General features: G+C 61.4%; 49 protein-coding genes and 1 pseudogene (1 of these 50 running past the window's edge). 26 read left to right on the forward strand and 24 right to left on the reverse strand.

Translation table 11 applies throughout. The features are described from left to right. Positions 1-1,114: Ig-like domain-containing protein (locus CHEJ32_RS24635; RefSeq protein ID WP_034658320.1), on the reverse strand; the 1,114-nt coding region annotated here is incomplete at its 3' end. Between the two features lie 671 nt (positions 1,115-1,785). On the opposite strand from CHEJ32_RS24635, the gene mbhE reads away from it, so the two are divergent. Genes mbhE through CHEJ32_RS0112310 form a run of 9 tightly spaced genes read left to right on the forward strand, consistent with a single transcriptional unit; the run spans position 1,786 to position 11,135 of the window. Continuing rightward, positions 1,786-4,119: a hydrogen gas-evolving membrane-bound hydrogenase subunit E gene (mbhE, locus tag CHEJ32_RS0112270; protein WP_245261079.1), complete on the forward strand. Its 2,334-nt coding sequence runs from the start codon at positions 1,786-1,788 to the stop codon at positions 4,117-4,119. 4 nt (positions 4,120-4,123) lie between these two features. Continuing rightward, positions 4,124-4,528: an MnhB domain-containing protein gene (locus tag CHEJ32_RS0112275; RefSeq protein WP_028034134.1), complete on the forward strand. Its 405-nt coding sequence runs from the start codon at positions 4,124-4,126 to the stop codon at positions 4,526-4,528. After that, positions 4,525-4,908, forward strand: coding sequence for an NADH-quinone oxidoreductase subunit K (locus CHEJ32_RS0112280; protein WP_028034135.1), 384 nt, complete (start codon positions 4,525-4,527; stop codon positions 4,906-4,908). Before CHEJ32_RS0112275 ends, CHEJ32_RS0112280 begins: the two co-directional genes overlap by 4 nt. Continuing rightward, entirely contained in the window at positions 4,901-6,421 is a 1,521-nt protein-coding gene (locus CHEJ32_RS0112285) for a Na+/H+ antiporter subunit D (protein ID WP_028034136.1), read from the forward strand. Before CHEJ32_RS0112280 ends, CHEJ32_RS0112285 begins: the two co-directional genes overlap by 8 nt. Beyond that, a complete protein-coding gene (locus tag CHEJ32_RS0112290; protein ID WP_051469636.1) occupies positions 6,418-6,759 on the forward strand; it encodes a Na+/H+ antiporter subunit E in 342 nt (113 codons plus the stop codon). The genes CHEJ32_RS0112285 and CHEJ32_RS0112290 overlap by 4 nt, the downstream gene beginning before the upstream one ends. Then, positions 6,756-7,046, forward strand: a complete 291-nt coding sequence (locus CHEJ32_RS0112295; protein ID WP_051469637.1) for a monovalent cation/H+ antiporter complex subunit F — start codon at positions 6,756-6,758, stop codon at positions 7,044-7,046. Before CHEJ32_RS0112290 ends, CHEJ32_RS0112295 begins: the two co-directional genes overlap by 4 nt. Next, positions 7,046-8,305, forward strand: a complete 1,260-nt coding sequence (locus tag CHEJ32_RS0112300; RefSeq protein WP_028034139.1) for a monovalent cation/H(+) antiporter subunit G — start codon at positions 7,046-7,048, stop codon at positions 8,303-8,305. Before CHEJ32_RS0112295 ends, CHEJ32_RS0112300 begins: the two co-directional genes overlap by 1 nt. A gap of 47 nt (positions 8,306-8,352) precedes the next feature. Further along, on the forward strand, positions 8,353-9,819 hold the full coding sequence (locus tag CHEJ32_RS24640) for a sensor histidine kinase (RefSeq protein ID WP_051469638.1): 1,467 nt from the start codon (positions 8,353-8,355) through the stop codon (positions 9,817-9,819). After that, positions 9,816-11,135: a sigma-54 dependent transcriptional regulator gene (locus tag CHEJ32_RS0112310; protein ID WP_028034140.1), complete on the forward strand. Its 1,320-nt coding sequence runs from the start codon at positions 9,816-9,818 to the stop codon at positions 11,133-11,135. The genes CHEJ32_RS24640 and CHEJ32_RS0112310 overlap by 4 nt, the downstream gene beginning before the upstream one ends. A gap of 21 nt (positions 11,136-11,156) precedes the next feature. Here CHEJ32_RS0112310 and CHEJ32_RS24645 read toward each other — a convergent pair whose 3' ends face one another. Continuing rightward, the gene (locus tag CHEJ32_RS24645; protein ID WP_084032791.1) at positions 11,157-12,116 is read right to left on the reverse strand and encodes a GyrI-like domain-containing protein; all 960 of its coding nucleotides are present in this window, start codon (positions 12,114-12,116) and stop codon (positions 11,157-11,159) included. Positions 12,117-12,313: 197 nt separating this feature from the next. Here CHEJ32_RS24645 and CHEJ32_RS0112320 point away from each other — a divergent pair, with 197 nt between their 5' ends. Beyond that, complete coding sequence (locus CHEJ32_RS0112320) at positions 12,314-14,161, forward strand: hypothetical protein (protein WP_028034141.1); 1,848 nt, start codon at positions 12,314-12,316, stop codon at positions 14,159-14,161. Then, the gene (locus CHEJ32_RS27725; protein WP_371179801.1) at positions 14,089-18,963 is read left to right on the forward strand and encodes an autotransporter domain-containing protein; all 4,875 of its coding nucleotides are present in this window, start codon (positions 14,089-14,091) and stop codon (positions 18,961-18,963) included. The genes CHEJ32_RS0112320 and CHEJ32_RS27725 overlap by 73 nt, the downstream gene beginning before the upstream one ends. Positions 18,964-19,049: 86 nt before the next feature. On the opposite strand, the gene CHEJ32_RS0112330 is transcribed toward CHEJ32_RS27725, so the two are convergent. The 3 genes from CHEJ32_RS0112330 to CHEJ32_RS0112340 all read right to left on the reverse strand — a co-directional run bounded on the left by CHEJ32_RS0112330 (position 19,050) and on the right by CHEJ32_RS0112340 (position 22,384). Then, entirely contained in the window at positions 19,050-19,487 is a 438-nt protein-coding gene (locus CHEJ32_RS0112330; RefSeq protein WP_028034143.1) for a VOC family protein, read from the reverse strand. 241 nt (positions 19,488-19,728) lie between these two features. After that, positions 19,729-20,346 (reverse strand): hypothetical protein, encoded by a 618-nt coding sequence (locus CHEJ32_RS0112335; protein WP_028034144.1) that lies wholly within the window; start codon positions 20,344-20,346, stop codon positions 19,729-19,731. 34 nt (positions 20,347-20,380) lie between these two features. Then, on the reverse strand, positions 20,381-22,384 hold the full coding sequence (locus CHEJ32_RS0112340; protein WP_028034145.1) for a BCCT family transporter: 2,004 nt from the start codon (positions 22,382-22,384) through the stop codon (positions 20,381-20,383). Positions 22,385-22,560: 176 nt separating this feature from the next. Between CHEJ32_RS0112340 and CHEJ32_RS27150 the strand changes: the two genes are divergently transcribed. The 5 genes from CHEJ32_RS27150 (at position 22,561) to CHEJ32_RS0112365 (ending at position 26,049) form a co-directional block, all read left to right on the forward strand. After that, entirely contained in the window at positions 22,561-22,725 is a 165-nt protein-coding gene (locus CHEJ32_RS27150) for a hypothetical protein (RefSeq protein ID WP_156936689.1), read from the forward strand. Between the two features lie 134 nt (positions 22,726-22,859). Beyond that, positions 22,860-23,837: an aliphatic sulfonate ABC transporter substrate-binding protein gene (locus tag CHEJ32_RS0112350; protein WP_028034146.1), complete on the forward strand. Its 978-nt coding sequence runs from the start codon at positions 22,860-22,862 to the stop codon at positions 23,835-23,837. Positions 23,838-23,903: 66 nt separating this feature from the next. Then, the gene (locus CHEJ32_RS0112355) at positions 23,904-24,740 is read left to right on the forward strand and encodes an ABC transporter permease (protein WP_051469652.1); all 837 of its coding nucleotides are present in this window, start codon (positions 23,904-23,906) and stop codon (positions 24,738-24,740) included. Between the two features lies 1 nt (position 24,741). Continuing rightward, positions 24,742-25,527 (forward strand): ABC transporter ATP-binding protein, encoded by a 786-nt coding sequence (locus CHEJ32_RS0112360; protein WP_028034148.1) that lies wholly within the window; start codon positions 24,742-24,744, stop codon positions 25,525-25,527. Positions 25,528-25,539: 12 nt separating this feature from the next. Further along, entirely contained in the window at positions 25,540-26,049 is a 510-nt protein-coding gene (locus CHEJ32_RS0112365; RefSeq protein ID WP_028034149.1) for an OsmC family protein, read from the forward strand. A 111-nt stretch (positions 26,050-26,160) separates the two neighbouring features. Here the strand turns inward: CHEJ32_RS0112365 and CHEJ32_RS0112370 are convergent, their stop codons facing one another. Then, the gene (locus tag CHEJ32_RS0112370; protein ID WP_028034150.1) at positions 26,161-26,718 is read right to left on the reverse strand and encodes a TetR/AcrR family transcriptional regulator; all 558 of its coding nucleotides are present in this window, start codon (positions 26,716-26,718) and stop codon (positions 26,161-26,163) included. A gap of 47 nt (positions 26,719-26,765) precedes the next feature. On the opposite strand from CHEJ32_RS0112370, the gene CHEJ32_RS0112375 reads away from it, so the two are divergent. The 4 genes from CHEJ32_RS0112375 to CHEJ32_RS0112395 all read left to right on the forward strand — a co-directional run bounded on the left by CHEJ32_RS0112375 (position 26,766) and on the right by CHEJ32_RS0112395 (position 32,853). Beyond that, complete coding sequence (locus CHEJ32_RS0112375; protein WP_028034151.1) at positions 26,766-27,293, forward strand: dihydrofolate reductase family protein; 528 nt, start codon at positions 26,766-26,768, stop codon at positions 27,291-27,293. Positions 27,294-27,609: 316 nt separating this feature from the next. After that, positions 27,610-28,962: an MFS transporter gene (locus tag CHEJ32_RS0112380; protein ID WP_028034152.1), complete on the forward strand. Its 1,353-nt coding sequence runs from the start codon at positions 27,610-27,612 to the stop codon at positions 28,960-28,962. A gap of 238 nt (positions 28,963-29,200) precedes the next feature. Next, entirely contained in the window at positions 29,201-32,035 is a 2,835-nt protein-coding gene (locus CHEJ32_RS26270; protein ID WP_051469640.1) for a PAS domain-containing protein, read from the forward strand. An 89-nt stretch (positions 32,036-32,124) separates the two neighbouring features. Then, on the forward strand, positions 32,125-32,853 hold the full coding sequence (locus CHEJ32_RS0112395) for a bifunctional 2-polyprenyl-6-hydroxyphenol methylase/3-demethylubiquinol 3-O-methyltransferase UbiG (RefSeq protein ID WP_028034153.1): 729 nt from the start codon (positions 32,125-32,127) through the stop codon (positions 32,851-32,853). 21 nt (positions 32,854-32,874) lie between these two features. Here CHEJ32_RS0112395 and CHEJ32_RS0112400 read toward each other — a convergent pair whose 3' ends face one another. The 6 genes from CHEJ32_RS0112400 to CHEJ32_RS0112425 form a co-directional block, all read right to left on the reverse strand. Continuing rightward, positions 32,875-33,921, reverse strand: a complete 1,047-nt coding sequence (locus CHEJ32_RS0112400; protein ID WP_028034154.1) for a dipeptidase — start codon at positions 33,919-33,921, stop codon at positions 32,875-32,877. 166 nt (positions 33,922-34,087) lie between these two features. Beyond that, entirely contained in the window at positions 34,088-34,843 is a 756-nt protein-coding gene (locus CHEJ32_RS0112405) for a ferredoxin reductase (RefSeq protein WP_028034155.1), read from the reverse strand. Then, positions 34,836-35,441 carry a sulfite oxidase-like oxidoreductase gene (locus CHEJ32_RS0112410; RefSeq protein ID WP_028034156.1) on the reverse strand — a complete coding sequence of 202 codons (606 nt, stop codon included), beginning with the start codon at positions 35,439-35,441 and terminating at the stop codon, positions 34,836-34,838. Before CHEJ32_RS0112410 ends, CHEJ32_RS0112405 begins: the two co-directional genes overlap by 8 nt. An 86-nt stretch (positions 35,442-35,527) precedes the next feature. Continuing rightward, positions 35,528-36,550: a GH25 family lysozyme gene (locus CHEJ32_RS0112415; protein WP_028034157.1), complete on the reverse strand. Its 1,023-nt coding sequence runs from the start codon at positions 36,548-36,550 to the stop codon at positions 35,528-35,530. 152 nt (positions 36,551-36,702) lie between these two features. Then, positions 36,703-37,113 (reverse strand): TIGR02588 family protein, encoded by a 411-nt coding sequence (locus CHEJ32_RS0112420; protein ID WP_156936690.1) that lies wholly within the window; start codon positions 37,111-37,113, stop codon positions 36,703-36,705. A 46-nt stretch (positions 37,114-37,159) separates the two neighbouring features. Beyond that, positions 37,160-38,035 (reverse strand): TIGR02587 family membrane protein, encoded by an 876-nt coding sequence (locus CHEJ32_RS0112425; protein WP_034658323.1) that lies wholly within the window; start codon positions 38,033-38,035, stop codon positions 37,160-37,162. A gap of 135 nt (positions 38,036-38,170) precedes the next feature. Here CHEJ32_RS0112425 and CHEJ32_RS0112430 point away from each other — a divergent pair, with 135 nt between their 5' ends. Beyond that, complete coding sequence (locus tag CHEJ32_RS0112430; protein ID WP_028034160.1) at positions 38,171-39,928, forward strand: peptidase M14; 1,758 nt, start codon at positions 38,171-38,173, stop codon at positions 39,926-39,928. A 49-nt stretch (positions 39,929-39,977) separates the two neighbouring features. On the opposite strand, the gene CHEJ32_RS0112435 is transcribed toward CHEJ32_RS0112430, so the two are convergent. The 7 genes and pseudogenes from CHEJ32_RS0112435 to CHEJ32_RS0112470 form a co-directional block, all read right to left on the reverse strand. After that, entirely contained in the window at positions 39,978-41,222 is a 1,245-nt protein-coding gene (locus CHEJ32_RS0112435) for a saccharopine dehydrogenase family protein (protein ID WP_028034161.1), read from the reverse strand. A 26-nt stretch (positions 41,223-41,248) separates the two neighbouring features. Further along, positions 41,249-42,352: a carboxynorspermidine decarboxylase gene (gene nspC, locus CHEJ32_RS0112440; RefSeq protein ID WP_034658325.1), complete on the reverse strand. Its 1,104-nt coding sequence runs from the start codon at positions 42,350-42,352 to the stop codon at positions 41,249-41,251. Between the two features lie 264 nt (positions 42,353-42,616). Then, positions 42,617-43,438: a carbohydrate ABC transporter permease gene (locus tag CHEJ32_RS0112445; RefSeq protein WP_028034163.1), complete on the reverse strand. Its 822-nt coding sequence runs from the start codon at positions 43,436-43,438 to the stop codon at positions 42,617-42,619. 2 nt (positions 43,439-43,440) lie between these two features. After that, on the reverse strand, positions 43,441-44,307 hold the full coding sequence (locus CHEJ32_RS0112450; protein WP_028034164.1) for a carbohydrate ABC transporter permease: 867 nt from the start codon (positions 44,305-44,307) through the stop codon (positions 43,441-43,443). 56 nt (positions 44,308-44,363) lie between these two features. Continuing rightward, complete coding sequence (locus tag CHEJ32_RS0112455) at positions 44,364-45,695, reverse strand: sugar ABC transporter substrate-binding protein (protein ID WP_028034165.1); 1,332 nt, start codon at positions 45,693-45,695, stop codon at positions 44,364-44,366. Next, positions 45,692-47,199 (reverse strand): annotated as a pseudogene (locus CHEJ32_RS28060) (putative N-acetylmannosamine-6-phosphate 2-epimerase). The gene CHEJ32_RS0112455 and the pseudogene CHEJ32_RS28060 overlap by 4 nt, the downstream one beginning before the upstream one ends. 142 nt (positions 47,200-47,341) lie before the next feature. Further along, entirely contained in the window at positions 47,342-48,091 is a 750-nt protein-coding gene (locus CHEJ32_RS0112470; protein ID WP_028034168.1) for a GntR family transcriptional regulator, read from the reverse strand. A gap of 160 nt (positions 48,092-48,251) precedes the next feature. Here CHEJ32_RS0112470 and CHEJ32_RS0112475 point away from each other — a divergent pair, with 160 nt between their 5' ends. The 4 genes from CHEJ32_RS0112475 to CHEJ32_RS0112500 all read left to right on the forward strand — a co-directional run bounded on the left by CHEJ32_RS0112475 (position 48,252) and on the right by CHEJ32_RS0112500 (position 51,322). After that, complete coding sequence (locus tag CHEJ32_RS0112475; RefSeq protein ID WP_028034169.1) at positions 48,252-48,635, forward strand: MbcA/ParS/Xre antitoxin family protein; 384 nt, start codon at positions 48,252-48,254, stop codon at positions 48,633-48,635. Next, positions 48,595-49,362, forward strand: a complete 768-nt coding sequence (locus CHEJ32_RS0112480) for an RES family NAD+ phosphorylase (RefSeq protein WP_028034170.1) — start codon at positions 48,595-48,597, stop codon at positions 49,360-49,362. The genes CHEJ32_RS0112475 and CHEJ32_RS0112480 overlap by 41 nt, the downstream gene beginning before the upstream one ends. Positions 49,363-49,656: 294 nt before the next feature. After that, positions 49,657-50,142: an Hsp20/alpha crystallin family protein gene (locus CHEJ32_RS0112490; protein ID WP_028034172.1), complete on the forward strand. Its 486-nt coding sequence runs from the start codon at positions 49,657-49,659 to the stop codon at positions 50,140-50,142. Positions 50,143-50,809: 667 nt separating this feature from the next. Further along, complete coding sequence (locus CHEJ32_RS0112500; protein WP_051469642.1) at positions 50,810-51,322, forward strand: 2'-5' RNA ligase family protein; 513 nt, start codon at positions 50,810-50,812, stop codon at positions 51,320-51,322. 13 nt (positions 51,323-51,335) lie between these two features. Here the strand turns inward: CHEJ32_RS0112500 and CHEJ32_RS0112505 are convergent, their stop codons facing one another. The 4 genes from CHEJ32_RS0112505 to CHEJ32_RS0112520 are packed head-to-tail and all read right to left on the reverse strand — an operon-like array spanning position 51,336 to position 56,328. Further along, positions 51,336-52,436, reverse strand: coding sequence for a DUF1513 domain-containing protein (locus tag CHEJ32_RS0112505; protein WP_028034175.1), 1,101 nt, complete (start codon positions 52,434-52,436; stop codon positions 51,336-51,338). Continuing rightward, positions 52,417-53,532 (reverse strand): imelysin family protein, encoded by a 1,116-nt coding sequence (locus CHEJ32_RS0112510; RefSeq protein ID WP_084032794.1) that lies wholly within the window; start codon positions 53,530-53,532, stop codon positions 52,417-52,419. Before CHEJ32_RS0112510 ends, CHEJ32_RS0112505 begins: the two co-directional genes overlap by 20 nt. Then, on the reverse strand, positions 53,532-55,043 hold the full coding sequence (locus CHEJ32_RS0112515; protein WP_028034177.1) for a di-heme oxidoredictase family protein: 1,512 nt from the start codon (positions 55,041-55,043) through the stop codon (positions 53,532-53,534). Before CHEJ32_RS0112515 ends, CHEJ32_RS0112510 begins: the two co-directional genes overlap by 1 nt. A 31-nt stretch (positions 55,044-55,074) precedes the next feature. Beyond that, positions 55,075-56,328, reverse strand: coding sequence for an imelysin family protein (locus CHEJ32_RS0112520; protein ID WP_198023858.1), 1,254 nt, complete (start codon positions 56,326-56,328; stop codon positions 55,075-55,077). Positions 56,329-56,531: 203 nt separating this feature from the next. On the opposite strand from CHEJ32_RS0112520, the gene CHEJ32_RS0112525 reads away from it, so the two are divergent. Beyond that, a complete protein-coding gene (locus CHEJ32_RS0112525) occupies positions 56,532-57,053 on the forward strand; it encodes a GAF domain-containing protein (RefSeq protein WP_028034179.1) in 522 nt (173 codons plus the stop codon). On the opposite strand, the gene CHEJ32_RS0112530 is transcribed toward CHEJ32_RS0112525, so the two are convergent. Then, on the reverse strand, positions 57,050-57,671 hold the 3' portion of the coding sequence (locus tag CHEJ32_RS0112530) for an alpha/beta hydrolase (RefSeq protein ID WP_028034180.1). Its footprint extends 545 nt past the window's final position; only the last 622 of its 1,167 coding nucleotides appear in the window; its start codon lies off the right edge, out of view; its stop codon occupies positions 57,050-57,052. The genes CHEJ32_RS0112525 and CHEJ32_RS0112530 overlap by 4 nt on opposite strands.

A 57,671-nucleotide genomic window follows, 5' to 3' on the forward strand; every position in this document is an offset into this window, starting at 1 on the left:
CCGGCAGGGCGAAGCTGGTGCCGGTGCCGGGCTGCCAGGTCCGGCCGCCGTCGAGGCTGTATTGCCAGCCGGCATCCTCCTCGAGCCCGCCGACACTGACCGTGCCGTCCCGGGTGATGCCGTCGCCGGCGGTGCCGGTGTCGTTGGCAAGGGCTGCCGTCGGCGCGACGGGCGGCAGCGTGTCGGGTGCGGTAATCGGCGTCGGACCAGACTCGTTATTTGATCCGTCAATCAGGGTGACTGTGAGGTCCTGCCCGTCGCTCGGTTGGAGCGGATAGACCGCCGTGCCCTCCGGCGAGAGAACCACACTGCCGAGCACCTCGCCATCTGGTCCGTAAATAATTGCCGTCGTACCGGGTTCACCGCTGATCGTGAGGGTCAGGCCGTCCGTATCGATCGCCACCTCCGGCGCGGCAGGTGGAGTCCTGTCGGGTGCCGTCGCTGTTGCCGGGTCCGAGCTGTTCCCGGCGTCATCCGTCAGAATCACCTCAAGCTGCTCGCCGTCTATCTGAGCGGGGTGAAGCGGCACGGTGAAGGAGCCGTCCCCTTCGACCCTGCCTTCGCCAATGACACGACCTCCCGGATCGGTAACGGTCACGGTCGCGCCCGGTTCGCCTTTGCCGATAAGGATCGTCCCGTCGTCACTGATCGCGAGATCGGTCGGAAGCGCAGGCGCTATCAGGTCATCGGAGTCCGAGATGCTGTCGTTACCGCCGCCTCCTCCAGAAGCGGCGGCTGCCGCGCCGAGCCCGAGGCCGCCTGCGGCAAGCACAGCAGCAGGATTCAAGGCGCCGCCAGCGCCCACGAGCTGGTCGACCGAGTCGATCTCTGCAAAGCGGAAATCAGCAAGACCTTCGCTGTGCTTTCCGAGCCAGAGCTCCCCGTCGGCGTCCTGCAGCACGAGTTCGTTGCTGGGGGAATCGTAAAAATTTGCGATTCGGACGACGGCGCCCGAGCGCAACCGGATGACGAGATCAAGCCCCTGGCGCTCGAAGCCAGCCACCATCTCCGGGCCATAACGCAAAACCACCACGCTCGGTGAGTCGACTACGACGGTTGTGGCATTCACTATCCGTGACGAGCCGCTCACCTTGTCGACAACCGTAGCCGCCATATTCCACCCCTCTGGCTATCGCCTCCGAACATCATCGGACCGTCCGGCATGGCTCGCACGTTCAGGGTTCAGGCGAGCATGATCAGGAACGCTGCCGATAGGAGGCCTCTGGCCCTCAATAGCGGAGATGGAAGGTGCCTGCTCAGCATATAACGCAAATGGTTTATAAAGCCTTAAGGCGACCCTGCGGACGGCGCACCCGGGCACTGGCCGTATGCCCGCTTTTCCCGCGATCAGGTCGAGAGTGCTCGTGCCTCAAGGCATCGTCCAGTGCGGAGGAAGGTGGTTCGCCGCGCGTCTGTCCAGCTCGCCGCCCTTCGGGCGCATGGCTGGCAAACCGTCCTGCCGACGATGCCGCTGAGGGCCTGCACGACGGTCGCAGCCGTAAGTAAGGCGTGCTCGTCGCATCGGGCAGCGAAAGGCGAGGGAGCGGCTCTTCGCTATCGCGGGTGCCTGCTTCATCCTTGTGCTAAGCGAAGAGCTCTTTCGGCGACGACCGTCGCTCCGCGCTGCCTGTGGGCGTTAAGAATGTTGAACGCGGTTCGGCATTCTGGTCCGAAAGCTCGAACGCTCCCCCTCCGCCGAATAATCTAACTGGTTGGCTCCGAACGATATTTATTCCTGGCACGGCGCTTGCTTCATCCTCCTTCATAGGAACGGAGCATGGGGCAGTGGGTTTTCAGGGGTTCGAATTTCCAGGCGTTATCGCAGTCGCACTGCTGGGAGCATTGGTGGCGCGGACGGCTGCCATGGTCTTCGGTAGGCATACGGGTTGGGTGATGAGCCTGGTACCGGTGATGCTCTTGGCGGCGCTCCTTCGGCGAGTGCCTGCCGTGGCAGACAGTGGCGTTGTGCTCACCTCGATCCCGTGGGTGCCGTCGCTGGGGGTGGAGTTCTCTTTCCGGCTCGACGGCTTTTCGCTCCTGTTCGCGCTTCTCATTACCGGCATCGGTACGCTGGTGGTGATCTATGCCGGCGCTTACTTTTCGCAAAAGCCGCGCGACCAGATCGGCCGGTTCCTCGGCCTCATCTTCCTCTTCATGGCTGCGATGCTGGGGACCGTGCTGGCAGACGATCTCATCGTCATGTTCGTCTTCTGGGAGCTGACGAGCCTTACCTCCTTCATGCTGATTGGCTTCAACAGCGGGAGTGCCGGGGCGCGTAAAGCGGCGCTCCAGTCGCTGCTGGTCACCGGCGGCGGCGGATTGGTGCTTTTTGCGGGCATCCTGCTCATCGGCATCAATCTCGGCACTTTCTCCGTCACGGAAATCCTTGCCCGCTCGGACGAGCTGGCGGCGAGTTCCTGGAGCGGCCCGATCGTCATACTGATCATGATCGGCGCCTTCACAAAGTCTGCCCAGGTTCCGTTTCATTTCTGGCTGCCAAATGCGATGGAGGCGCCTACACCGGCATCGGCCTATCTGCACTCGGCGACCATGGTGAAATTGGGCGTTTTCCTGCTGGCCCGTTTCGACCAGGTCTTCGCGGAACTGCCCGCGTTCGGCACCACGCTTGTCGTGGTCGGCTCGCTCACGATGTTGGTTGCCGCTTTTCAGGCACTGCGGGCAGAGGGCTTCAAGGCGGTTCTCGCGCAATCGACGGTCGCTTCGTTGGGAATCCTCGTCATGCTGATCGGCCTGAACGGCGAGATAGCGGCAGTCGCGACGGTTGGCTTTATCGTCGCCCACGCGTTCTACAAGGCCGCGCTTTTCTTTTGCGCCGGAACGGCGATTCACGCGACCGGTCAGACGAGCCTGCGAAAACTTGGTGGACTTTCCCGTTTCCTGCCCGTGACGGCAGTGGCCGCGGTGCTGGCAAGCCTTTCCATGGCTGGTCTGCCGCCCTTCGTGGGCTTCATTTCGAAGGAATATCTTTTCGAGGCGCAGCTTACCAGCGACTGGAACGTGGTGCCGGTTGTGGTCGCGGTGATGGTCAATGCCGTGATGGTGGGGGTAGCCGGCGTGGTGTCGATCAGGCCGTTCTATTTCGGATCCAAGCGCGTAACGGAGGTGCATCATGGCGAAACGCCGGGGCTTCTGGCGGGGCCGCTGATCCTGGCGAGCGCCGGCATCCTGATCGGTCTTTTTCCCGACGCGCTCGCTCGCACTCTGATCGGCCCTGCCGCGTCGCAGCTTTATGGCGAGCCGATCGACGTTTCCTTTGCGCTTTGGCACGGCTTGACGCCAATGCTGGCGCTCTCTGTGCTGGTGGTGACGATCGGGGTCTTGATCGCCATTTTCTGGGACAAGATCCATGGTGGATTACGCCACCGCAAGCTCCTTGCGGAAGCCTTCGGTGACGGCGGCTACCGCTGGGTGCTCGGCGCCATACTCGGATTCGCGCGGCGCTCGACGCGCGTTTTGCAGAATGGTGACCAGCACCGCTATACCGCCGTGGTAGTCTCTGCCGTCATTATGGGGCTCGCGATCGGGATGCTTTCCGGCGCGACCGGCGTCTCCTTGGTGCCGACCGGCGGCCCGCTGCGATGGCCTCTGGTGATCGTTCTGGCGCTTTCGGTCTTTGGAGCACTGGCGACAATCACGTCTCGATCCCTGATCGCCAGCCTTGTTTCCGTCGGCGTTACCGGCTTTGCCGTCGCCGTCGTCTTTATGCTGAACGGCGCGCCGGACCTGGCCCTTACACAATTCGCCGTCGAGACGCTGCTCGTCGTCCTGCTTACGGCGATCCTGCTGCGCCTCCCCGCACGGCGGCGTCATTCGCGCACCTCTTCCGAGCGCCAAGGTGACGCGCTCCTGGCCTTCGGCTTTGCCGGCGTCATGTTCGTCGCCATAGCCAGCATGACAGCAGCGCCGATCGATCTAAGGCTGTCGGAGTACTTCGGCCAGACGAGCTATCTCGAAGCGCACGGCCGCAACGTCGTCAACGTCATCCTCGTCGATTATCGCGCCATCGATACGCTGGGCGAGATTGCGGTCGTCGTCTTCGCAACGCTTGCAGTTTGGGCACTGCTGCGCGGTGCGGCGCCGGCTCGAACCAAGGGGTAAGGCAATGTCGCTGATCTTTTCCGCGATGGCCCGCATCTTCTTCGCCTTGATGCTTGCCGTCTCGCTGTTCCTGCTTTTTCGCGGCCACAATGAGCCAGGTGGAGGATTCGTGGGCGGCCTTGTCGCTGCGTCCGCATTCACCATGCTTGCATTGGCCGAGAATGTATCCGTCGCTCGCCGGGCGCTTCACCTGCATCCAGTCGTGCTGATGGGAGCGGGCCTCCTGCTTGCCTTTTTCAGTGGCTTGCCGGGGGTCCTGTCGGACCGGTCCTTCCTCGCCCATTGGTGGTTCGAGGTCGGCTCCCTTCATCTGGGCACCGCCACTCTCTTCGACATCGGCGTCTACTGCGTGGTCGTCGGCGGGGTGTTGTGTCTGATTTTTCGCCTCTACGAGGATCCGGCCCAATGAACCTCGTCTATGCCTTTGCCATAGCGGCCCAGATGGGCTGCGGCATCTATCTCCTTTTGTCACGCCACGTCGTGCGCGTCGTGCTGGGCATCCTGCTTCTTTCGGCCGCGACGAACCTGCTGATCTTCGTGTCAGGCGGGTTGATCAATACTGCACCTCCCGTCATCAGCGCCGGTTCGGAAACCCTTGGCGACCAGGCAGCCAACCCGCTGCCGCAGGCGCTGATCCTGACAGCGATCGTCATCGGCTTCGCGCTCGTGGCCTTTGCCGCCGCACTCGTTCTGAAGACCTACCGCGCGCTGGGGTCCGTCTTCACGGATCACCACAATGCCGCAGAAGCGATGGGCAGCCCCTTCGTGGAGGAAAGCTCCAATGGCTGAGTTCTTCGCGCAGACCGCACTTTTATGGCCGCTCGGCATACCGATAGCCGCGGCTGCCCTGTGCGCCGCGCTCTGGTCCTCGCCGCGGGCACAGCGCACCGCGAGCATGGCCGGGCTCGTGCTTACCCTGGTGGCGTCGCTGCTCCTGCTTTCGCAGGTTCTTTCCGACGGCATTCAGGTCAAGCAGTTCGGCGCCTGGGCCGCACCCTTCGGCATCTCCTTCATGGCCGACCCCTTCGGGGCGGCGATGGTGGTCATTTCGAGCCTACTGGCATTGGCCGCGGGGGTCTTCGGCTTTGCGGACCTGCGCCAAAGGCAGGTCAGATCGGGATTCCATCCATTGTTCCAAGGGCTGACGGTCGGCGTCAACGGCGCTTTCCTGACCGGCGACATCTTCAATCTATACGTATGGTTCGAGGTGATGCTGATCACCACGCTGGGGCTCATTACGCTCGATCGTACACGTGCACAGCTCGACGGCGCGATGAAATACGCCGTGCTCAACCTCTTCTCGACCATCCTGTTCCTGATGGCGATCGGGCTTCTCTATGGTGTCACGGGCACGCTCAATATGGCCGATCTGGCGCGGGTCCTGCCGCAGACGGAAGCTTCGAGCGCGCTCGGGGTGGCGGCGATGATGTTCCTGCTGGCATTTGGCATCAAGGCCGGTTTCTTTCCGCTGTTTTTCTGGCTGCCCGCCTCCTACCACACGGCATCGATCGTCGTCTCCGCGGTCTTTGCAGGGCTTCTGACCAAGGTCGGAGTCTATGCGTGCTTCCGCGTCTTTACCCTGCTCTTCGAGGTGGAGGACGGAGGCATTCGCACCATCGTGGCCCTGGTCGCTGCCGGCACGATGCTCTTCGGCGTGCTCGGCGCGGCGGTCCAGTGGGACGTGCGGCGCATTCTATCGTTTCATATCATCAGCCAGATCGGATACATCCTGCTCGGGCTTGCCATCGCCACGCCGCTCGCGCTGGCAGGAGCGATCTTTTACATCATCCACCACATCATCGTTAAGGCGAACCTCTTCTTTATCGCCGGGGCGATCCATCGCGCCACGGGTACTTACGACCTGCGCAAGGCAGGTGGCCTGATGCGCTCTTCCCCGCTTCTGGCCCTGCTGTTCCTGATCCCGGCCCTGTCCCTGGCCGGCATCCCGCCGATGTCCGGCTTCTGGGCCAAGTTCATGGTCATCGACGCTTCGTTCCGTGGCGATGCGGCGTGGCTTGCCGCGGTTGCGCTTTTTGTAGGTCTCCTGACGGTCTTCTCGATGAGCAAGATCTGGATCGAAGCATTCTGGAAGGAGCCGCCGCGTGCAGTGGAGCGCGTGCGGAAGGTGCCCCTCGCCATGACGGCGCCTATTGCCGTTCTGTGTGCGGTCACCGTCGCAATCGGCTTCAACCCCGAGCCCCTGATCGCCTTCGCCGGCCAAGCGGCCGAGACGATGGGCGATCGGGCGCTGTTCATCGCTGCGGTCCTGCAGGAACGCCACATCGCGGGAGCGACCCAATGACGATTTCCTTGCCCTCCCGGATGGCGAAAAGTGCCATCCTCTGCACCGTCTTTCTGAGGGAGCTCATCGTTTCCTCCCTTGCGGTGGCGCGTGCCGTTCTTGGAAAAAAGGACAGGATCGCGCCTGCCATCATTGTCGTCCCCCTCGATCTGCGCACGCGCGCCGGCGTGGTGACGCTTGCCAATTGCGTGACGCTGACGCCGGGCACCACCTCGCTGCACGTGAGCGAGGATATGTCGAAGCTCTATGTGCATGTGCTCGACGCTCCGTCAGCGGAAGCGGTCATCGCCGGGATCAAGCAGAGCTTCGAGACCCGGATCAAGGAGATCGAAGGATGATCGAGTTTCTCGACACCCATTTGACGATCATTGCCGGTGTGTTGATCGCCTTGCTGATGTTTCCGCTGGCCATGAGTGCGGCGCGGATGATGACGGGGCCCGGCTATGCGGACCGCTTCGTCGCGCTGGACATGCTGACGGGAATAGGGGTTGCGATCGCTGCGTTGACCATGGTGGTCACAGGCAGGCGTGAGTTCCTCGACATTGCTTTCGGCATTGCCTTGATAGGTTTTCTGGCGACCTGCGCGCTTGCGGCCCTGCTTGAACGGAAAAAGGAGGACGACTGATGCTTCCCATTCTTTCCCTCCTGGCCAAGCTCGCGGGCGTCGGCTTCCTCTTCATTGCCGCCCTAGGGGTTATGCGGCTTTCCGACCCGTTTCAGCGCATGCATGCGGCGACGAAAGCCGGGACGCTCGGGGCCGGGCTCGTGATCCTCGGGTCGATCATCAGCCAAGGTGCTGCGGATGCGACCGTGATAGGCATGCTCGCTATGGCATTCTTGCTTCTCACAGTGCCGGTCGCCGGACACCTGCTCGGTCGCGCATTCTATGTTTCCGGCGCTCGGCTTGCGTTGCGCGGCGGCGACGCACTCGACGGCATTCTGGAACGCAGCAGCCAGGCACTGGACGAGCGTATGGCGTGGCAAGCGGATTTACGCCCCACATCCGAGCCGCCCGTGCGAAAAGGAAGCAGGACGGCACCTCATAAGCCTCGTCCGACGCAGGTGGTCGAGAAGCTTCCGGCTCTTAGCACCGTGCGCTTTGCCGTTATCGCGGGAAGGGTGGAACCGATAGCCGAGCGAGCGTTTGCGATTGCGAAAAAGCGCGGCGCACTGCTTTCGGCGCATATCCTGATCGATCGCTGCGCGATAGACACAGCCGAGGATCAACTCCAGGCACGGACGCGCATCCGGACCGCCGCTGGAGAAGCCATTAGGGCGCTGAAGACGCGGATCGACGCCGCGGGCCTTGCCGTCTCGCTCAACTATGATGAAGGCGATCCCGAACAACTCCTGGCGAGCACGGAAAGAGGAGGCGAGTTGCTCATCCTGCCTTGCGAGGGGTGGTTTCATCATCAGGTAAAAGAACGGCGGCCGTTGACGACCTGGGAGCCGGACGGCCTTCTTCGTCTGCCTCTGGTGCATCGTGGCCCGGTTCTCTATTGCGCGGATGCGGCCTCTCGCGGAGTGCAGACAAGCATCGTCCTGCGCGACTGCGGCGAGCCCCATCTTCCCGGCCTCCTCGATTGGGCGCTTGCCGCCGATCTCTGGCCCGATCCGCATGTGGTGCTCGTCTCAGGCGCTTCCGCGGGGCGTATCGCCGCGTTCGACGGAGTGGCGGCGGCCTATGGCTGCAGCTTCGAGCACCGCTCCGCGAGCGCAGAGGATTGCACCATTCCGGCTTCGCTCGCGTCAGCCGATGCCGTCATTCTCGGCGCGGTCCCAAGGCCGCTGCGTACCGCCTGGTATGGTTTGCACTGGCGCGATCGGATCGCGCCAGCCATGCGTGGTGACGTCCTGGTCATGGAGGCCGGTGGCAGCGGCTGAGCCTGTTTCGACTTTCACGGCAGTGTCGTTTGGCTATAGTCCGCTGGATGTCCGTTTCGCTCCATGCCCGCAAGAACAAAGGCCGGCTGCCGCTCACAACATCGCTGCCGCTCTTTGTCGCGCTGGCAATGTTCGTCGTCGCGGTCGGATCCACGCAGATCGGCGTACGTTTCCTGAGAGCCAGCAACGAGGCGGCACTGCAGGATCAGGCCGTGGTCTTTCTCGACGCGGTCGCAGGCGGGATAGCGGCTGAACTTGCGGCACGGCCGGAGACCGTCCGACAGCAGATCGCGGCAGCGCTCACCTACCGCACCGCCCTGCGTGAGGAATCCATAGCGGTTCGCTGGAGGGATGCCGCAGGCGAACTTCATACTGTCGTCATCGGCGAGGCGCATCGCCCGATTCTCCGCTCTGCCCTCGATGCCTGGAACACGCCTGGCCCGGAAGGAAGACGCGTCTGGCAATATCCCGACCGGCAGCTAACCGTCGTGATGCGAAGCTATCGCGAGGCCGAGATCCCTTTCGCGCTGAGCGCGGCCTTCGACGCTAGCGAAGTCATCGAGGCGGGGGACGTAGCCGCCATAGCAGCCCTCATCGTTGACATACTGGTGGCGGTACTGGCTGCCGTGGCTGTGTACGTGGTCACACGCCGAGCCCTGGCGCCTCTGGATGCTTTTATCGCTCGCTTGGCCATGCATGACGAGCCAGACACGATGCACGCAGGCCTGAGGCGGGGGGACGAATTGCGCCGTCTGGAGGCCGCGCTCGCGCTGCGTGAGAAGTCGGAAGCGGAGCGGGCGCAGGTTCTCTCCGATGTCGCTGAGCAGGAACGAGACGCTTTGCTTGCGCGCATGGCTGCCGGCATCGCCCATGAGGTGCGCAATCCGCTTGCAGGCCTCATGAACGGCGTTTCCACCTTGAAGCGGTTTGGAGACGAACCGCGCGTGCGCGAGGAGACGGTGAAGCTCTTGGAGCAGGGGCTCGAATCGATAGGCCGGGTTGTCGACGTGACACTGGCAACTTATCGCCGCCGTTCCGAAAGGCGCATTCTGGCCGGACGCGATATCCAGGACCTCGATCTCCTGATCCGCCCGGAAGCGAAACACGTGGGCGTCGATATCGTTTGGGAGTTGGACGACCAGATCGAGATCCCTGCGGATGCGGATGCCCTGCGGCAAATCCTTATCAACCTCCTCCTCAATGCGGTTCGGGCCTCTCCGCCAGGTGGCAGGGTGCTGACTCGCGTCGAGCTCGGTGCGGGAAAGGACACGGTGCGCATCAGCATTTGCGATGAAGGGGAGGGAATGCCAGCGGACATGGTCGCCTCCCTGGTCTCGGGAAAGGTGGACGACGTACCGCTGGAGCGTAGTCTTGGAATCTGGGTGGTGGCAAATCTGGTAGAGCAGATTGGCGCCCGGCTCTCGATACATAGCGAACAAGGCAAAGGCACTACGGTGACGCTCGTGTTGCCGAACGGCGCGGAAGCAAGCACCGAAGAAGGGAGAGGATCGTGAACGCCCTGCTTCTCCTGATCGAAGATGACGAGACACTCGGCGCCTCCCTCGACCAGCGCTTTTCGCTCGAGGGCTTTCGTGTGCGCTGGGCTCGCACCGCGCGGGAAGCGGAAGAGCTTCTCGCTCGCATCGATCCGGACGTCATCGTTTCCGATATCCGGCTTCCGGACGGTGATGGCGAGACGATTATGCGGCGTCACTTTACCCGTGTCGGGATGGTTCCGACGATCTTCATGACCGCCTATGGCGATATCGATCAAGCGGTGCGGCTCGTACGCGAAGGCGCGATTGATTACGTCACGAAGCCCTTTGATCTGGACCGGTTCGTCGAGACGCTGCGCTCCATCTGCCGGCGAGGCGGCTCAGGACCGGGGCAGCGGCTCACCGGTTCGGACGCGATGCGCGTCGTGGAGACCGTTCTGGACCGCGTCGCCGACACCGATCTACCCGTCCTGCTTTTGGGAGAGACCGGCACCGGCAAGGAAGTCGCCGCGCGTCATCTCCACGATAGCGGGACGCGCCGCGACAAGCCTTTCGTGGCAGTCAATTGCGGCGCGCTCCCGGCCGAGATGGCCGACTCCATGCTGTTTGGCCACGAGCGCGGCGCATTCACCGGGGCTGTGGGCAGGCATCGCGGCTATGTCGAGGAAGCAGGTGAAGGGACCCTTTTCCTTGACGAAGTGGGGGATTTGCCGCTCGCTTTGCAGGTGAAGCTGCTGCGTGTCATCGAGTCGAGAACGTTCCGCCGGCTCGGGTCTACGGATGATCTCCCCTTCGCGGGACGCATCGTCTGCGCCACCAACCGCGACCTGGAGGCGATGGTCGCCGCAGGTCTGTTCCGCGAGGATCTCTGGTTCCGCATCAATGTCATAACCTGCCGGATGCCTCCGCTGCGCGAGCGGCGCGAGGAGATAGCCGGCCTGCTGGAGCAATATGTGCGCGAGGCGGCGGTGAAATTCGGGCGGCCGGCCCCGGCAATCAGCGCGGCGACGCTGAGCGTCGCAAGGACATATGGGTGGCCAGGAAACATCCGTGAGTTGATAAATCGCGTGGACCGCGCGGTCGTGCTTGCCAGCAGGCCGTCGATCGAAGCGGACGACCTCTTTCCTGAGCATGGCGCCCCGGCGGACGACAAAGTCCCCACCGTGGACACGCTCGCGCAGGCGCGTGAGGCGGCCGAACGCGCCCATATACTCCTCACTTTGCGGCGCACCGGCGGGGGCGTTCAACAAGCGGCAGCGCTGCTCGGCATATCGCGGACGACGCTTTGGGAAAAAATGAAGCGTTATGGTATCGATGCCGACAGCGCCGATTGAGCCACCGTCGGAGCGTGTTGTTCATTTCCTTGTGGCTTTGTCCGCTAATGGAAGAACAATCTGAAGGTCTTGTGCTTGGCCTATATTCGTCCAGGGCGGCGAATTGTAGAATTCGTATCCTCCGTTTCCATCCGGCAGGAACATCTCACCGGAAGCCGCAAGCCAGTCGACGCTGACAAACTCATAAGTGCGGAAAATCTCTGCATAAGGCCCTTGATGCCTGATCGAGACATAGCGGCCGGGCCTGAATTCGAGGGGGGACAAGGCGGTCCGGCCGGCGGAGAAACCCTGATCCACCACCGCACAATCGTATCGGACGAGATCACCGGGAGTAATAAGAGGGGTATCGAGGATGACCCCGACCGGCTGGGCTTCCGAAAGCGGAAAGCCTATCTGCACGAGATATTCGGCGAACCTCCGCCAGTTCTCTTCGATCAGCGCGTATGACCCGTAAAACCGCATCGCAAGCAGCTTGATTTCCGCCCGCTGGGCGACCTTTGCTCGCGACAGGTCTTCGTTACGGGGCCTTGGCGGAGTCGGAAGGATCTTTTGAGCTGCGGATCGGTAGTCGGAGGGCGTCAGGCCAAATTGTCTCTGGAAGGCGCGAATGAAAGCCTCATGGCTCGCATAGCCGGCGTTAAGCGCGATGTGGGTGATGGATTGCGTGCTCATCTGGAGGTTCATGGCCGCACGGTCAAGGCGCGTCCGTCGCATATATGCGGTCGGCGATTCCCCCATGATTTCCTGAAACAGCCGCTGGAAATGGAATGGGCTGAGCCCAAGATGCTCGGCAACGTCCTCTAGGGTCGTCGACGTGGCGGGCGTCCGTTCGATCATGCGCACCGCGCGTGCAATTCTGGGATGATCGAGCATGCGCGGAGGAGGAGCCTTCCGCATCGATAACGCGCCGTAACCCGCAGGTGGTGGATCGTAGCTTAGCCGTTCTTCGTTCGCGCCAAATCCACCCCGGCCGTCATTCATCGGAAAATCTCAACAAAACGAAGATGATCGTATCAATCACAGTGGCCTGACCGCAAGTTCTATCAAGTCGGCTGACCGGATTTGCCTGTAAAGGTGAAAAATGTTTCGGAATCGGCGCATAGGCCTAAGCGTTAGCGGATGTCTCGGGAATGCGCTGCACGGGATCGAGGGGTTGGCGAGTGCGGGGAACGGGGGACGTGTCGGCGAGGGTCGTCAATCGATCGCTTCTGGATAAAGCTGAAAGCGCAGCAAATCGGAACGGCTCTCGTCAGCAAATCTTGCTCGGCGGTGTCTCTTTCTTCGCCCTGCTATTGAGCTCGGCTCCGATTGCCGCCCAGGAAATCATCGATAACGGCGAGGTATCCGCTCCCGGTCTCTGGCAAATCACCGACTATTTATATGTAGGAGATAGCGGCAACGGCACTCTCACTATAGGGCCGAATGCCCAGGTAACCGCTCCGACCGTGCGCTTGGGCAACCAGGCGGGTTCTTCGGGGACCATATTGGTTTCGGGCTCAAACGCCTCCCTTCAAAGCGACAGCCTCCGGGTCGGGATGGCGGGGCATGGAACGCTCACCATTTCCAATGGAGGTCAGGTCAACACCGCGGTTTCGTCCCATATCGGTAGCGAGGCGGGCTCAGACGGCAGAGTGCTGGTGACCGGGGAAGGCTCTCGGTGGAATTCCGGCGCGGTCGTTGTCGGGAGAAATGGCACCGGGACCTTGATCATTGCAGATGGTGCCGACGTTGTAAGCACAGCAACAGCCTGGATCGGTTATGGCGCGAAGGGCGAAGCGAGCGTCACGGGGGGTGGGTCCACCTGGTCAGTCAGCACCCTCAGCATCGGGCGGGATGCGCAGGGATCCCTGAGCATCGAGGGCGGCGGGAAGCTCACCTCGTTGGGCCAGGCCATTATCGGAGAGGCGTCATCTGGCGCTCTCTCGGTAACCGGCACGGCGTCGTCGTGGAGCGCCAATGAGGTTTTCGTCGGTCTGGGTGGCGTTGGCGAACTGTCGATAACGAGTAATGGCAAGGTCGCCGCGAGCGATTTCATGATCGGCGTTGAAGCGCAGGGCAGCGTAACGGTAGGGCAAAGCTCATCCCTGGACAGCGGATATCTCAGCGTCGGCTTTAACAGCGCAGGATCGCTGGCCGTACGGGATGGCGGGTCTGTTGCCGCGACCGAGCTTTACCTCGGCGAATTTGCGAAGGGCTCAGGTACGCTTTCGTTGAGTGGAGCGGGACTGACGGTCTCCGGCCCGCTTCTTGGCGTGGGCGTTCTCGGCCATGGCAATCTGACGGTCTCGAACGGTGCCTCGGTTACGACCGGCCGGGACACCGCGCTCGGCATCGAGGCCGGCTCGAGAGGCGTGGTGGCCGTGACGGGAGACGGCTCCCGGTTGACGACCAGCACGATGTATATCGGCCAGTCCGGCTACGGGGAACTGACGATCGGCGCCGGCGGCCTGGTTTCGAACGTCAACACCTACATGGGCAATCTCGCGGGTTCCGAAGGCATGGCGACGATTGCCGGCGAAAACGCCCGATGGGAGAGTTCAGCCAATATGGGCGTTGGTGTGCGCGGCACCGGCAACCTGACTGTCGGCACCGGCGGGACGGTTTCCAACGTGAACGGCTATATCGGCCAGTACGGAGGCTCCAACGGGACGGCCACGGTGGAGGGAGAAAACGCCCGCTGGGAAAACACGAATATACTCCACGTCGGCAGTCAAGGCAGCGGGACGCTGAGAATCGGTGCCGGCGGCACAGTGATGAGCGCGGGCTCGACTATCGCATCTTCGGCGGCTTCGAAGGGAAGCGTGAGCGTGGAGGGCAAGAATGCGCGCTGGCTCGTTTCCTCCAACCTGCTGGTTGGCGTTGGGGACGCGAACTCCAAATCGGCGCCGGCGGACTGGTCAGCAATTATGGCGGCCAGATCGGCCTTTCCTCGGATTCGCAGGGCTCTGTCACGGTGGAGGGCGAGGGTGCGACCTGGGCCAATTCGGGTAATGTTGTGGTCGGGAGCGGTGGCACCGGCGCTCTGACCATCGGAACGGGCGGAACCGTCTCCAACATCAACGCCTATGTTGCGAATATGGCTGGTTCGCGGGGCGATGTAACCGTGCAAGGCGAAAACGCCCGTTGGGAGAACGACGGCAATCTCAACATTGGTAATTTCGGTGACGGTACTTTGACGATCGCCGATGGCGGCAAGGTAAGCAACACCATCGGCAGCATCGGCGTTGGTGCTGGAGCAAGCGGCAGCGTCACAGTCAGCGGACCGGGCGCCGACTGGGCAAACCGCGCCAATCTCAATGTCGCAGGGGCCGGTACCGCGTTCCTTCTTATTGAGAATGGGGGCACCGTCAGCAACACGGTGGGCATTGTCGGCCACGACACCACCGCGAACGGCACTGTTACGGTCACCGGAGCTGGATCCGCCTGGAGAAATGGTTCCTCGCTTTCGGTCGCCAATTTCGGAACCGGTGCACTGACGGTAAGAGACGGTGGCACCGTGTCAAATACGATCGGCTATATTGGTGGTATCGCCGGCTCGCACGGGACCGTTGACGTTAACGGCGCCGAATCCGAATGGAACAACAGCGCTGCGCTTTTCGTCGGAACGTCCGGGCAGGGATTGCTCACGGTCTCTGACTCGGGACGAGTTTTCGCCGTGGAAACGGTCGTCGCCAATGAAAGTGGTAGCGTCGGCGCGATCCGGCTGAATGGAACGGAGGCCGGGCGTGGGGTTCTGGAAACCGGACTTGTTGCCGAAGAGCTTGGCACCGGCACGCTTATCTTCGATGGCGGTATCCTCAGGGCTATCAGTGATCGTCCGGATTTCGTGTCTGACTTCGAAACAGGGGATGTGTCGATCGCAGAGGGCGGCGCCTTCATCGACAGCAATGGTCACGATATCGGCCTGACAGTAGCGCTCCAGGGTGCCGGTGGCCTGACCAAGCTGGGTGACGGCACGCTGACGTTGACTGCGGACAATAGCTATGTCGGCAGCACGACCATCCGGGCTGGAGAGTTGCAGATTGGATCGGGCGGTAGGTCCGGCTGGATCGCCGGGAATGTCGTCAACGACGGCACGCTCACCTTCAATCGCTCCGACGATATCGTCTTCAATGGCGGTATAGATGGCACAGGCCAAGTCGTTCAGCGCGGATCTGGCAGGCTGGAGCTTGCCAATACCGGCAATCGATATTCCGGCGGAACGGTGGTTGAGCAGGGCATACTGGCGGGAAACACCGTCTCCATTCGCGGCGATATACGCAATAATGGCGCGGTCGAATTCCTCGATCTCGGACCGAACGTCTTCTCCGGGGACATTTCCGGTGCGGGCAGTGTTTCGATTGACGGCATCGGAACCTTGACCCTGACCGGCACCAACACTTTCATCGGTGGGCTGAAAATCGGCATCGGAAAAAGCGTATCGGTCGCATCTGACCGCAATCTCGGTGGGGCGGCGAATGTCGTGACGCTTGATGGAGGCTACCTGCGTGCGACCTTAAGCTTTGATACCGACAAGAGCTTCAATCTCGCATCTGCAGGCGGCATCATTTCAACCGACGCGAATGCAATGGTCTCGCTCGACGGCGCACTGGACGGCATCGGCGGTCTGATGAAGGATGGCGCGGGAACGCTGATTGTTACGGGGGTATCCTCCTACGCGGGAGCAACCTTCGTGGACGAGGGGCGCCTGCAAATCGACGGCGGCGGATCGATCGCATCCTCTTCCTCACTGACCGTCCGCAACGGCGCCACATTGGCCGGTTCAGGCACGGTGGGCGACACGACTGTAGAGCTGGGCGGCCGCATTGCGCCAGGCAGTTCCATAGGAACGCTGACCGTCGACGGCGATCTGACACTGTCAGCCGGTGCCTGGCTCGATTACGAATTTGGCAGCTCCGGATCGGCGGGTGACCCGGCATCCGGCAACAGCGACCGTATTGTCGTCAATGGCGACCTTTCGCTCAACGGCAATCTTAACCTACTGCAGAGCGGCGACGCCGCGGATGGCCAGGCAGGTTTCGGCTATTACCGCCTGATGACCTACACCGGCACGCTTAGCGGCGCCGGTCTGACGATCGGCTCTACACCGGCGATGCAGGAACCTGCCGCATACCAGATCCAGGCAGGGCCCGGCCGCATCGACCTCTTAGTTGGGGCGGCCGGCGACAACACGATGCAGCACTGGCAGGGTGGAAATGGCACATGGGGTGCCGGCAATACGAACTGGCTGAATCAGGGCGGGCCAATCCCGGCCACCTGGGCCGGCAATACCGCCATCTTTAAGGATGCCTGCAGCTTCGCGGGTGGAAGCATCGCCGTTGATGGCGCCCAAAGCTTCAAGGGTCTGCAGTTCGTGGACGAAGGCTACCGCCTGGAAGGGGCCGGCCAACTACTCGTGGACGGTTCGACACGCGCGGACGGCAATGCGGAGATCCGGGTTCTGGCAGACAGGGCCGTAATCGCCACTGAGATTGCGGGAAGAGGCGGTATCACCAAGACAGAAGCGGGAACCCTGGTCCTTTCCGGCGCCAATAGCTATTCGGGCGGCACCAGAATCCTTGGAGGAGCCGTCGAGGTGACCTCGGCTGGCAATCTCGGCAGCACTGTCGGTGAGCTGGTACTGGACGGAGGTACGCTGAGGACAACAGCGAGCTTCGGCAGCGCCCGTCGAACCACGATCGGGTCCGGCCACGGCGCCTTCGACGTTGGTGCGGGCACCATGCTCGCTCTATCCGGAGATATCAGCGGCCCGGGCAACCTGGTCAAGCAAGGCGCCGGTACGTTGATGCTCGCCGGCGACAACACCTATGCCGGCGCGCGGGTCGAGGCCGGAATACTCGTGGGCAGTTCCAATTCGATTTCGGGCACCGTGCGCAATGCCGGAACGGTGGTGTTCGACCAGACCGCCGATGGCAGCTTTGCCGGGAATGTTTTTGGCCTCGGTTCGACCGATGGCGAGATGATCAAGCGCGGCTCGGGCACGCTCACTCTCTCCGGCACATCCGTGCTCGATTGGACGATTGAGGGGGGCAACCTCATCTCATCAGCAGGGCGCTTCATGGGAGATGCGGAAGTTGGCTCGGATGCGATCTTCACTTTCTATCAGCTGGAAGATGCCAGCTATGCCGGTGTGCTGACGGGCGCGGGCGGTTTCGTCAAGAAGGGCGAGGGCATCCTCCAACTCACGGGCGACAGTTCAGCTTTCGGTGGTCATGTTGTGGTGGCGGGTGGTCGCCTGGTTGTCGGCGGCAACCAGAGTGATGGTAAGCTTGGCGGCTCGATCACCGTAGATGATGGTGGCGTTCTCGGCGGCTCGGGCACGATCGGCGGCGGTATTGGCAGCAGCGTTCTGGTTGCCTCGGGCGGCATCATCGCTCCAGGCAATTCGCTGGGTACGATGACGATCGATGGCGACCTGATCTTTGCGGCGGGCTCACGATATCAGGTGGAGGTTGCATCCGGTGGATCAGCGTCTGATCTGATTGCGGTCACCGGTTCGGCCATTCTCAATGGCGGTTCGGCCGTCCATATCGGGATGACCGGCGCCTATGACCCACGTTCGACCTATACCGTTCTTACGGCCGAGGGGGGCATCACCGGTGCCTTCGAAGGCGTGACGTCGGATTTCGTCTTTCTCGATCCTAAATTGGACTATGACGGAAAGTCGGTGACCCTGACGCTTGACCGCAATGATATCGATTTCGAGGACATCGGCCGTACCCGGAACCAACGCGCCACTGCCACTGGCGTTGAAAGCCTTGGCTTCGGTGAAGAAATTTATGATGCGCTAGTCCAGTTTGATGAGGAGACCGCACGTAGCGCCTTCGACCAGTTGTCCGGTGAAATCCACGCGTCGATCCGAAGCGGGCTTATTGAGGATTCGCATCAGCTTCGAGACGCCATGACGGACCGTCTCCGCTCAGCTTTCGAGAGCGTCGGCGCTTCTGCCACGCCTGTGCTTGCTTATGGTCCAGGAGGACCGGAGCTTGCCGAGGCAAGCACCGATTTTGTTGCCGCCTGGAGCCGTGCCTTCGGCGCCTGGGGCCAGATTGACGCGGACGGAAATGCAAGCGAGCTGGAGCGCAGGACCGGCGGCTTCCTGGCGGGCATCGACGGCCAGCTTGCTGAACTGTGGCGGATGGGCCTGGTAGTCGGCTACAGCCACTCCTCCTTCGATCTCGATCGGCTGAACGCGTCTGCCTCCAGCGACAATCACCATATTGGTCTTTATGGCGGCACTCGGTGGGGAGCGCTCGCGCTCAGATCGGGGATCGGCTACACGTGGCACAAGATCAACTCCGATCGCTCGATCATCCTGCCCGGCCTCGCCGACAGCCTGTCGGCCGATTACGATGCGAACACTTTCCAAGCCTTCGGTGAACTCGCTTACGCCATGGACAAGGGCCGATTTGCGTTCGAGCCGTTCGCCAATCTTGCCTATGTCAAATTCGATTCCGATGGCTTCACGGAAGACGGTGGTGCAGCGGCCTTGGCAGGGGGAGATGGAAGTAGCGATACCACGTTTACAACCATCGGCCTGAGGGCATCGACTGCCTTCAATATTGGTTCGACGACCGCGACGGCGAGAGGCACGATTGGCTGGCGGCATGCCTTCGCCGATACGACACCGCTCGCAACGCATGCTTTTGCCGGAGGCGATACCTTCACCGTTGCTGGCACACCTATTGCTGAAAACGCGGCACTGTTGGAGCTGGGGGTCGATTTCGATATCGCCGACACGGCCAAGCTCGGACTGACGTATCAAGGGCAGCTTGCTAGTGATTCCAGCCAGCACGGCTTCAGCGCGAAGCTCAATATGAGGTTCTAGGTCGACACCCGGAACGCAAGCCTTGACTGGTCCGTCAGCGCATCCCTAATGACATGTGCCCTTCGTCAATGCTGGCGGTATTTCGCTCAAGTGAGTTCTTGGGCGAGTCCGATGAGAAGCCCACCTGGGCCGCGAATGTAGCAGAGCCGATACACGTCTTTATATTGGACGACTTCCCCCACGAGTTGCGCGCCGCGGCTGCGGGTCCTTTCAAGCGTCTCGTCGATGTCGTCCACGGCGAACATGACGCGGAGGTAGCCTAAGGCGTTGACCGGGGCGTTCCTGTGATCTGCCACGACAGGTGGTGTGATAAAGCAGGAGAGCTCGAGCCGGCTGTGGCCGTCCGGCGTGCGCATCATCGCAATCTCCACGCGTTGATCACCCAGCCCCGTCACACGTCCGGACCATTCTCCTTCGATCATGGCCCGCCCTTCGAGCTCAAGGCCGAGCACGCGAAAGAAATCGATCGCCTCGTCTAGGTCATCGACGACGATTCCTACATTGTCCATCCGCTTGAGCGCCATCTCTTCAACCTAAGAGTTATTGCCTGGCCCGTAAAATCAAAAACCGTTCGCCGGGTGCGGAAGTGTTTGATTCAGAACTCGGGGAGGTCGTGATGCCCAGCCACTATGATCTGAAAGATCTGAGTGGTCGCTCATCGCGCCATCGCTGCCGCGAAAGGCGCGGCGGCCTGAACTCTGCCCGAGATCCAGAACTGGCGGATCAGGGGAAGCTGCCGTGAAATTATGAACGCCGCCGTCCGGTTCAGCGGTCACGTTCCAGATCGGCGACAAGCCGTCTTCTTTCACGCCTGCTTCTGATTTGCTTCGTTTCGAGCTCCTGCCCCTGGATGCGCAGTCGACCGTTGTGGTCGAGCAAGAGAAAGCACCTGTGCGCGCCGATCGGCAGGTCTTCAGAGCCATATATGCCTACGATTTCTATGGTGACGGAGCGAATATTGGCCAAGACGGAAAGATCTGGCCCTTCGGTTGAGGTTCGCAGGGCGTGATTTATCAAATTGCCGAAGGTTCCGAGGTCTCTGGTCTGCCCGCTCTCCAACGGGCCCTGCCGGGTTTGCAAGCGCGGGCCCGGCAGAGCTTCATCCTCCAGATCGAGTGTATCGGTGACCGGGCTGATAAGCGTTCCGGTGGGCGTCTCAAGTCTCACTTGCACGCTCTGCACATAAACAGGCCCCGAACTCATATTGCTGAGAAGACATCGCGCTTCCAACCCGTCTCCCGCGCCGCGTGTGATAAGCAGGGTGGCGCGCAGCTGTCTGCGATAGCTGCTGACGAACACCTGGAGGTAAATGATCCAAACCAGCAGTGTGCCGGCGCCGGTCAAGGCGGTTATCAGCTCACGATGCTCGGCAATCCACTGCAATTGATGCTCCTGAAGGACGGGCCGCCGCGCCTATTCAATGCTGGGTGGGAGTGTCCGGCGCGTGTTCCGGCGCACCGATCACCAGGGAGGCTTCGGGTGATTGCACCAGCTGCAGATAGCGGTCGAATTGAGCGAGCACGTCGGAGATGATCTGCTCCTGTGTCATGCCCATGAGGTCATAGCCACGGCTGCCGTCGCTGAAGAATGTATGCGCCTCGAAGCGCTGGTCTCCCTGCGCAGCTTCGAGAGCGGAGAAGGCTGGAAGGCGGTAGGCTACGGGATGCACGCCATAGACGAAATCGCGAACGCCGCTGGCAGGCACCGTGAGCGAGACAGAATAGCCGTCATCGTCGCGCGAGACCGTAGCCACGCGTCCGCGTTTCTCCAGTTCCTGCGCCACGCTTTCGAGGGCAGGCCTGACGATCCTAGCGATATAGTCGGCCACCTCCTCTTCGGCCGGGGCATTCAAGATCAGACCAAGCCGGCGCTGCCAAGTGAGGCCGGCGGCAGGGTAGGCCTGGGGAGCGATCGTTCCTTGTCCGATCTGCCTCTGCGCAAGATCGGACTTCATGCCTTTGAACAGAGCCCAGACCAACACGAGCATGATCACCGAGAAGGGAAGGGCGGTGGCGATCGTTGCTGACTGCAGCGCCCCGAGGCCGCCGGCAAGCAGAAGCACAACGGCAATCAGGCCTTCCATCGCGCACCAGAACACGCGTTGGGCCGTCGTGGTCTCCGTTTCGCCACCGGCTGCGATCGTGTCGACCACGAGTGAACCGGAATCGGCTGAGGTGACGAAAAACACAGCTACCAGGAGTACCGCAATCGACGAGGTGAGAACGGGAAGAGGCAGATATTGAAAAAATTGGAATAGCGCGACGGACAGATCATCGGCCACGGCCCTGTGTAGCGCTCCGTCGGCGACGGTCGTATCGATGAAGAGGGCGGTGTTGCCGAAGACGGTCATCCAGAAGAAGGTGAAGCCGGCGGGAATGAACAGGACGGCGATCACGAATTCCCGCACGGTTCTGCCGCGGGAAATCCGGGCGATGAACATGCCGACAAACGGCGACCAGGAAATCCACCATGCCCAATAGAAGAGGGTCCATGCGTCGATCCAGGGACGCGGTTCATAGGCATAGATGTTGAAGGTTCGCAGCACGATCGTGTCGAGATAAAAGCCGATATTCTGCACGAAATCGCGAAGGAGTTGGGCTGTCGGCCCGACCGCCAGCACGAAAAGCATGAGCAGGATTGCGAGGATCAGGTTCAGTTCGCTGAGGCGGCGGATCCCTTTGTCGACGCCGGTGACGACGGAGATGGTGGCGACTGCGGTGATGACTGCGATCAGGACGAGCTGAACGGCGACGCTGTCGGGGAGGCCGAGCAGATATTTTAGGCCCGCATTGATCTGCAGCACCCCGAAACCGAGCGAAGTTGCGATGCCGAAAAGCGTTCCGCAGATGGCGAAGATGTCGACGGCATGTCCGATCGGCCCATCGATGCGGGTCTTGAGCAATGGGTAGAGACCTGAACGTACGGTGAGTGGAAGGTTGTAGCGGTAGCCAAAATAAGCGAGCGAGAGCCCAACGACTGCATAGATCGCCCAGGCGTGCAGCCCCCAATGGAAGAAGGTGACGCTCATCGCCTGTCGCTGCGCAGCGATGGTGAGAGGTTCGGCTTCCGGCGGGGCCGCGAAATGCGTCATCGGCTCGCCCACAGCGAAGTACATAAGGCCGATGCCCATGCCGGCGGCAAAGAGCATGGCTACCCAGGACAGGTAGTGGAAGTCCGGCGATGAATCATCCGGGCCAAGCTTGAGGTTGCCGAAACTGCTCGCGGCGAAAAGGATCACCGAGCCGATGAAGATCCCCACGGCCAACAGGTAGAACCAGCCGAAGGAGTCGAGGATCCAGCTCTGCACCGCCGCAAAGATTTCCTCCGCCTGGCCGGGAAAAAGTGCGCCGATCCCGAGGAATATCGCGGTAATGGCTACGGACCCGAAAAACACCGGCGGATTGATCACGAATTTGGGCATATGGACCTTGTCTGAGCACGTCGCGAAAAGTGCGCCTCTGACTAACGTCGCGATTGCGGCTTAGGTTCACTCGCTGGGCGGTGTCGAGGAAACCGGCACGGGCTCGTGCGTAGGACATAGGCCATGGCCCATGGCGGGGTCGGTCAGGGCGAAGGCGGACCAGGCTGAGCCTCCGCATGATCCTGCCGGTCTGGTTGGGCTCGCGCCTGTCGATCTACCGGGCAACACCACGGCGATCACGTTTCTTGGAATTTTTTTCCGACATCGGCGCGAAGAAAGCAAATCGTTCCGGTTTGCTGGAAAAAGGGCCGCTTTATAACGTTGTGGAAGCGCCGATTTGAGCATGCAGCTTGCGGGCGCTCAACAAATGCAGCTAAAGCGCGGGGCCGAAATTCTCCCGCGAGCTGATGGCGGACCGGTGGTCCGCCTCGATCAATGTCGGCGCTGCGGCGCCGCAACCATGTGGGGGAATGCCATGAAGTTTCTGTCGCGCCGTCTCGTCCTCGGTCTTGCGGTTTCGCTCGGCCTGCTGCCTTCGGCTGCATCCCTTGCCGCCGACAATCCCGACACCATCACCATAGACTGGGCAACATACAACCCGGTCTCGATGCTGCTCAAGGACAAGGGCTGGCTCGAAGAAGAGTTCGCCAAGGACGAGATCTCGATCCATTGGGTGCAGTCGCTCGGCTCCAACAAAGCGCTCGAGTTCCTGAATGCCGGCTCGATCGATTTCGGTTCCAGTGCGGGCGCTGCCGCGCTGGTCAGCAAGATCAACGGCAACCCGATCAAATCGGTCTATGTCTTTTCGAAGCCGGAATGGACGGCACTGGTCACAGCCAAGGACAGCGGCATCAACAGCGTTGCCGACCTGAAAGGCAAGAGCGTCGCCGTCACACGCGGTACAGACCCGCACATCTTCCTCGTCCGCGCGCTCCAGGGCGTGGGCCTCACCGAGCAGGACATCACGCCGGTGCTGCTGCAGCATCCTGATGGGGCCACCGCACTTGTCCGTGGCGATGTCGACGCCTGGGCTGGCCTCGATCCGATGATGGCCAATGTCGAGCTCAACGAAGGCGCGCGCCTCTTCCACCGGGATGCCGACGCCAACACATATGGCATACTGAGCACCCGGGAGGCGTTCCTGGAGCAGCATCCCGACCTGGTGAAGCGGGTGCTTGTCGTTTATGAAAATGCACGCAAATACGCCCTCGATCATCCCGATGAGCTCAAGGCGAGCTTTGTTGCGGCGACCAAGTTGGCGGACGCTGTTGCCGACAAGCAGCTGAACGAACGCACGGATCTCAGCAACGGCGTGATCGGCGAGGCCCAGCGCGAGTCGATCCTCCAGGCCGGCCTTGCCCTGCAGAAGGCAGGCGTCATCGAGCCAGGCATTGACGTGCAGAATGTGCTCGACGATCTGGTCGCCGACGGCTACGTGCCGGTCGGGAACTGACCTTGGACGGCCGCCCTATCCGGATGATCGGTCGGGCAGCAACGAGGGCATGGTCCGATGGCTATCATGGAGAGTAGTGTAACCGGCGAGACGGCGGAGCTCCGGCAGGAGCGGCGCAAGAGCCTGCTCGATCGGCTCAAAGGGCCGGCGCTCGGGCTTTTCCTGCCCGTGCTCGCCGCGATCGGCTGGGAACTGGCTGTCCGTCTTGGGTGGTCCACAGGCAGGCTCGTGCCGCCACCATCCGTCATCTGGGCGACGTTCCTGCAACTGGCGGAAGGCGGTGCGTTGCAGCACCATGCCATCGCCACCCTGACACGGGTCGCCGTCGGTTTCGGGGCGGGCGTCGTTGCGGGTACGGTGGTCGGGGCCGTCACCGGCTACTCGAATTTTCTCAGCCGCCTTCTCGATCCGACGCTGCAGGCATTGCGCGCCATCCCCTCCATCGCATGGGTGCCGCTGTTCATCCTGTGGCTCGGCATCTTCGAGGCGTCGAAGGTCACGCTGATCGCGGTGGGCGTGTTCTTTCCCGTCTATCTCGGCGTCATGGGCGCCGTTGCCTCTGTGGACCGCAAGATCGTCGAGGTGGGCCGCATCTTCCGCCTCTCCGGCGCACAGATGGTTCGCCGCATCCTGCTGCCCGCGGTCCTTCCCTCCTACATCACCGCTCTGCGGTCCGGTCTCGGCCTCGGCTGGATGTTCGTCGTCGCCGCCGAGTTCATGGGCGCATCCCAGGGCCTGGGCTATCTCCTGATCGACGGCCAGCAACTCGGCAAACCGGCCCAGATCGTTACCGCGATCGTCGCCTTTGCCATCCTGGGCAAGATCTCCGACTGGCTGATCGTCGCTGCGACAAAACCCTTCCTGCGCTGGGAAGACCGGTTCGCGCGCAACGGGGCGAACTGACATGCTCGTCCTCGATCGCGTCGGCAAGACCTACCCGAACGGCGTTCATGCGCTGGAAGGCGTGAGCCTGTCGGTTGCGCTCGGCGAGATCGTCGCGGTGGTCGGCGGCTCGGGCTGCGGCAAGTCCACCATGCTGCGGGCGATCGCGGGCCTCGACACGCCAAGCCGCGGCCGCGTCATGCTCGACGGCATGACCATAACCGCGCCGCATGAAAAGATCGGCATCATCTTCCAGGAGCCGCGTCTGCTTCCCTGGCTTACCGTCGCGGAAAACGTCGCCTTCGGCATCGAGCATCTGCCGCGGCCGGAGCGGGATCGGCGGGTCGTCACGGCGCTTGGGCGCGTCGGGCTTGCCGAAAAGGCAAATGCGTGGCCCCGCGAGCTTTCCGGCGGCCAGGCCCAGCGCGTCGCCATCGCGCGCGCTCTGGTGCCGCAGCCTGAAGTGCTTTTGCTCGACGAGCCGTTCTCCGCCCTCGACGCCTTCACCCGTGCTGACCTGCAGGATCATCTGCTCGCTCTATGGGCGGATTCCAGGCCTACGCTTATACTCGTCACGCATGACGTAGACGAAGCCATCGCGCTGGCCGATCGCATCATGGTCATGCGCCCGCGTCCCGGGAGGATTTTCGATGAGATAGCGGCGGGCCTGCCGCGCCCGCGCGACCGGCGCTCGGACGCGTTCGACGCAGTCCGGCGGCAGGTTCTCGACTCCCTTGACCGATCGCTGGACCGCGTATCCGGCCCGAAACGGGAGCGTCTGGCCGCCACCGCCTGCGGAACCAAATGAGAGGAGATTGACATGGACGCCACCGAATTGCGCGCGATGCAGGCGCCGATCAAGGAACGCTACCGCAATGATCCGAAGGCTGGACTGGTGACGCTTAAAGCGCGCGGCTCGCTCGACGACACGAATATCGCTTGCAAGGTCGAGACGGGGCGCGCACTGGCCGTCGCCGGCCTGCACCCGGCGACGGGCGGCAGCGGGCTGGAGCTCTGCTCCGGCGATATGCTTCTGGAAGCCCTGGTCGCCTGCGCCGGCGTGACGCTGAAGGCCGTCTCCACGGCGCTCGACATACCGCTGCGCGGCGCGACGGTGGTGGCGGAGGGCGATCTGGACTTCCGCGGCACTCTGGGCGTCGCCAAGGACGCCCCGGTCGGCTTTGCCGAGATCAGGCTGCGTTTCGACGTCGATACCGATGCCGAGCAGGAGAAACTCGACCAATTGTTGAAGCTGACCGAGCGCTACTGCGTCGTCTATCAGACGATCAGGAATGGCCCCAAGGTCGACGTCGTGCTCGCGCGAGCGTGAGCAAGGCTGCGGTCCGCTGCACCGCTATATGGCTTGGCCGAACGATCCTTGAGGCGGCTCTGCGCCGGTTCCCGGCACGGTTTGCAAGGAGCGCAAAGTGCGCTCCGCCGGTCATCTCAGTCCATCAACCCACTCCTCCAGGGCCCGCCTGATCGCCCGGTCAGCCGATTCCTTGCGCGTGAAGGCCCACCATGTATGCGCGCCCTGCCACAGGCTGGCCATCTGCCAGCCCAGTTTCTCTGCCTCTGCACGGTCCTTAGAAAGACGCCGACCTAACGCGCCGGCGAGCCGGTGCGCCCAGGCAGCGCCGCGGGCGCGGAGCACCGGGTCGCGAATGTCTTCCCTCAGTAGCAGAAGGCCGTCGGTCGCGTTACGTTCAGCGGTTTCAGGCGGCATCAGCCGCATCAGGAGGTCGATGGCGCCTCCGGGCGTCTCTGCCTCTTCTGCGTCCGCCGCCTCGGTCTCGGCATCCAGCCGGTCCCAGGCGCGCAGAAGGGCAGCCTGAACCAGCGCCTCGCGATTGCCATGGCGTTGCACCAGTGTCGCCGGTGAGAGGCCGCAGGCCTTCGCGGCGCGCGCAAAAGTCAGGCCGCCGGGGCCTGTCTCCATGATCGTTTCGAAGATAGTGTCGAGCACCTGCTCGTCGGGAACCGTCTTGTGTCTCGCCATGTCTCAATATAAACGTATGTTCGTTTATTTATCAACGGGGAAACATCATGGCCAGGATCCTGGGATATATCGCCGCCAGCCTCGACGGGATGATCGCCGCCGAGGATGACAATCTCGATTGGCTGTTCAAATATGATGGCGCGGATTTCGGCGAGCACGACTATCGTGTTTTCATCAAGGGCATCCGAACCGTGGTGATGGGACGCGGAACTTACGATTTCATCGCAAGGGAGCCTTCGCCCTGGGCCTATGGCGATAAGCGCGTCATCGTGGTCACATCCCACCCGATCACCGAGCCTAAGGGGCCACTGGAGATCCGCAGCGATGTCGATGCGTTGATCGCGGAGCTTCGGGATCTGGAGGATGGTGACGTCTGGATGCTCGGCGGCGGTCAGTTGCAGATGGCCTTCCTTGAGCGCGGAGCGCTGGACGAGATCGAGATCTACGTCATTCCGGAATTGCTGGGCGGGGGACGGCCTCTCTTTCCGTCGACCGGCTTTCGCGCCAGCCCAACGCTTGTCAGCGCGCAGGCAATCGAAAAAGGCTGTGTGCGACTGCACTATCGGTTTCAGTAAATCCAGCTTTTACGGTGCCGCGGGCGAGATCGTCCGCATAAAGAGTGGCCGGAGGGGAGTGCCGGCCATTCCAATTTTGTGCCCTGGCGCCAGACCGGGATATTTCGCCACATTCATCCGTGTGGAAGCAATTTCGGATTCCAGATCGATAGCCCGTTTGTTATATGCCGGCCCAGCGTGAACATAAGACCATTGCAGCTCCGCCGACGCTGGCGACCGGCGAGCGCAAGCATCATGGCCCGGCTCGGATCGCGTCCTGATGACATGTCTGTCCCCGCGCATCGCATGCACCACGCCAGGCTACGGAGTGAATTTGATGACCTCGATCGTTTCCACTGGAGCGCCGGATGGAACTCCCGCCAATCCGCCGTCACGCGTCTTATTGGCCAGCCTCATAGGCACCACCATCGAGTTTTACGATTTTTATATCTACGCAACGGCAGCTGTTTTGGTCTTTCCGCATCTGTTTTTCCCTGCGGGCAATGAAACCACGGCCTTGCTGGCGTCTTTCGCCGTCTTCGGCGCAGCGATGATAGCGCGGCCGCTGGGTGCCATCTTCTTCGGCCATCTCGGGGACAAGCGCGGCCGCAAGATAACGCTTGTCGGCGCGCTGCTGACAATGGGTATCGCGACGTTCCTGATCGGCCTGCTCCCGACCTACGCGACCGCTGGCTGGTTGGCACCGGGGCTTCTGGTGATCCTGCGTCTTGCCCAGGGCTTCGCGCTCGGAGGCGAGTGGAGCGGTGCGGCCTTGGTGGCAACGGAAAACGCACCGCCCGGCAAGCGCGCGATCTTCGGCACATTCCCACAATTGGGTGCGCCGATCGGCTTCATCATCGCCAACGGGCTCTTCCTTATCATCGCCGCCGCCTTGCCCTCGGACGATCCTTCCCGGCCGTCCACCGCCTTCCTCGCCTGGGGCTGGCGCATTCCGTTCTTGTTTTCGGTGATCATGGTCGCTGTCGGTCTGTGGGTGCGTCTGAACCTGGTCGAGAGCACCGCCTTCGAGAAGACGATCAAGAGGGGGCAGATCCGCAAGGTGCCGTTGGCGGCCGCCTTCAAGGCCCATTGGAAAGAACTCATCCTGGGCACAGCATATATGCTTGCCACCTACGTGCTGTTCTACCTGATGACCACGTTCTCTCTCAGCTACGGGCGGGCCGCGACGGATGCGGCGCTACCGGGGCTCGGCTACGATTACAGCACCTTCGTGCTGATGATGATCATCGGCGTGGTGTTCTTCGGCCTGTTCACCTTGGCTTCCGGTCCATGGGCCGACCGGTGGGGACGCCGCAAGACGCTGATCTGGGTCACGTTGGCGATCGTCCTGTTCGGCCTCGTCTGGGTTCCCATGCTCGCCGCCGGCAATGTCGGGGTGATGGCTTGGCTCATCCTCGGCTTCAGCCTGATGGGCATGACCTTCGGGCCTATGGGTGCCCTGCTGCCCGAACTCTTCCCGGCAAATGTGCGCTATACCGGTTCAGGGATCTCATACAATGTTTCGTCTATCCTCGGCGCAGCAGTCGCCCCATTCATCGCGGTGGCGCTGTGGAGCTATGGCGGCGGCAGTCCTTTCTGGGTTGGAGTATATCTGTCGGCAATGGCTCTCATAACTCTGATTGCCCTTCTGATCGGCAAGGAGACAAAGGACGTCGACATCGAGGTCTGACGCGAGTACCCGAGGTGCGGCGCCGGATTGCCTAAAGACGCGCTAAATGGGGTGAAATGGTTGGCCGCTTTGGATCATGCATGCTGATGCAGATATCCAAGGCGGCCAATTCGCGGCCAAGGTGCTTACGCGTTTTGCCGAGCTTGCAGGCGCGACAACCACTTCTCCTTGACATGACTGGTCGTCGCTGCTTCTGGCGATACTTAGAGGCACAGGGTCACCTCAACTCGGTACCAGGATGACGATCGGAGATTTCGAACAAGGAGACTTGTCCCAGGACCGCGAGAGGTCATACAGCGATTTAAGTCGATCGCTTCACCAAGCCATCGACGACATTCCCCAGATGCTTTGGATCGGAGGAAACGAAGAGGAGGGTTTTTATAACAGGGCCTGGCACGAATTCGTGGGTGCTCCGCCTGCTTCCTTGAACTCACGAAACAGCTTCTTGTTGATCCACCCGGAGGACCGCGAGAAGGTTAAGCGCCGATGGGAAAAGGCGATCGCTAACCGGCAACCATTTGAGGAAGAATATCGGCTCTCCCATCATTCCGGCGGCTATCGCTGGGTCGTTTCCCGCAGCTCGCCGATGCGAGGCGCTTCAAGGCCAAGAGAGGTTTGGCTGGCGGCGACCTTCGATATCGATCGGTTCAAGCATACCGAATTCCGTCTTCACCTGCACACGGAGCGCTATCGCGCCCTTCAAGAGACCAGTGCAATGGTTCTCTGGATAGCGGCGCCGGACGGCAGTGTCACCGAGGAGTGGGGCTGGACGAGCCTCTCCGCCCAAAATGAAGGGGAGTTTCACGGATGGGGCTGGCTGCAGGCTATCCATCCCGACGATCGGGAAAAAGTGGAAGCGCGGTGGAAGGCATCGCTCGCCGGCGGATTTATTTATGACGAGGAGTTTCGCCTCCTCACGCGCACAGGTACCTATAGGTGGGTCCAGGCTCGAGCTGTCCCCCTCCTGAATTCTGCCGGTGATGTCAGGGAGTGGGTCGGCAAGATCTCGGACGTTCACGAACGGCTGCAATGGGAGCGTTCTCTTCAGGCCAGCGAGGAGCGCCTCCGCCTGGCGGTAGAGAGCACCTCGCTTGGAATCTGGGACGCGGATCTGCTCAAGGGCAATCGCGAATGGAACGCCCAGGCGCGCGAAATCCTCGGCATCGGGCCGGATACGCCGATTTCGCGTGAGAGCTTTCGCGAGCGTGTTCATCCCGAAGATCGCGACGATGCCGACAGCCGATTTTTCGGCGGCGCCCCTGCCGATGAATCAGTCTATAGCGGCGAGTACAGGATCATTCGCGCGGATACGGGCGAAGAGCGCTGGGTAGCCGCCACGGGCAGAACCATTTTGGATGCGGCGGGCAAGCCCACCCGTAAAATCGGAACCGTCAGAGACGTCACCGAGCGCAAGAGGACGATCCAGGCGCTGGAGAGCGGCGAGCGCCGGCTCCGCCTTGCATTGCAGGCGGCACGGATGATTGCGTGGGAGCAGGACTTGTCGACCGGCTTTGTCAGGCGCAGCGCGAATGCGGAGGCGCTCCTGGGCATCGGTTCGGGACCGCTTGAGGAATTTCTTGCACGCGTTCACCCTGCCGACCGCCATTTGAGGCGTAACTTTCTGACCAGCGGCGAAAGCCCGGATACAGTCCAGATCCGCTTTCGTGGACCGGAGGACCAGCTTCTTTGGCTTGCGCTGCGCGGGGAACGGGCCGGACCCGATCAGCTTGTCGGTGTGACCTTTGATATCACCGCGCAAAAGAAGGCGGAGGAGGAGGTTTTACGGATGGCCCGGGAGGACAGCCTCACGGGGCTGCCCAATCGAGCCACGCTCCAGCAGGCGCTTGAACGAGCCTGCGCACAGGCCTCCCGCGACGGCACCGAGCTCGGTCTGCTTCTCGTCGACCTCGATCATTTCAAGGAGGTCAACGACATGCTCGGGCACGACGCCGGCGATCACCTGTTGCGGCGGGCGGTGATGCGCTTGCGAGAGGCTGTTCGGTCGCACGGTTACCTCGCTCGGTTTGGAGGTGACGAATTCGTCATTCTCGTTGACGGACCGGACGCTTTCGCGGCTTCAGTTCGGCTTGCCGAAAGGGTGCGCAACGCTTTGCGCGGGCCCGTCACGATCAGGGGGCGAACATTCTCCACAAGGGCCAGCATCGGCATCGCGCGGTTTCCGGGGGATGGGCGAAATGCGGAAGAACTCCTCAAGAGCGCCGACATCGCGCTTTATCGCGCCAAGGCTGAAGGAAGAAACCGCCTCGTCGTCTATGATTCAAGTTTGCGGACAAAGCTCGAGCAACGCCTTGCTTTGGTGGAAGACCTGCGGAGAGGACTGAGCAACGGCGAACTTCTCCCGTATTATCAGCCAAAGGTGTCGCTGGCCACGGGCAGGATCGTCGGATTCGAGGCCCTGGCTCGTTGGCTGCACCCCGCAAAAGGCCTGCTTACGCCGGCTCACTTCGGTTTGGCCTTCGAGGATCCGGACCTCGCCCGGGCGATAGGCGCGGTAATGCTGGAAAAGGTGACCTCCGATGTGCGGGGTTGGCTGGACCAGGGGCTGCATCCGGGGCGCGTCGCGATAAACGTCAGCCCGACGGAGTTCCACGACCGCGGGCTTGCCGACCCATTCCTCGACAAGCTGCGGCAGAAGAAGATTCCTCCGAGCCTCATCGAGATCGAGATCACCGAAGCCGTCTTCCTGGACCAGTTAAGCGCCGATGCGGCGGCGACGCTGGAGATCCTTCACAAGGAGGGCATCTCGATCGCTCTTGACGATTTCGGAACAGGCTATGCGTCGCTAAGCCATTTGAAGTGCTTCCCAATCAACCACGTCAAGATCGACAGAAGCTTCGTTCACGAACTTGAGGGGAATGAAAGGGACGAGGCCATCGTCTCCGCCGTCGTACATCTTGGCCATCGTATGAAGGTTGAGATCACCGCCGAGGGTGTCGAAACGGAGCGGCAAGCTGCAAAACTTCGGGAACTCGGCTGCGACAATGCCCAGGGATTTCTGTATGCCGGTGCTATGGATGCCCGGGAAATGCCGCGATTCCTTAATCAGTCGTAGAAAATCACCGCCCTTTTCCCTGGCAGGTCCTTTGGCTGGAATTTTGCTAGAAAGAGCCTTCGTCTTCGCACGACGCAAAGGAAGCAAAAGTGGCTCAGAATATCTATGACGATCCGGAATTCTTTTCGGGGTATAGTCGATTGCCTCGGCAGACCTTGGGGCTTGCCGGTGCGCCGGAATGGCCGGCGGTGCTAAAGATGGTTCCCAACCTCTCGGGGAAGCGGGTGCTCGATCTGGGCTGCGGCTTTGGCTGGTTTGCCCGTTGGGCGCGAGAACATGGGGCCGCTTCTGTTCTCGGGCTCGATCTCTCTGCGAACATGATCGCCCGTGCGAGAGCAGATACGGACGACCCCGCCATCGAGTACCGTACGGCCGATCTCGAAGAAATCGAGCTGGAGGAAGCTTCCTTCGACTTTGCTTTCAGCTCGCTTGCATTTCACTACGTAGAGGATTTCGCGCGGCTTGTCCGCCGGGTGCATCGTGCGCTCACGGCGCATGCACACTTCGTTTTCACGATAGAGCACCCGATCTATATGGCCGCTGCCCACCCACGCTGGTTTACTGACGAGGAGGGACGGAAAACCTGGCCGGTCAACCGCTATTCCATCGAGGGCGAACGCAGGACGGACTGGCTCGCCAAGGGCGTTCTGAAACATCACCGCACAATCGGAACGACAGTGAACACGCTGATACGATCGGGGTTTGCGATCCGCGAACTGGTGGAATTCGCGCCGACCGCTGAACAGATTGCTGAAAACTCCGATTTGGCGGAGGAACTGGAACGCCCGATGATGCTCCTCGTTGCCGCTCAACGCTGACGGCGGGGCCGGTCGGCTGAGCTACCCGATGGTTCTTTCGAGCACGTCGACCCAATTGCGCCAGGCGATCTTCTCGATCAGCTCGCGGCTGTAACCTCTGTCATCAAGCCTGTCGAGAAGTCGCGGCAGGCCCGAGACGTCTCCGATCGCCGACGGGATCACCGCCCCATCGAAGTCGGATCCCAGGCCCACACCGTCTTCGCCCAGGGCCTCCAGCAGTGCGTCGATGTGCTGGACCATGATGTCCAGATCGGTGTCTGCGGTAATGCGGCCATCGGGCCGCAGGAAGGCTGTCGCAAAATTCAGTCCGACCAGGCCGCCGCTGTCGCGAATAGCGGAGAGCTGCCACTGGGTAAGGTTGCGCGAATGCTCGCAAATAGCATGTACGTTCGAGTGGCTGGCCACCAACGGCGCCCTGCTGATGGCGGCCACGTCGCGGAAACCCTGCTCGTTGAGGTGGGAGAGGTCGATCAGGATCCCGAGTTCGTTGCATCTCCTCACCAGGGCCTTTCCGGCATCGGTCAAGCCCGGTCCGATATCGGGTGTGGCGGGAAAGTGGAACGGTACCCCGTGCCCGAAAGCATTCGTGCGGCTCCAAACGATTCCCAGCGAGCGCAGGCCTGCGGCATAGAGCACGTCCAGAAAGGAGAGGTCCGTATCGATGGCCTCGGCGCCCTCGATGTGGAACACCGCTGCGAGAGAACCTTTTCCGATTGCGTCTCGCACCTCCCGCGCGCTGCGGCAGACCGTGAAGGCTCCAGACGATTCCCTTTCGATCCTGAAGAGAATTGAGGCCATTGAGATGGTTGACGAGAGCGCGTCGGCACGGTCGAGCGACGGAGGATTGACATTGCCCTCGCGCGCAATGACCTCGCCCGGCTTTTCCGTGGGGGGCGGGAAAATCGCGAACAGACCTCCTGCAAAACCGCCTTCCCGGGCGCGCGGTAGGTCGATATGACCGCCGGGCGCTCCGTCCAGGAAAAGCTTTTTGGCATCGGCGTCCTGCATTTTGTAAAGCCGCAGGAGCACGTCATTGTGGCCATCGAAAACGGGGATCGGAGCGGTCATGAAACGCCTTCGCTGAAGGATGTGATCACAGGTCCCGTTTTAGGCAAGAGTGTCAGCGAGCGCAAACTGCATTGTATCCCAGCCCTCAAATCCTGCAGGAGGATTGAGCTCAGGGAACTGGCCGCCCACGACCAGCGGAGGCCGCCCTCCTTCCGTCCTTCCGCGATCAAGTGCCGTAGCGCTCGGTCCGAATGATCGGGGCGGCCAGTCCCGCGGCCAGCGACGCATCTGCTGCAGTGTTCACGAACGGATTGGAGCCGCAGATGAAGACATGCCTTGGTGCAACGGGTAGCCGCGCCAGCGCTTCCTCGATCATCGCCGCATCGATTCGCCGCGAATAATCGCCGCTTCGGGCGGAAACGCCGCGTGTCAGCGTGAGCATCAGCGAGAAACCGTCACCGGAACTGTCCAACTCCAGGAGCTCATCGCGGTAGAGCACATCCTCCCAGGTTCGCGAAGAGAGCAGGAGAAGCGTCGGTACATCGGACCCGATCGATCGCCGATAGCGGATCATGGCCATCAGGGGCACGAGGCCCGAACCGCCGCCGATAAGGAGAAGAGGGCCGCCATCCGCGGCGGTCCATATGAAATGTCCCCCGAGGGGCCCCCGCAGTTCGATTTCATCTCCCACTTCCGCGACCTCGTGAAGGAAGGGGGACACCTCTCCGTCATCGAGGCGCTCGACAGCCAGTTCGATCTCGCCCGACGAACCGGGTGCCGAAGCGATGGAATAGCTGCGCACCGCGCTATATCCGTCCGGCGCTGTCAGCCGCAGATCGACGTGCTGCCCGGCGAGGTGTTGGAAGGGATGCGGCGGGGCGAAGAAGAAGCTCTTGATCCGGCTGGTTTGGCGCACGATCCGAACGATACGTGCATTCTGCCAGGGAACCGACGCCTTCCGCGTTGCGGAGGCGTCAGTCATTCGTGTATCGCTGCTCCCGCCAAGGATCGCCGTAGATGTGATAGCCGCGCAACTCCCAGAAGCCGGGCTCGTCACGCTCCGTGAATTGCAGCCCGTTGATCCATTTTGCGGATTTCCAGAAATAGAGGTGGGGAACGAGCAGCCTTGCCGGCCCGCCGTGATCGGGCTCCAAAGGCTTGCCCTCATAACGCAACGCGATCATTGCCCTTCCGCCGGTCAGATCTGCCAGCGGAACATTGGTTGAGTAACCGTCATAGGAATGAGCCAGGAGGTAAGGCGTCGGCGCTTCCACGCCGGCTTCCGCCAGCAGATCGTCGATCAGGACGCCTTCCCAGGACGTGTTGAGCTTGGACCAGGCGGTGACGCAGTGTATGTCGCGGGTGGCTTTCGTCTGCGGCAGGGCATTGAATTCCGCCCAGCTCCACATCTTCACCGGCTTCGGTCCAATCTTCAGTGTAAAGGACCATTTCTCCGGATAAATCCTGGGAGTCGGACCTGCCGAGAGAACCGGGAAATCCTCAACCAGGTGCTGACCGGGCGGTATGCGCTCCGCTTCGCTGCCCGATCGCCCTCTGCCGGTGAAACCGCGCGTCGCCATGAAATCTGCTCCTAAGTTTGCCTCTAGATAGGAGAGGTCATTCGGGTTGGCCACTCAGGAGCGGATAGGCTTCGGGCAGGAGGCGCTCAGTGGGTCGCGTCCGCCACCCACTGGTGCCAATCTTCCTCGCTGCCGTGGAACACGTTGAGGTCGATCTTGCCGTCTACGCCATGCGAGAGACCCGAGCCTGAATATTGCCAGAAGACCCATTTGCGGCCTGGATAGACTTTGGATGGATGGGCGGCGACGGAGCGCAGCCAGAAAGGATGGTTGGGAAACGCGCCTTGCAGGTTGTCCCGGTAGAAATCCGGTGCGGTGTAGATGATGGGCCGCTGGCCGTAATGGCGTTCCAGCTTGTCGAGAAAGACCTGCATCTTCTCAAGCACGACCTCGCGCGAAGGGCGCTTCTTGCAGTTGGAATCGCCGTTCCATTCGACATCCAAGACGGGCGGCAGGGCTCCCGGCTCCTTGGGGACGTTGCGGATGAACCAGTCGGCTTGCTCGCTCGCCACCCGGCACCAGTAGAAGAAGTGATAGGCGCCCCGCTTCAGGCCCGCCTCAGCGGCCGCGCGCCAGTTCTTCTTGAACATCGGATCGAGATGATCGCCGCCATCCGTGGCTTTGATATAGGCGAAGTTCGCGCCTTGCGAGCGCAGCTTGACCCAATCGATCTCTCCCTGCCAGCGCGAGACGTCGACGCCGTGAACAGCTAGGGAATGAGGCGATGCACGACCGAAATTGATGGGTTTTGCGTCGCGGAAGCGCTGACGGTAGATCTCGCTTCTCGGGCCGCGCTTCTTTCTAAGTGCAGGTGGAGAGATGAATGCCGCGGGCCTTGCCGACGGTATGGGCATTCCCACTTCGATCACCGCGGATTCCAGTGCATGCGGGATCGGTGCCGGAGGCGCCATGGCGAGCATTTCCGGCGCTTCATTCCCTTGTGCAGAGGCAATGTCGGCCGGAGGCTCAATTCCCGTGCTTTGGGCGACGGAACTGGTCGTCTCCATCGATGGCTGCGCCAGCAGTTCATCAATGGTTAGACCGCGCGAACTGCACGCAGCCAGGGAAAGGCAGGCGAGAAGGATTGCTGGTACGCCTGAGAAACGCATGAGCACCCGTACGCAGAAAAAGTTGACCGGCGGAAAGCCCGTCGAGGCCCCCATGCGTGAAATGCTAACGGCAAATTACCAAGAAATATTGAATCGCTATTTAACCATTCGTGAGAATGGTGGGCGCTCCTCGCCAGCAAACCCCTTGAGAACTACGGTTCCCTATATCCGCTCGGCAGGATCTCCAAGTCGTAACCGGCCGGATCGTTCATGAAGATGAGCGCTGCCCGTTCCTCCGCGCCCCCGGGGACATAGTCGAACGTGACTTCCCGCTCCTCGACCACCTGATCGCCGTCTCTCAAGCGCCCTTTCACGAGCACTTCCGCTGCCGTCGCGTCGCCCTCGTTCGTGATCCGGAATTCCACGTGATGACCCCCCTCGCGGGACATCACCTGATCGACATTGATGACCAGGCTGGGAATGCCTTCCTTCGAATTGAAGGCCTGGTAGAGCAGGAAAGCGATCATGGCCAAGACCAGCAGGGCCGAGATCGTTCCGACAATCCACTCGATAACGCCGGGCTTCGCATTGGGCTTTCCTTTCTGGTCCACCTTCTGATGCATCCGGTTCTCTTTCTGCTCTGCTTTGACGCTGGCCAATGATGTGCCCTCACAAGATCAATCGAGCTGCAGCCGCGCCAAGGGAGGCGGGAAAGCCCAGGACGACGACCGCCATCAGGATTTGTGTTGCCGCCTGTCCGTCCATGCGGCCAAAGGTCCAGAGGACATAAAGGCTGACGAGGATCGAAATCATATAACCTGCCAAAGTGAACCGCAGGAATGCGCTCCACCACGGCGTGTCAGGCCCGAGCGTGCTCTCGCCCTTGAATTCCAGTGCATATACGAAGCCATGCATCAGCATAACGGAAAGCAGGATGAGAAGGGCCGCCTGCCACTCGGTCATCTTATAGGAGATGAGGACCATCTCTTCGGTCGGGGCGAGGTTCAGGCCGAGAAAAAGCGAGCCGATGACCATCAGGAACAACTCGCTCGCGTAGGTCTCTTCTGGTGTTCCTTTCTCCGGTTTCACCTTTCTTCCGCCAAGCTGGGACCGTCCCAGGAGTGCTCCGATGCTGGCAGGCATGGATTGGATCGCGATCTTGCCGATGGTCTCGTCCAGGGGCATCTCGGACGTGATGATGCCGAAGATCCAGAGCACGACGACGCTGGCAACAATGCCTATCCCATAGGCGATCAACGCGTCGCGCAGATCCTCCCGCCACTCGAAGGTCGCTTCGAAACCGGCGTGATGAGAAAGCAGTGTCAGGAGCGGTATGTTGACGATCAGAAGGAGGGCCAGCCGGAAACGATCCAGATAAAAGCCGAGCCACCACATCTCCATCGTCATCAGCATCGGCAGTGCGAAGATCAGTGCACCTCCGAAACCGCGTGCCAAGCCGACGAGAAATTGATGCGTTGGGGACCTTCGGGAGCCTTTCAATTCCGGCTCATCCGATGTGGCCGAAACTGCTGAACGCTTTCGCACGTCTTTGAAATTCCTACCTATCTTTCCGCGACAACGGCAGGGCAGCGAGATGGTTCCCAGGCTTTGCTCCCGCGGCAAAGCGGTGCATCATCCCGAGTTCCAAATTTGCTCAAGCGGAAGGCGGAGCAGGCAAGCGTGCATCCAACCGCAGGAACATCGGTACAACTGATCTATGAAGGCGTTTTCGTCCGCACGCTGGACCATCTTGTCCAGCGCTTCGCCGGCGCGAGAGGCTCGAACCTGGAAGCCTGGACGTTCGATGATGAGCGGAGCCGCCGGGCAGCCGAGGCCAAACTGGCAGCGTACGGTGTCCGGGCTCGCTTCCGCAGCGCCTATAAACCGTTGCTGCACTTCTTCCTGGAGGAAGTGCACTTGAGCGGGTTGGCCGCCGTCCACGTGATCTACCCGGTCCATGCCGCCGCCCCCGAAAACCGGTTTCGGCTTGAGACCTATCCGCTTGCGGCCCTTCTGGGCGGCGCAAAGCTCACCTTCGAGGCCGCAACAAAGCAGAACCTCGTCTATGAAGTAAAGCTGACGCGGGGGGACGGCCAAACAAGCAGCCATTCCGTCTTCGCCCCCAATCGCGTTCACGCCGACTTCGCCGGGGAGACGCTTGTTTCGCCAACGGGCTGGCTGAGGATAGACGGCGATCTGCGGGGCAAGCGGTTCGAGACGGACTACGAGGCGTTGTTTGCTGCGGTTATCGATGCGGTGACCTCCCACGGATGGGGCGACCGTGAACCGTATTTCGAGGAGTTGAACATCGCGGTCACGCTTCCGATCGAGGACCGGCGGCTTCCGGTGGGAGAGGAAGCGATCTCTCCGAGGGAGGCGATGCATGAAGACCTTTATTTCTCCCTTCTCGAGGTCTTTCAGAAGCGGTCGGGCCGTGCGAGCGGTGATCGGGGGCTCCGGCCCGGCCAAATCGTTCCCGAGGTGCATTATGCGGAGGCGGATCCTGCGGTGCGGATCGAAACGCGGCCGCTTGCGCGGTCCGAAATGGATGCCGCTTCGGTGCCACTTGATAGCGCGGCATCACCGATTTCAGCTGGCCAAGTAAGGGCAGAACTCGCCGGGATCGGCGGAGAGGCGTTTGCATCCCGCGCCTGGTCAGGCCGCGCCGTCGAGGCGTGCTATCGCAGAGGGGCCGACCGAGCCGTGATGATCAGCGCTGGTCAGCATGCCAACGAGACCACGGGAATCGTCGGCTCCCTGCGCGCTGCCAGGGTTCTGGCAGGACGAGCTGGCGCTCACTTCGTGATTTCTCCCTTGGAGAACCCGGACGGCTACCAGTTGCACTGGCGATTGAGCGCCGCCAATCCCCGCCATATGCATCACGCAGCGCGCTATACCGCTCTCGGCGACGACCTGGAATACCGGAGCGAACCCCTTTTCGAGAAGGCGATCCGGCACGAAGGTGAACGTCTAAGCAAGGCGAAGCTCCACTTGAACCTGCACGGTTATCCCTCTCATGAGTGGACGCGTCCGCTTTCCGGCTATGTCCCACGCCAATTCGAGATGTGGACGCTGCCCAAAGGTTTCTTTCTTATCATGCGCCATCATGCACCGTGGGCGCAGGTAGCCGAACGGCTGGTCGACCGGGTGACGGCGCGCCTGGCGCGGCTGCCCGGACTTCTGGCATTCAACGGAAGTCAGATCAGCCTGTCCAATACCCATAGCGGAAGCTCTCATTTCCGCATCATCAACGGAATCCCTTGCGTCGTTACGACGGATGACCGTCATCAAGCGCCACTGACCTTCATCAGCGAATATCCTGACGAGACGATCCATGGACCGGCGTTCATTGCCGGCCACGCGGCGCAGATGGAGTTCGTACTGGCTGCCTATGAGGCGTACCAGGAACTGGATCTCAAACCTGCGATGATCGCGTGAGCGCAAAAGGCGGCGCTTGCGCGCCGCCTTGGTTTTCTGTTCGCAAAACTTAGAGGGTGGAACTCAGGGGCCGGTCGCCTTCTTCGTCGCGGATACGCGTCGGCAGGCCCATTTCGTCCAGGAGGCGCAGGAAGGGCCGCGGCGGCAATTCTTCCACGTTCACCATCTTCTTCACGTCCCATGTGCCGTCGGCAATCAGCAATGCCGCCGTCACCGCCGGAACGCCGGCTGTGTAGGAGATGGCTTGGCTCCCGACCTCCTCATAGGCGGCCTTGTGGTCGGCCACATTGTAGATGAAGACTTCGCGCTCTCTGCCGTTCTTTTTGCCTTTGACCAGATCCCCGATGCAGGTCTTGCCCGTATAGTCCGGCGCAAGGGAGGAGGGGTCTGGAAGGACGGCCTTGACCACCTTCAGCGGGACCACTTCCAATCCCTCCGCTGTCTTGATCGGCTGCTCCGAGAGCAGTCCAAGATTCTTCAGGACGGTGAACACTGTGATATAGCGCTCGCCGAAGCCCATCCAGAAGCGGACATGAGGCACATCGAGATTGCGTGAAAGCGAGTGGATCTCGTCGTGCCCGGTCATGTAGGTCTTGCGGTTGCCGACAACCGGCAGGTCCCAATCCTTACGGACCTCGAACATCTTGTTGGACGTCCACTGCCGGTTCTGCCACGACCAGACAACGCCGGTGAATTCGCGGAAATTGATCTCCGGATCGAAATTGGTCGCAAAATAGCGCCCATGATCGCCCGCATTCACGTCGATGATGTCGATGGAGTCGAGGCTGTCGAAATACTCGTCGCGCGCAAGCGCGGCGTAGGCATTGACGACGCCCGGGTCGAAGCCCGCGCCGAGGACGGCGGTGATGCCGGCCTTCTCCACTTCCTCGCGTCGCTTCCACTCGTAGTTCCCGTACCAGGGCGGGGTTTCGCAGATCTTGAGCGGATCCTCGTGGATGGCGGTGTCGATATAGCTGGCGCCGGTCTCGATGCAGGCTGTCAGCACCGACATGTTGAGAAAGGCAGAGCCCACATTGATGACGATTGAGGTGTTCGTCTTCCTGATCAGCGCTTTCGTGGCCTCGATGTCCAACGCGTCGAGCGCGTGAACATCGAGGACGCCGGGCGTTTTCATGCTCCGTTTCTCATGCACGGAAGCACGTATCGCCTCGCACTTGGCAAGCGTGCGGGACGCGATATGGATGTCACCCAGCACATCATTGTACTGCGCGCATTTATGCGCCACGACCTGCGCCACGCCTCCGGCGCCGATGATGAGGACGTTCTTCTTCATTTCGTCGGAAAGACTCCTTTGGTTTGCTAGGAAAGACTTCGTTCGTAATCGGTGAAGGTGAAATCGCGCACCAGCCGGATGCTTCCGTCGAGTTCGCGAATGGCGATGGACGGCATCTTCACGCCGTTGAACCAGTTTTTCTTCACCATCGTGTAGCCCGCAGCGTCCTGGATCGAGATGCGGTCTCCGATTTGAAGCGGCTCGGGAAAGCGGAATTCCCCATAGACGTCGCCGGCGAGGCAGGACTTGCCGCACACCATATAGCTGTAGTGGCCCTCGTTCGGCTCGATATGCGCCTGTTCCCGATAGATGAGGAGGTCGAGCATATGGGCTTCCACCGAACTGTCGACGACGACGATCTCCTTTTGGTTGGAGAGCCTGTCAAGCACGGTGACTTCGAGGGTCGTGCTGTTGGTGATCGCAGCCTCGCCGGGTTCCAGATAGACCTCGACGCCGTGCTTCTCAGAAAAGGCACGCAGCCGCGCGCAGAAGGCGTCGAGCGGGTAATCCTCGCCCGTGAAATGAATGCCGCCGCCGAGGCTGACCCACTTCACCTTCTTGAACAGGTGCCCGAACTTCTCCTCGGTCGCTGTCAGAAGACGGTCGAAGAGTTCGAAATCCTCGTTCTCGCAATTGTTGTGGACCATGAAGCCATCGATGCTTCCGAGAACACGGCCGATTTTCTCCGCGTCCCATTCTCCCAGACGGCTGAAGGGTCGCGCAGGATCGGCAAGGTCGAATTCGGAAGAGCTGACGCCCGGATTGAGGCGAAGTCCGCGCGGTATGCCGGCGGCCTTGTCTCCGAAGCGATCGAGCTGCGAAATGGAATTGAAGATGATCTTGTCGGCATAGCCGATCACCTCGTCGATCTCATTGTCGGCGAAGGCGACGCTATATGCGTGGGTCTCTCCGCCGAAGCGCTCGCGCCCGAGACGCACCTCGTAAAGGGAGGACGACGTCGTCCCGTCCATGTGCTGACGCATAAGGTCGAACACGCTCCAGCACGCAAAACATTTGAGCGCCAATAGAACTTTCGCGCCGGATTTTGCGCGGACCTGCTCGATCTTCTCCAGATTCGAAAGAAGCTTGCGCTTGTCGATCAGGTAATAGGGCGTTTGAAGTGACGACATCCTGCAAACCCTGTTCATGTCTCGTGGGGTCCTAGGCGAAGGGGCCGCGCAAAACAAGCTATGATTGTCCTTTTTATACTTTGCGCGACAAAGCGCCGGACGAAGGTTTCCTTGGCGGTTTTGCCATTCTCGAATCGTCGGCGTCTCGCACTGGGAATCCGTAGCCGCTCAGCGCTCTGCCGGTTCTGCTATCGCAAAGCCGGTCCTGCCCATCCCACATGGTACGAGATTGGGCGTTGCTCCCGATCGGAGGGATCGCGAGTGTTATCCTTTCACCGCCCCGGCCATCATCGAGCGGCTGATCTGGCGATACATGACGAGGCCGAGGATGACTGGCGGAAGAGCACCGACAATCATGACCGCCGCCGCCACGCCCCATTGCACGCCGCCGCCGCTCGCGGCGAAGAAGAACGAGGCACCCACGGTCACGGGGAGCGCCTTGGAAGTGGTCAACATCAGGCCGAAGAGGAACTCGTTCCAGGCGGTGATGAAGCCGAAGATCAGGCTCGTCGCGATTGCCGGGCGACAGACCGGCGCGATGACCCTGAGCAGGATGCCGGTGCGGCTCGCCCCATCGATGAGCGCTGCTTCATCCAGGTCTACCGGCACTTCCGCGATGGCATTCACGAGAATGACGAGCGCCAGGGGTACGTTGACGATGGCAAGCACCAGCCCCAGGCCGATCCGCGTATCCAGGAGGCCAACCCACTGGAACATCATATAGATAGGGATGGCGAAGATTACCAGCGGCACGGCCCGCAGGTTCACGATGAGGGGGAGCAACGTTCTGGCGCCGAGGCCGCCGCGAACCATCGCATAGGCAGTAGGAAGGGCGAGCAGAACCGCAATGCCGGCGCCAATGGCCGCAGCCGCCAAACTGTTGGCGAGATAGAGAAAGATGTTGAGCCGGTCCGAGACTTGCAGCACCGCTGCATAGTTTTCCAGCGTCGGGGCCTGGATGAACAATCCCGGATTGGTCGAGACTTCTCTTGCGCTCTTGAAGGACGTTACCAGCGTTACGATCACGGGGAAATTGACCGCGAAAGCAGCAATCGCAAAGACGATCCAGCGGAGAATTGTGACCATCTCTATTTCTTCTTCCGGCGTGCCAGCATGTTGAGGCCATAGAGAATGGCGAAGGAGGCCAGGAAGAGCAGCACGGAAGCTGCCACGGCCTTACCGATCGCGCCCTGCTTGAAAAACGCTTCGTAGATGTAGATCGAGAGCGATGCCGTCGATCCGCCGGCTCCGCTGCCGGTCAGCACATACACATTGTCGAACACGCGGAAGCCATCGATGAAGCGGATGAGCAGCGCCACCGCAATCGTGGGCAACATCAGCGGCAGTTCAACGCGAAATAGTCGCTGCCAGGCATTGGCGCCGTCGATGGATGCTGCCTCACGCACCTCGTCCGGAATGGCGTGATAGGCCATGTGAAAAAGGAGGAACGCGAATGGAGTCCACTGCAGCGTCTCGACAACGATCAGCGTCCAGAAAGCCGAGTTGGGGCCGAGGAAAGCCGGACTGTTACCGAACCATTGCCAGAGATAATGAGGGACCGGGCCCGCGAATTCGTGAAGCACAAGGCGGTACATGAGGCCGACGAGCGCGGGCGCAACCATCAACGGCAGCATCAGGATCGCAAGCGGCCAGCTTCGCTCCTTGAAAAGAGGAGCGAGGAAGATCGCAAGGAAAAGGCCCAGCGCGCATTCAAGCGCTGCTGTCAGCAGGCCGAAGCGCAGCGAAAACCAGTTAGCGCGCCAGAACGCTCCGTCCGACAGCACCGCGGCAAAATTGCCGAAGCCGGAAAGAGTGGGGCTCCTCAGGGTCGCAAAGCTGATGTCGGATACGGAATAGACGAGATTGACGACTGCCGGGAAGCCGAGGCACAGAAGCAGAAAAGCCACCAGAGGGGTGGCCAGAAGGTTCCATTCCGTACGTTCGGCAATCTGCATTGGGCGGCCGTCCAGATCCATAGGATGCCCGGCGGCTGTGCCGCCGGGCAATGGTGTTATTTCAGAAGCTCTGCCATGCCGGCCTTGGCATTGGCGAGCGCGGTGTCGATATCTTGCTGGCCGGACCAGTATCCGGTGAACTCCTTGGCCTGGAGCTCATAGACAGCAAGCGCATTGGCGGACGCTCCGCCATTCATCACGTAACCATAGCTGCCGGCGTATTCACCGAGCTTGACGAGATCCGGGCGCTCGGCTGCGATCTCCTTCACCGCGTCTGCCGAGAGAGCCGGCGCACCGCCCGCTCCGGCATAGGTGAGGGCCCCTTCCTTGCTCGAAAGCCAGGTGAGGAACGCCTTTGCGCCTTCCTTGTTGGGCGCGTTCTTGTTCAGGCCCAGTCCAAGGCCGTGGATGTGCGTCTTGCGGCCCTCGGAACCCGCCGGCGGTGCGATCACCTCCGTGACCTCCGCGGCAGCCGGCGATTTGTCGGCGCTGGTGAGGTCTCCGGCGGCCGCGTTCCACTGCAGCATCGCGGCCACCTGGCCGGATGCGAAGGCGGCATTCGCCTCCGGGAATTCGTATGAGAGCGAGTCACGCGGCGTAGCGCCCGCGTCATAGAGGATCTTGTAGAGTTCGAGCCCTTTGCGGAAGGCGTCGGAATCCACAGTGATGTTGCCCTCGGCATCCATCCAGTCGCCACCATAAGAGCGCGGGATAGACTGCCAGACCATAATGTTGAAGAGCAGATTCTTCAGCTGCAGCACCGTGCCGTAGCGGGTCGGGCTGTCCGGATTCACGGCCTGCGTGAAGTAGAGTGCGGTCGCGGCGAAGTCGTCCCAGGTCCACTCGTCGGGGTTCTTGGGCTCGAGCGCCTGTCCCAGGTGCTCCTGCGCAATTTCCTTGTAACGGGCCTTGGCGGCATCGTCGCCCATGAGGCCGTCGATCAGGTCCTTGCGGTAGTACATGAAATGCAGCGATAGGTCCGTCGGGACGCCATATTGCTGGCCATCGAACTGCATGGTGGAAAGGACGGTCTCGCCATAGAGATCCTTGGCTTCTTCCGACAGCGTCACAGGCTCCATGAAGGGAGCGTAGCGGCCGATCGAATAGGTGGCGAGCAGGTTGATGTCGAACGCATCCGAGCCTGCAGCGAGATCCGCCTGCAGCTTGTCCCAGAAGCCATCGCGGTTGAAGAACAGGAGTTCGACCTTGTTCTCCTCCGCGACATCGGATTTTGCATTGTAAGCTTCCACGGCCGCCCGCAGTGCAGTCTCCTCTGGACCGCCCGGCCAGCCAAGAACGGTCACCTCCGCCTGCGCGCTCCCGAGCATCAGGCCACCGGCAAAGACGCAGCCCATCAGGCGCGCCGCCGTCTTAGAAATCGTCCTCATTCACACTCCCCTTTCGTTGTTGGATGGTTTGCAAGATCCGCGATCCCCACCACGCCGGCTTTGTCGCCAAGGCGAGCGGGGACGAGTTTCGGGCGAAGCCTCTGCTCCACGTGGGAAAGCGCGGCCTCGATGCGCTCGAGATAACCCGGCGCCAAGCCGATCCCACCGCCCACCACGATGCGCGGCGGGTCGACGGCCAATTGCACGTTGCGGCAGAGAAGCGCCGCGCGGCGCGCGGAGAGCGCGATGATCTCTTCCGCCCATTGCTCGCCACCGCTCGCCGCCTCGAAGACATCGCGCGCTGAGGCGTTCGGCCGATGGGCTGATGCAGCACGGGCGATCCAGTTGCCGGAGATATGGTCCTCCACAGCGCTGTCATGCGCCGTGGAACTTTCGAAATCCTGCACGCGGAAAAGGCCGAAATGGGCAGCGATGCCGGGCAGCAGCCGCCCGTTCAGCACGACGCCACCGCCGATTCCAGTGGAGATCGTGAGAAAGGCCATGTCCTCACCCGCTCCCGCTCCGAAGCGGTATTCGCCCCAGGCTGCGGCCTGAGCGTCATTGGCAGCCGATGCCGGACAGCCGGCAAGCGTTGAAACGGTTTCTGTCAGGGGAAAACGGTCGGGAATATCGAGGGTTTTTTTGTTCAGGGCGGACCAAAGCCCATTCTCCACAATGCCGGTGACGGCTACCCCGACACGGTCGTACCGGTCTTGCCATGGCCCGATTTGTGCGAAGAGAGCTTCCAGCCAGGCCTTGGGGTCGCCGCCGCGCGGGGTAGGCATTCCAAAACTATCGATGACGGCGCTGTCCTGCACGAGAGCAGCAAGCATCTTGGTTCCGCCGATATCAAGCGCCAGCGTGGAGCCCTGACCTGTCATGAAACGCGTGCTCCGCCCCGCTCAAGGTACTGGTTCATTTCCGAGCGGAACCACGAGGTCACATGCTCCGGCCGCGTGATCGCCGAGCCGACCACGACGGAGTGGGCCCCCGCAGCCAAGGCTTCGCGGGCATGGTCCGGCGTGCGGATGCACCCTTCGGCAATGACGTTCGAGGTCAACGCCCGCATATTGCGAACGAGTTCGAGATCGGGCTCCGTAGGCTCCGTGCCGCCCGTATAGCCCGAGAGCGTGGAGCCGACGATATCCGCCCCTTCGGAAAGGGCCGCGCGCGCATCATCGATGGTGGCGCAATCGGCCATCGCGAGCCGTCCATGCGAATGGATTCGGCGGATAAGTTCGATGGTCGTGACGGGTCGTGCCCGCAAAGTTGCATCATAGGCGATGATGTCTGCGCCCGCTTCGGCCAGGGCATCGACATCCTCGATCCAAGGGGTGATGCGGGTCGGGAAGTCTTCGAGGTCGCGCTTCACGAGGCCGATGATCGGCTTGTCGGTCGCCGCGCGCACGGCTCTCACATATTCGGCGGACTCGATCCGCAGACCTTGTGCTCCACCGGCCAGCGCGGCCAGTGCGAAGGCGACGACGATCGGCGCCGTATCCATCGGACCGCCCTTTACCGGTTGGCAGGAGACGATCAGCCCTTCGCGCAGTTTCTCGAACTTCAACGTCACACAGCACCCCTCTAACGAAACCGTGATATCTTTAGTCGGAACGGACCAGATCGCAACCGGTTTCTAACTGGTATTATCGGTGTAGCTCGATCACGAAGTCATAGACGTCGCCGCGGTAGCGCGTTTCGGTGAATTCCACGATCTGCCCGTCCCGAAGGAAGCAACGGCGCTCCACCACAAGCAAGCCGATATCTTCCGGCGCCTTCAACAGGCGGGCATCCTCCCGGCTGATCGGGCTTGACTGCATCCGTTGGATGGCGCGAACGGGCATCGCTCCCCTGTTGTCCAACGCCGCATAGAGCGAGTCGCCGACTTCCTCTGGCCGCGGCAGGAAACGGGCAGGGAGTGCCGCCGTCTCAATGGCGATGGGCATTCCATCGGCGGTTCGGATGCGTTTCAGCCGCGCGACACGGTCAGCCGCCGAAAGGCCAAGCGCCATCATCTCTGCGGGGGAGGGATGGGAGATTTCCCTAGAAATCCATATGCATCCCGGCTCAAGCCCGCGCCAGCGCATATCTTCCGAGAAGCTGGTCATGGTGGCCAGGGATTTCTCAAGACGCGAGGAGACGATGGTCTTGGCTCCGTGTCGACGGCTGAGAAGCCCATCGGCCACAAGTTCGTCGATCGCCTTGCGGACCGTCACGCGGGAGATGCCGAGATATGCTGAAAGATTTCGCTCGCTGGGCACGACCGCGCCGCGTTTGAGGAGCGACGTGCTGACGGCTTCGGCGAGCGCGGCCTTGAGGCGACGATAAAGTGGCTCGCCGCTCGCCTCCTCAACAACGCGCCTGCGCAGGAAATCCAAAATTGCGGTCTCGTCCATCAGTACTCCTGTAAGCGCAGCACGAGCTTTCTTCACAATATTTTTGCTGATGATCAATCTGGTATTATCGCTGGTCCTATTAAAAGGAACCGACACGTCACCGAGAGGACTTTCCATGGAAAGCAATCCGCCCTATATTTTCATGGGATAAGAGGATGACATGGAAAAGCTTCAGCCCAAGAGCAATGCCACTCTCGCCGAAGGTCTCGTCGTCGCGAAGGCGTTGTTGCGTGCCGCCGATCGGCTCGGCCTGACGGCAAGGGTAATGGGTGCAGTGCTAGGTCTTTCAGAGCCCTCCGTCTCGCGTCTCAAGAAGGGAGAGTTCAACCTGGAGCGGGGAACGAAGTCCTTCGAACTGGCGGTTCTGTTTATCCGGCTCTACCGCTCCCTCGATGCGATCGTTGGTGGCGATGAGAAGATTGCCAGGGCGTGGCTGCGCAACGACAACACCGCCCTGGGCGGCAAGCCGATCGAAAAGATCCAGACCATACCGGGTCTCGTGGATGCCATCGCCTATCTGGACGCCCGACGCGCTATCGTCTGAAGTACGGGCCTATCGCGGCAGATGCTGGCGATTGGTCGAGGCCCAGCATCGGGTTTCGACCCTGAAGCTCGTCGATACGCTCGATGAGCAGACGCTCCTCGAAGATTTGATCGAGGAGACGAAGCCTTCGGTACCGGTCGAGTGCCGCCACCTGGATTATCTCCTTGCAACGCCCTTCCGTTACGGCTCCATTTATCCTCAGGGTTCGCGCTTCCGCCGCGCGGGCCGGACACTCGGTGTCTACTACGCATCGGAGGAAGCGCGGACAGCGGTGGCGGAAATGGGCTTTTACCGGCTATTGTTCTTTGCGGAATCCCCCGCTACGCCCTGGCCGTCGGATGCGGCCGAGTACACAGCTTTTGCTGCGGAGGTTGCCACCGAACACGCGCTGGACCTGACAGCGCCGCGCCTCGACCGGGACGAAGCGCGCTGGACGAATCCCACGAGCTATGCCGAGACACAGGATCTTGCGGATGCCGCGCGCGCTGGATCGATCGAGATCATTCGCTACCGGTCCGTCCGAGATCGGAATGGCGGCAGCAATCTGGCACTCCTTACCTGCCGTACTTTCTTGCAGCCGGCACCGATCGAGCGTCAGAGCTGGCGCATCCGTGTAAGCCCGTCCGGCGTTCAGGCGATCTGCGAGTTCCCCGAGGCGCGCCTTGAATTTGCAAGGGATTTCTTTGCCGATGATCCGCTGATTCAAAGCTTTGAGTGGGAGCGCTGAGCTCGCGGCTTTGCCGCGATAACCACAACCGTGCGATGAGAATGTGAGCTGCGCAACCCCTTGAAGGCAGCGGGCTTTCTCTCTAGCTCAATAATGTCTGCCGCTGTTTGGAGGCGGTCCGGTTCAGCGGGTTCTGACACCGCGATCCGGATGAGCTCCGAGAAGCGGTTTGCTTCCGGCAGACGCGAAACCGGCAACAGAAGAAGGCTGCATTCTGCGGCATGCAGGAGGAGTGCAACCAGGACGGTGTCCATGGGTGGCACCATTATCATCGCAACCGGAAGGAGAATAGAAATGGCTATTCGTGATCTCATTCCGTGGGGGCGCAACGACAACCAGGCGGGCATCAGTCCCTTCCTTGATCTCCACAGGGAAGTGAACCGCCTTTTCGACGAGGCTTTCCGCGGCTTCAGCACACCAATGAGTTTGGGCCGATTTCCGTCCATGCCGGGATGGCCTACCCTTGAGGTTTCCGAGACGGACCGCGAGATCAAGATCACCGCAGAGGTCCCCGGCCTGGAGGAGAAGGACATCGAGGTGCTCCTGCAGGACAATGTTCTGACCCTTCGCGGCGAAAAGAAAGCGGAAACGGAGGACAAGGATCGTCACTTCAGCGAGCGCTACTATGGCCGGTTCGAGCGACGCATTCCGATCGACGTCGAGGTCGATGAGGATAAGGTGAACGCCAACTTCAAGAACGGCATTCTGACCGTGACCTTGCCGAAAACCCAGCAAGCGCAGAGCAGGGCCAAGCGCATCGCCATTAACGGCAAAAGCTAAGCGGGGAGCGGCCGGCTTAGCCGGCCGCTTTCTCAACTTCGCAGCCTTCCGTCGCCCATACCCGCTGAAACGCCTATCTCGTCCGCGGTTTGACCGGCCTTGGAAGGCGGCGCGGGAAGCCTCCGAGTGGTATGTACGGGCTCGTGGGATTTACATCGAAATCGACGACTTTCACGCAAGTCTGTGGCCTGCGGTGATTGGGGCCTGAGTGCCACGGGCCATCGCGCAGATGGATGTCCTCAACCCTGTCCAGATAAAAGCATCTCCATTGGCCTGCAGGCGGAAGAGGCCGGCTGCTTGCTCCTGCGAACTGGAATACCAGGGCTTTTTCCTCACCGTCGCTATGGCCGAGGATTATCGGGCAAACCTCGCGAATGTAGTCATCATAGAGGCAAAGGATGTGCTTACGCTCCTTCATTGCCCTAGCAAACAGCCTATAGGTCGCGCTCGGCATCACATTCTCCATCCCCAGGAGCCGGGATCGTGGAGTTTGTGGCCAGAGTGGAAACCGCGTCAAGTATCTTGCATTTGCGTTCTTGTTTTGTTCTAATCTGAAGGGGTTGTGGGGCGCGTCTGAGTAAGGAACGATTGTATGAGCGCCCAAGGGACTTTCCCATTTATCAGCCCATCGCCGTGGCGACCTAAACGTCCGGAAAGGCTGGTCTTTATGCTGTTCCCTGATGCGGACACGTCAAACTATATCGATTGGCTCAGAAATCGCCTTATTCAGGAGTTCAGCCTCGAAGGCAAAGATCTCCTGAGGGAACGCCTTCACATGTCCCTGCACCACATCGGAGACTATAAAAGCCTGCGTAGTGCAGTCCTTTATGCGGCAAGCTTGGCGGCGCGCGCAGTTTCCGCGACATCTTTCCAGGTGACGCTCCGCTCGATCGTGAGCTTTCCGCCAGCTCCGAGAAAGAAGGACAGGCCGCTGGTACTGCTGGGTGAAAGTGACGGACTGCTTCACCTGCACCAATCCCTTGCGCTCGCCCTGCGCAAAAACGGCTTACGCGCGTCGGATGATCTTACGCCTCATATGACGCTCTCCTACGCGCCAAAGGGTATTCCTTTGCAACCAATCGAGCCGATCCGCTTCGTCGCGAACGAGTTTGCCCTTGTTCACAGCATGCGTGGCCTGTCGAAATACAATGTACTCGAGCGATGGCCGCTGGCTGGATAGGGAAGCCGTGAGCCTACCATACGCGGCGAAGGTGATTGTCCCAGGCAGGCTGGCCCGTGGCCTCGGCACGAATGGATTGCGCAGCGGCTGGGCCGGCCGTGATGATCGCTCCCCGGCCACTGGTCGCCAGAACTTCCATCGATGCGGCCGGGGCCACGCCGCATCCGTCTGCCAGCGGCTGCTGCCCCAGGCAGCGGCCGGTCTCCGTGTCCCAAAATGCGATGAGCCCGCCGTGCGGACTGGAAGTGGCAAGCATGCCTCCGGAAGGATCGATCGCAACCGAACCGATATAGTTGCGCAATCCCTGAAGGATATCCGTCGGGCCGGGGAAAAGCTCGATCTCGCGGCCGCGCTGATGCCGTCCCACGAGTGGTGGCATATCGGTGGGAGGGCCTTCGTACTGGCAGCCGAACCAGATGTTGCCTGCCCGATCGATTGCCATATGCCGTATCGAAAGCTGATGGAGTTCGGCGGCAAGGGAGGCGCTTTCGATCATATCGCCGGTGGCGATATCGATGTAGCTGAGGCTCGGAGCCATGGTCGCGAGATTGAGCTTGGTGCCGCCATAATCCGGATGCGTCAGGATCCCCCCATTGGCCACGCAGAGCGTTTTCCCGTCGGTGAGCAGAACGGCCTCGTGCGGGCCTATTCCGTCGGTCGGAAACTCCCCGACGCGGCGAAAGGCGTCCGTTGCGTCGTATACGCCCATCACGCCGCGCCCGCCTTCGAAATCATTTTCCGTGGCAAGCATCAGCTTACCGTCAAGTGTGAAGACGCCATGGCCGAAAAAGTGGCGGTCCGGTGCTGCTGCTATCGCCACCGGCTCCGTCTTGCCATCGACATCGAAAGCAACGGCGAAGCGACCGGGCGAGCGTGCGAAGGCCACCGCACGGCGGCGGGGCGCGTCGATGGCAAAGGAATGGCCGCGCCCTTCGAGGGGGAGCACCAGCCGGTCGCGCCCACGCTCGTCCATGACCGCCGCCTCGTAGCGCCCCCCATTCAGGCGCGCGCCGAGGAATAAGGCTTCATCCGCTGCAGCCGCACCGGAAAGCGGGAACAGCGCCCCGCCTGCAAGAGCAAGGAACGTCCGTCTGTCAATCGCCGTCGAGCGCATTGAAGCCCATCGTCAATCCGATTGCTGCTGAAAGCTGCTCACCCAAAGTGCGGTTGGCCCCTTGAAGCGCGACCGCTGCATAGGCGATGCGATTGCGGTCCTCTTCCGTGCCGAACGCCGTCTCCGCCGGCGCATCCACGCCTGCGAGGGCATCCCGCGCGTGCTCCAGATCGAACAGTACCGAATCGAGAATACCCCGGCCGTTGTCGTCGAGTTCTTCGCCGAAGCCCGTCGCATTGAGCAGCTCGATCATGCCTTCCACCTGGGCGCCCACAAAGTCGAATGTGAGATCGGAACGCCAGAAAGGCGCACGGCGGCCATTGGCCTTCTCCCTACTGTCGCCGAGCGCCGGCAGAAGCTCCGCGTCGCGGGCAAATTGGAGCGAGGTGCCGAGCGCCTTCACGATCTCCACCGCCACCTCGCCCGACGAGCGGTAAAGCGCGCTGCCGGCGGAAGGCTGGGTCAAAGCGGTACTGAAGGGGGTGCCCGGCGCCCAGGCGGCCGCAGTGTCATTGGCAAGCTGAGAGAGGTTCGCGGCAATCGCCGTTCCATAGCGGCAGCGGAAATCGCCGCTTCCGGAGACGAGCGTCTCGGAGCCGGAACCGAAGAGCACGAACTCGAGCGCCGGCAATCCCTGCACCGCTACGCTCTTTTCCTTCAGTCCCGCCGGTTTGGCGGCTTGCTCATCTTCGCCGGCGAGCACGCCTTGTACCTGGCGTAAGGTTACCCCGCGAGTGTCGGGCCAGAAAAAGATGTGCTCGAACCTGTTCTCCTGCGTGAGCGGCCCGAAACGCAGAACCGAGACCGGCCCCCAGGTTCTGACTGTTTCGGCGAAAGCGGCGCGCGCATTGTCGAGTGCCCCTTCACCGGGCGCGGAACACAGCGCCTCCGTCTTCTCCTGCAAAGCCCCGGTCGCCTCGGAAAAGGCTGAGAGATGTGGATTGGCGTAGTCTTGCGTTACACGGGTGCCGATGTCGGACGGAATGCGTGCGCCGTCTTGGGCGATTGCGGTGAGGGTCGGAAGGCAGACTGCTGCCAGCACAGATGCCAGCAGCCTGCCGCTTGTCTTACTAATGTCTGTTGCATGGCTGGCCATCAAAGCGATTCCAGAAAACGGATGAGGTTCTCGCGTTCAGCCTTTTCCATTTCGACTACCTTGTTGCGTGCAGCCTCCGCTTCGCCGCCATGCCACAGGATCGCTTCCAGCAGCGTGCGCGCACGACCGTCATGCAGGTAAGTCGCCTCGCCGCTGACTGTCTTCGTCAGGCCGATCCCCCATAACGGTGGAGTGCGCCACTCCCTCCCAGTTGCTGTGCCCTCAGGTCGGTTGTCGGCGAGGCCTTCGCCCAAGTCGTGCAACAGGAGATCACTGTACGGCCAGATAAGCTGGAAGGCCAGGGACAGCACGGCCACATCGCGCCGGGTCACATATTTCGGTGTGTGGCAACCGGCGCAGCCTGCCTCATAAAATGCTCTCTTTCCGGCAAGCACCGCCGGATGGTCCACCTCGCGGCGAGCAGGAACGGCAAGGTTGCGCGAATAGAAAGCGACGAGGTCGAGGAGGTCGCCGGGCACCTCCTGACCGCCCAGATGTGGCTGCGCACCGTGCGGCATGGTGCGGCAGGCCGACTGGGCCTGCGTGCACTCGCCCCAATGATCCGGCGCAAGAGGCGTGGAGAGGCCCATATCGTTGGAAAAGGCATCGGCTGATTGCTGCATGATGGTTGCGGCATTGCCCTTCCAGCCGAAGCGCCCAAGCTTCCATTCCCCGTTTTCGTCGCGAACCCAGCGCGCACGGCCGGAAACACCATCGCCATCGGCATCATCGGGATCCTCGCGTGCCAGAATGTCGCCCTCGTCGATGGCCTCGATCAGCCCCAGCCCGATCATCGGCGGTGCGACGCGCGCTGAGAACATCGCGTCGGGTCTCAAAGAACCGTAACCGAGCTTGTCGATCGCGAGCACCGGCTTGCGCAGGTGAACGGTCTCTCCCCCGCTAAGGGAGATGGGCACGTCCTCATAGGCGACGCGAACGCGCCCTTCCGCAGGCAGGCCAGCTGCCGCGAAGTCTTGCAGCTGCCCTCCGTAGACCGGGTCGCCTATAGCCGAAACATGTCCGGCCGAAATCTTCTTCTGCTCCTCTTCCGTGGGCGGCACCGAGAGCCGCACGAGAAAGGAGACCGTCTGCTCCTCCGGTCCGCTTGGTGCATGTCCCCGGCCATCCTTGATGTGGCAGGATTGGCAGGCGCGCGCATTGAAAAGCGGCCCGAGCCCGTCGGAAGCTTCAGTCGAGGATGGGGCGGTCACCCAGTCCTTGCGAAAGAGCCCGTTTCCCAAAAGAAAACGCTGCTGATCCTCGAATTTCAGATTGGCGGAAGGATGCGAAAAGATATCCGGGTTGATGTGTTTCGTGGTGGTGGCTGCGCCGGCTTGCATCTTTTCGAAGGATTCGGCCTTGCTGAAATCCGTCGTTTCGCGCGTCACCTTTTCCACGCGCGCCCGATCGCGCGCATTCAAATCGTCGCGCGGCCTCGGTACATCCGCTTGCACCGCGAATGTGGTCAAAGCCGCGCCGGCCAGTAGGAATACCCATAAACGAGAACGCATCAGGCCATCCAGGCCCCTCGGCCGAGACGTTTTACTGAAAAACCGCGTCGGGATTATCGAGGCTGTCGGATCCTTCGATGGAGACGCCAGAAACGCCGAGGGCCGCGATCACCCGTTCTAGGGAGCGCGTCTGGTCGACCAGACCGTCGATGACCGCCTGTACGGCGGCATTCCCTTCCGCATTGCCCTCGCCAATCATCTGATCGTAGGCCTCGATCGTCTCGGCACGAGATTTCAGAGCCTTTGCGGCTTCATAAGTTGCGTCCAGCTTGGCTTCCATCTCGTCCGCCAGCACCGGATCCTTGTCGCGGACGAGTGCTGCCAGGCTTGGGCCCTCTATCGTGCGGCCATCTATGCGGTCGTACTTGCCGAAATAGACGTTTCGAATTCCTTGCACGTCATAGAAGTGGCTGTTGTGCGTGTTGTCGGAGAAGCAATCATGCTCCTCCTCCGGATCATTGAGCAGGAGCCCGAGCTTCATACGCTCACCGGCGAGTTCGCCATAGGAAAGCGAACCAAGCCCCGTCAGCATGGATGTGAGGCCGGCATTTGGATCGCTTTGGGTGAGCGCGTTGCGTGCCGCGCCCCCTCCCGACCAATTCGATACCATCTCTTCAAGATCGGAAATGAGGAGGTCGGTAGCAGCCGTGAGATATTGGGCACGGCGGTCACAGTGGCCCCCAGTGCAGCTGGCGGGGTCGAAGTCGGTGTAAGGACGATCGCCTGCGCCAGGGTTGGTGCCGTTGAGGTCCTGCCCCCAAAGGAGGAACTCGATCGCGTGATAGCCGGTTGCGACATTTGCCTCTATCCCCCCCACCTCATGCAGCGATCGGAGGAGCTCGGGGGTGATTCGGGAAGTGTCAATCGTCTCGCCTCCAACGCTCAGCTTGTCATTCGCAATGACGTTGATGGCGTAGAAGGCGTTGATGTCGGACTCCGTCCCGTAACCTGCATCGACATAGTCAATGAGGCCTTCGTCCAGCGGCCACGCGTTTACACGGCCCTCCCACTCGTCCACGATGGGATTGCCAAACCGGAACGCCTCCGTCTGCTGATAAGGTACGCGGGCGGCCAGCCATGCTTGCCGCGCGGCGGCGAGTGTCTCTTCCGAAGGTTTGTCGATGAGCGCGCTGACGGCGCTCTGAAGGGACCGGGCCGTCTCCAGGCTGTCTTCATAACCGGCCAGCGCGATATCCGCATAGTTGACGAGAACCGCCGACGGTTCCTGGGCATGGGCAAAAGAGGCGCCTACCGCCGCCATGGCGAGGGCAACAGGAAACTTCATCGAAATCCTCATCTACAACCGGGGCGAGAAAGCGCTGTAGCCTATCCGAGAATAGTGGAGCAAATCAATCCTGTTTTCTCCGCTCGCGAGTCTCGGGACCGCGGGGCTTTGGACCCGACGATCCCTTGACGAGCAGACGGCCACGTCGATATCGCCGTTCGGGCAGACGCTGGATCTGCTCAGCATCGCGACAGGATGACATCATGAATTCAGAAGAGATTTTCGCCACGCTTGCCGCGTTCAGCCAGACCATGGCTGCCGAGACCATTGCCGGGCAGAGTCCTTGGCCCGCACTCCAAGCGCTTGCGCAGCGCATCGTTGGAGCGAAACTCTTCACCATCTTGAAAACGGACCTCGATGCGGGTGTCTCCCGGCGCCTCTATACCAATATGCCGGACGCCTATCCCGTCTCGGGAACCAAGCCGTTGACGGTGACGCCCTGGTTCGAGCAGGTAATCGCCAGAAAACAGATGTTTGTGATGAATACCAATGAGGAGATCGCGCAGCATTTCTTCGATCACGAACTGATCATCTCGCTTGGCTGCGGCTCATGCGTGAACATGCCGGTCGCCGTCCGGGGACGCATTCTCGGGACGGTCAACATGCTCAACGAGGAGCATTATTTCACCGAGGAAAGGGTCGCTCTCGTGGAGCATCTGCGAATACCGGCAATGGTTGCCTTCCTCGCCCACGAAGGCGAGGCCGACGAAGGCAGCAGTTTCTAATTCACGACCGCATCCAGCACATCGAGCGGGGTGGTGATGACGATGTCTGCCGCTGCCCCGATCGTCTGGCCGATGCTGCCGGCGAGCGAATTGATACGGCGAACCAGTTCCTCGTCGGCGGAGGCCGGCTCCTCCGCACCAACGAGCCCTTCACCCAACAGCCGCACGAGCAGCGGGTTTTCGGCAAATTTCGTGTGATTGAGACGGTCGGGAGAGGAGACGTCGGTCACGTCTATGACGATGACTCCGTATTGCGCAAGCTGCGCGGCGTCGATGGCCCCACCCACGCGAGCACGGTTGCCGGCGATTATCCTCGACAAATCCAGCGCCCGGTCGTTGCGGGACGTGAAAATGAAAAAATGGCGATCCGGCACACCGTAACGGCGCATCTGGCTCTTGAACACATCGACGTCGATGTCCGGCGACGCGAGCACCACGTCGGCGAGTTTTCCCCCAAGATCGCGATCGCCGGTGATGGCCAGTTGCCGCAACGCCTCCATGGTCACCCAATTCCCCATGGAATGGGCGACGATGTCGATGCGCTGTGCGCCCGACCGTGAGACGAGCCTGAGCAGGTGTTCGAGGGCGTCCCGGCTCGCGGTGGCGCTGTTGTTATCG

This window comes from Chelativorans sp. J32, from assembly GCF_000518985.1.
In the GTDB taxonomy this organism is placed as follows: domain Bacteria; phylum Pseudomonadota; class Alphaproteobacteria; order Rhizobiales; family Rhizobiaceae; genus Chelativorans.

Coding starts and splice junctions, on each gene's coding strand:
- CHEJ32_RS0112285 (WP_028034136.1), top strand. CDS start 4,901: ATGGCTGAGTTCTTCGCGCAGACCGCACTTTTATGGCCGCTCGGCATA.
- CHEJ32_RS0112525 (WP_028034179.1), top strand. CDS start 56,532: ATGAATTCAGAAGAGATTTTCGCCACGCTTGCCGCGTTCAGCCAGACC.
- CHEJ32_RS0112415 (WP_028034157.1), bottom strand. CDS start 36,550: ATGCGTTTCTCAGGCGTACCAGCAATCCTTCTCGCCTGCCTTTCCCTG.
- CHEJ32_RS24640 (WP_051469638.1), top strand. CDS start 8,353: ATGTCCGTTTCGCTCCATGCCCGCAAGAACAAAGGCCGGCTGCCGCTC.
- CHEJ32_RS0112380 (WP_028034152.1), top strand. CDS start 27,610: ATGACCTCGATCGTTTCCACTGGAGCGCCGGATGGAACTCCCGCCAAT.
- CHEJ32_RS0112510 (WP_084032794.1), bottom strand. CDS start 53,532: ATGGCCAGCCATGCAACAGACATTAGTAAGACAAGCGGCAGGCTGCTG.
- CHEJ32_RS0112330 (WP_028034143.1), bottom strand. CDS start 19,487: ATGGCGCTCAAGCGGATGGACAATGTAGGAATCGTCGTCGATGACCTA.
- CHEJ32_RS26270 (WP_051469640.1), top strand. CDS start 29,201: ATGACGATCGGAGATTTCGAACAAGGAGACTTGTCCCAGGACCGCGAG.
- CHEJ32_RS0112400 (WP_028034154.1), bottom strand. CDS start 33,921: ATGACCGCTCCGATCCCCGTTTTCGATGGCCACAATGACGTGCTCCTG.
- CHEJ32_RS0112445 (WP_028034163.1), bottom strand. CDS start 43,438: ATGGTCACAATTCTCCGCTGGATCGTCTTTGCGATTGCTGCTTTCGCG.
- CHEJ32_RS0112295 (WP_051469637.1), top strand. CDS start 6,756: ATGATCGAGTTTCTCGACACCCATTTGACGATCATTGCCGGTGTGTTG.
- CHEJ32_RS0112420 (WP_156936690.1), bottom strand. CDS start 37,113: ATGCATCAGAAGGTGGACCAGAAAGGAAAGCCCAATGCGAAGCCCGGC.
- CHEJ32_RS0112470 (WP_028034168.1), bottom strand. CDS start 48,091: ATGGACGAGACCGCAATTTTGGATTTCCTGCGCAGGCGCGTTGTTGAG.
- CHEJ32_RS0112300 (WP_028034139.1), top strand. CDS start 7,046: ATGCTTCCCATTCTTTCCCTCCTGGCCAAGCTCGCGGGCGTCGGCTTC.
- CHEJ32_RS0112455 (WP_028034165.1), bottom strand. CDS start 45,695: ATGAGGACGATTTCTAAGACGGCGGCGCGCCTGATGGGCTGCGTCTTT.
- CHEJ32_RS0112480 (WP_028034170.1), top strand. CDS start 48,595: ATGCCATCGCCTATCTGGACGCCCGACGCGCTATCGTCTGAAGTACGG.
- CHEJ32_RS0112365 (WP_028034149.1), top strand. CDS start 25,540: ATGGACGCCACCGAATTGCGCGCGATGCAGGCGCCGATCAAGGAACGC.
- CHEJ32_RS0112500 (WP_051469642.1), top strand. CDS start 50,810: ATGCTGTTCCCTGATGCGGACACGTCAAACTATATCGATTGGCTCAGA.
- CHEJ32_RS0112340 (WP_028034145.1), bottom strand. CDS start 22,384: ATGCCCAAATTCGTGATCAATCCGCCGGTGTTTTTCGGGTCCGTAGCC.
- CHEJ32_RS0112475 (WP_028034169.1), top strand. CDS start 48,252: ATGGAAAAGCTTCAGCCCAAGAGCAATGCCACTCTCGCCGAAGGTCTC.
- CHEJ32_RS0112515 (WP_028034177.1), bottom strand. CDS start 55,043: ATGCGTTCTCGTTTATGGGTATTCCTACTGGCCGGCGCGGCTTTGACC.
- CHEJ32_RS0112520 (WP_198023858.1), bottom strand. CDS start 56,328: ATGAAGTTTCCTGTTGCCCTCGCCATGGCGGCGGTAGGCGCCTCTTTT.
- CHEJ32_RS0112405 (WP_028034155.1), bottom strand. CDS start 34,843: ATGACTGACGCCTCCGCAACGCGGAAGGCGTCGGTTCCCTGGCAGAAT.
- nspC (WP_034658325.1), bottom strand. CDS start 42,352: ATGTCGTCACTTCAAACGCCCTATTACCTGATCGACAAGCGCAAGCTT.
- CHEJ32_RS0112290 (WP_051469636.1), top strand. CDS start 6,418: ATGACGATTTCCTTGCCCTCCCGGATGGCGAAAAGTGCCATCCTCTGC.
- CHEJ32_RS0112450 (WP_028034164.1), bottom strand. CDS start 44,307: ATGCAGATTGCCGAACGTACGGAATGGAACCTTCTGGCCACCCCTCTG.
- CHEJ32_RS0112435 (WP_028034161.1), bottom strand. CDS start 41,222: ATGAAGAAGAACGTCCTCATCATCGGCGCCGGAGGCGTGGCGCAGGTC.
- CHEJ32_RS0112280 (WP_028034135.1), top strand. CDS start 4,525: ATGAACCTCGTCTATGCCTTTGCCATAGCGGCCCAGATGGGCTGCGGC.
- CHEJ32_RS24645 (WP_084032791.1), bottom strand. CDS start 12,116: ATGAATGACGGCCGGGGTGGATTTGGCGCGAACGAAGAACGGCTAAGC.
- CHEJ32_RS0112375 (WP_028034151.1), top strand. CDS start 26,766: ATGGCCAGGATCCTGGGATATATCGCCGCCAGCCTCGACGGGATGATC.
- CHEJ32_RS0112360 (WP_028034148.1), top strand. CDS start 24,742: ATGCTCGTCCTCGATCGCGTCGGCAAGACCTACCCGAACGGCGTTCAT.
- CHEJ32_RS0112350 (WP_028034146.1), top strand. CDS start 22,860: ATGAAGTTTCTGTCGCGCCGTCTCGTCCTCGGTCTTGCGGTTTCGCTC.
- CHEJ32_RS0112505 (WP_028034175.1), bottom strand. CDS start 52,436: ATGCGCTCGACGGCGATTGACAGACGGACGTTCCTTGCTCTTGCAGGC.
- CHEJ32_RS0112490 (WP_028034172.1), top strand. CDS start 49,657: ATGGCTATTCGTGATCTCATTCCGTGGGGGCGCAACGACAACCAGGCG.
- CHEJ32_RS0112275 (WP_028034134.1), top strand. CDS start 4,124: ATGTCGCTGATCTTTTCCGCGATGGCCCGCATCTTCTTCGCCTTGATG.
- CHEJ32_RS0112355 (WP_051469652.1), top strand. CDS start 23,904: ATGGAGAGTAGTGTAACCGGCGAGACGGCGGAGCTCCGGCAGGAGCGG.
- CHEJ32_RS27150 (WP_156936689.1), top strand. CDS start 22,561: ATGATCCTGCCGGTCTGGTTGGGCTCGCGCCTGTCGATCTACCGGGCA.
- CHEJ32_RS0112410 (WP_028034156.1), bottom strand. CDS start 35,441: ATGGCGACGCGCGGTTTCACCGGCAGAGGGCGATCGGGCAGCGAAGCG.
- CHEJ32_RS0112370 (WP_028034150.1), bottom strand. CDS start 26,718: ATGGCGAGACACAAGACGGTTCCCGACGAGCAGGTGCTCGACACTATC.